General features: G+C 54.0%; 42 protein-coding genes, 2 tRNA genes, 1 other RNA gene and 1 pseudogene (2 of these 46 cut by a window edge). 30 read left to right on the top strand and 16 right to left on the bottom strand.

Going from position 1 to position 57,671, the window contains the following annotated elements:
• The 3 genes in view from TURPA_RS20565 to TURPA_RS20555 are tightly spaced (at most 57 nt apart) and all read left to right on the top strand, a layout consistent with a single transcriptional unit that may run on beyond the window.
• Positions 1-8,605 carry the 3' portion of an Ig-like domain-containing protein gene (locus TURPA_RS20565; protein ID WP_014805197.1) on the top strand. 623 nt of this gene lie to the left of the window's left edge, so the window shows 8,605 of its 9,228 coding nt (coding positions 624-9,228); its start codon lies off the left edge, out of view; its stop codon occupies positions 8,603-8,605.
• A 15-nt stretch (positions 8,606-8,620) separates the two neighbouring features.
• Positions 8,621-9,130 carry a hypothetical protein gene (locus TURPA_RS20560; RefSeq protein ID WP_014805196.1) on the top strand — a complete coding sequence of 170 codons (510 nt, stop codon included), beginning with the start codon at positions 8,621-8,623 and terminating at the stop codon, positions 9,128-9,130.
• A gap of 57 nt (positions 9,131-9,187) precedes the next feature.
• Entirely contained in the window at positions 9,188-9,439 is a 252-nt protein-coding gene (locus TURPA_RS20555; RefSeq protein ID WP_014805195.1) for a DUF1858 domain-containing protein, read from the top strand.
• Positions 9,440-9,472: 33 nt separating this feature from the next.
• On the opposite strand, the gene TURPA_RS20550 is transcribed toward TURPA_RS20555, so the two are convergent.
• Entirely contained in the window at positions 9,473-9,712 is a 240-nt protein-coding gene (locus TURPA_RS20550) for a hypothetical protein (RefSeq protein WP_014805194.1), read from the bottom strand.
• Positions 9,713-10,083: 371 nt separating this feature from the next.
• Here TURPA_RS20550 and TURPA_RS24465 point away from each other — a divergent pair.
• The 3 genes and pseudogenes from TURPA_RS24465 to ssrA all read left to right on the top strand — a co-directional run bounded on the left by TURPA_RS24465 (position 10,084) and on the right by ssrA (position 11,867).
• Positions 10,084-11,050 (top strand): annotated as a pseudogene (locus TURPA_RS24465) (IS30 family transposase).
• Between the two features lie 98 nt (positions 11,051-11,148).
• Positions 11,149-11,221, top strand: a tRNA-Phe gene (locus tag TURPA_RS20540).
• 285 nt (positions 11,222-11,506) lie between these two features.
• Positions 11,507-11,867: a transfer-messenger RNA gene (gene ssrA, locus TURPA_RS23055) on the top strand.
• 70 nt (positions 11,868-11,937) lie between these two features.
• Here ssrA and TURPA_RS20535 read toward each other — a convergent pair.
• Positions 11,938-12,903 (bottom strand): IS30 family transposase, encoded by a 966-nt coding sequence (locus TURPA_RS20535; protein ID WP_014801511.1) that lies wholly within the window; start codon positions 12,901-12,903, stop codon positions 11,938-11,940.
• A 605-nt stretch (positions 12,904-13,508) separates the two neighbouring features.
• On the opposite strand from TURPA_RS20535, the gene TURPA_RS20525 reads away from it, so the two are divergent.
• The gene (locus tag TURPA_RS20525) at positions 13,509-22,943 is read left to right on the top strand and encodes a beta strand repeat-containing protein (RefSeq protein ID WP_014805192.1); all 9,435 of its coding nucleotides are present in this window, start codon (positions 13,509-13,511) and stop codon (positions 22,941-22,943) included.
• Positions 22,944-22,952: 9 nt separating this feature from the next.
• Here TURPA_RS20525 and TURPA_RS20520 read toward each other — a convergent pair whose 3' ends face one another.
• Entirely contained in the window at positions 22,953-23,891 is a 939-nt protein-coding gene (locus TURPA_RS20520; RefSeq protein WP_157210608.1) for a hypothetical protein, read from the bottom strand.
• Positions 23,858-24,265 (bottom strand): desulfoferrodoxin family protein, encoded by a 408-nt coding sequence (locus TURPA_RS20515; RefSeq protein ID WP_014805190.1) that lies wholly within the window; start codon positions 24,263-24,265, stop codon positions 23,858-23,860. The genes TURPA_RS20520 and TURPA_RS20515 overlap by 34 nt, the downstream gene beginning before the upstream one ends.
• 191 nt (positions 24,266-24,456) lie before the next feature.
• Between TURPA_RS20515 and TURPA_RS20510 the strand changes: the two genes are divergently transcribed.
• The 5 genes from TURPA_RS20510 (at position 24,457) to TURPA_RS20490 (ending at position 30,489) form a co-directional block, all read left to right on the top strand.
• Positions 24,457-25,365, top strand: coding sequence for a glycosyltransferase family 2 protein (locus tag TURPA_RS20510; RefSeq protein WP_014805189.1), 909 nt, complete (start codon positions 24,457-24,459; stop codon positions 25,363-25,365).
• Positions 25,366-25,593: 228 nt separating this feature from the next.
• Positions 25,594-25,926: a gamma-butyrobetaine hydroxylase-like domain-containing protein gene (locus TURPA_RS20505; protein WP_014805188.1), complete on the top strand. Its 333-nt coding sequence runs from the start codon at positions 25,594-25,596 to the stop codon at positions 25,924-25,926.
• The gene (locus TURPA_RS20500; protein WP_014805187.1) at positions 25,916-28,123 is read left to right on the top strand and encodes a hypothetical protein; all 2,208 of its coding nucleotides are present in this window, start codon (positions 25,916-25,918) and stop codon (positions 28,121-28,123) included. The genes TURPA_RS20505 and TURPA_RS20500 overlap by 11 nt, the downstream gene beginning before the upstream one ends.
• A gap of 83 nt (positions 28,124-28,206) precedes the next feature.
• Complete coding sequence (locus TURPA_RS20495) at positions 28,207-29,172, top strand: transketolase family protein (RefSeq protein ID WP_425358592.1); 966 nt, start codon at positions 28,207-28,209, stop codon at positions 29,170-29,172.
• 93 nt (positions 29,173-29,265) lie between these two features.
• Positions 29,266-30,489, top strand: a complete 1,224-nt coding sequence (locus TURPA_RS20490; protein WP_014805185.1) for a glycosyltransferase — start codon at positions 29,266-29,268, stop codon at positions 30,487-30,489.
• A gap of 31 nt (positions 30,490-30,520) precedes the next feature.
• Here TURPA_RS20490 and TURPA_RS20485 read toward each other — a convergent pair whose 3' ends face one another.
• The 7 genes from TURPA_RS20485 to TURPA_RS20455 form a co-directional block, all read right to left on the bottom strand.
• The gene (locus tag TURPA_RS20485; RefSeq protein ID WP_014805184.1) at positions 30,521-31,339 is read right to left on the bottom strand and encodes a UDP-2,3-diacylglucosamine diphosphatase; all 819 of its coding nucleotides are present in this window, start codon (positions 31,337-31,339) and stop codon (positions 30,521-30,523) included.
• Positions 31,340-31,343: 4 nt separating this feature from the next.
• Positions 31,344-32,693 carry a SpoIIE family protein phosphatase gene (locus TURPA_RS20480; RefSeq protein ID WP_014805183.1) on the bottom strand — a complete coding sequence of 450 codons (1,350 nt, stop codon included), beginning with the start codon at positions 32,691-32,693 and terminating at the stop codon, positions 31,344-31,346.
• 69 nt (positions 32,694-32,762) lie between these two features.
• Positions 32,763-33,389, bottom strand: coding sequence for a phosphate signaling complex protein PhoU (gene phoU, locus TURPA_RS20475; protein WP_014805182.1), 627 nt, complete (start codon positions 33,387-33,389; stop codon positions 32,763-32,765).
• Between the two features lie 84 nt (positions 33,390-33,473).
• Positions 33,474-34,256, bottom strand: coding sequence for a phosphate ABC transporter ATP-binding protein PstB (pstB, locus tag TURPA_RS20470; RefSeq protein WP_014805181.1), 783 nt, complete (start codon positions 34,254-34,256; stop codon positions 33,474-33,476).
• A gap of 2 nt (positions 34,257-34,258) precedes the next feature.
• On the bottom strand, positions 34,259-35,116 hold the full coding sequence (pstA, locus tag TURPA_RS20465; RefSeq protein ID WP_014805180.1) for a phosphate ABC transporter permease PstA: 858 nt from the start codon (positions 35,114-35,116) through the stop codon (positions 34,259-34,261).
• Positions 35,113-35,997, bottom strand: coding sequence for a phosphate ABC transporter permease subunit PstC (gene pstC, locus TURPA_RS20460; protein ID WP_014805179.1), 885 nt, complete (start codon positions 35,995-35,997; stop codon positions 35,113-35,115). The genes pstA and pstC overlap by 4 nt, the downstream gene beginning before the upstream one ends.
• A gap of 112 nt (positions 35,998-36,109) precedes the next feature.
• On the bottom strand, positions 36,110-36,985 hold the full coding sequence (locus TURPA_RS20455) for a phosphate ABC transporter substrate-binding protein (RefSeq protein WP_014805178.1): 876 nt from the start codon (positions 36,983-36,985) through the stop codon (positions 36,110-36,112).
• A gap of 325 nt (positions 36,986-37,310) precedes the next feature.
• On the opposite strand from TURPA_RS20455, the gene TURPA_RS20450 reads away from it, so the two are divergent.
• Positions 37,311-37,670, top strand: coding sequence for an ArsR/SmtB family transcription factor (locus tag TURPA_RS20450; RefSeq protein WP_053332254.1), 360 nt, complete (start codon positions 37,311-37,313; stop codon positions 37,668-37,670).
• Positions 37,671-37,681: 11 nt separating this feature from the next.
• Here the strand turns inward: TURPA_RS20450 and TURPA_RS20445 are convergent, their stop codons facing one another.
• Entirely contained in the window at positions 37,682-38,938 is a 1,257-nt protein-coding gene (locus TURPA_RS20445) for a M18 family aminopeptidase (RefSeq protein WP_014805176.1), read from the bottom strand.
• Positions 38,939-38,990: 52 nt separating this feature from the next.
• On the opposite strand from TURPA_RS20445, the gene prpB reads away from it, so the two are divergent.
• Both prpB and TURPA_RS20435 read left to right on the top strand, forming a co-directional pair.
• Complete coding sequence (gene prpB, locus TURPA_RS20440; RefSeq protein WP_014805175.1) at positions 38,991-39,884, top strand: methylisocitrate lyase; 894 nt, start codon at positions 38,991-38,993, stop codon at positions 39,882-39,884.
• 194 nt (positions 39,885-40,078) lie between these two features.
• Positions 40,079-40,510: a limonene-1,2-epoxide hydrolase family protein gene (locus TURPA_RS20435; RefSeq protein ID WP_014805174.1), complete on the top strand. Its 432-nt coding sequence runs from the start codon at positions 40,079-40,081 to the stop codon at positions 40,508-40,510.
• Here the strand turns inward: TURPA_RS20435 and TURPA_RS20430 are convergent.
• The 3 genes from TURPA_RS20430 to TURPA_RS20420 form a co-directional block, all read right to left on the bottom strand.
• The gene (locus TURPA_RS20430) at positions 40,463-41,536 is read right to left on the bottom strand and encodes a hypothetical protein (RefSeq protein ID WP_014805173.1); all 1,074 of its coding nucleotides are present in this window, start codon (positions 41,534-41,536) and stop codon (positions 40,463-40,465) included. The two genes, TURPA_RS20435 and TURPA_RS20430, sit on opposite strands and share 48 nt — an antisense overlap.
• 56 nt (positions 41,537-41,592) lie before the next feature.
• Positions 41,593-41,676 (bottom strand) — tRNA-Leu (locus TURPA_RS20425).
• 90 nt (positions 41,677-41,766) lie between these two features.
• Positions 41,767-42,513, bottom strand: coding sequence for a HEAT repeat domain-containing protein (locus TURPA_RS20420; RefSeq protein WP_014805172.1), 747 nt, complete (start codon positions 42,511-42,513; stop codon positions 41,767-41,769).
• Between the two features lie 106 nt (positions 42,514-42,619).
• Between TURPA_RS20420 and TURPA_RS20415 the strand changes: the two genes are divergently transcribed.
• From TURPA_RS20415 to TURPA_RS20360, 12 genes are all read left to right on the top strand, one after another.
• A complete protein-coding gene (locus tag TURPA_RS20415; protein WP_014805171.1) occupies positions 42,620-43,279 on the top strand; it encodes a hypothetical protein in 660 nt (219 codons plus the stop codon).
• A gap of 1 nt (position 43,280) precedes the next feature.
• Complete coding sequence (locus TURPA_RS22390) at positions 43,281-43,895, top strand: lysoplasmalogenase (RefSeq protein WP_014805170.1); 615 nt, start codon at positions 43,281-43,283, stop codon at positions 43,893-43,895.
• A 45-nt stretch (positions 43,896-43,940) separates the two neighbouring features.
• Complete coding sequence (locus tag TURPA_RS20405) at positions 43,941-44,276, top strand: SpoVG family protein (RefSeq protein ID WP_014805169.1); 336 nt, start codon at positions 43,941-43,943, stop codon at positions 44,274-44,276.
• A 151-nt stretch (positions 44,277-44,427) separates the two neighbouring features.
• Complete coding sequence (locus TURPA_RS20400) at positions 44,428-46,878, top strand: heavy metal translocating P-type ATPase (protein WP_014805168.1); 2,451 nt, start codon at positions 44,428-44,430, stop codon at positions 46,876-46,878.
• Positions 46,878-47,099, top strand: coding sequence for a cbb3-type cytochrome oxidase assembly protein CcoS (gene ccoS / locus TURPA_RS23050; protein ID WP_014805167.1), 222 nt, complete (start codon positions 46,878-46,880; stop codon positions 47,097-47,099). Before TURPA_RS20400 ends, ccoS begins: the two co-directional genes overlap by 1 nt.
• Positions 47,089-49,242, top strand: a complete 2,154-nt coding sequence (gene ccoN / locus TURPA_RS20390) for a cytochrome-c oxidase, cbb3-type subunit I (RefSeq protein WP_014805166.1) — start codon at positions 47,089-47,091, stop codon at positions 49,240-49,242. Before ccoS ends, ccoN begins: the two co-directional genes overlap by 11 nt.
• Positions 49,239-49,424, top strand: a complete 186-nt coding sequence (locus TURPA_RS20385) for a cbb3-type cytochrome c oxidase subunit 3 (RefSeq protein WP_014805165.1) — start codon at positions 49,239-49,241, stop codon at positions 49,422-49,424. Before ccoN ends, TURPA_RS20385 begins: the two co-directional genes overlap by 4 nt.
• Before the next feature lie 3 nt (positions 49,425-49,427).
• Positions 49,428-50,009 (top strand): cbb3-type cytochrome c oxidase N-terminal domain-containing protein, encoded by a 582-nt coding sequence (locus TURPA_RS20380; RefSeq protein ID WP_014805164.1) that lies wholly within the window; start codon positions 49,428-49,430, stop codon positions 50,007-50,009.
• A 61-nt stretch (positions 50,010-50,070) separates the two neighbouring features.
• Positions 50,071-51,579 (top strand): cytochrome c oxidase accessory protein CcoG, encoded by a 1,509-nt coding sequence (gene ccoG, locus TURPA_RS20375; RefSeq protein WP_014805163.1) that lies wholly within the window; start codon positions 50,071-50,073, stop codon positions 51,577-51,579.
• Positions 51,576-52,019, top strand: coding sequence for a FixH family protein (locus tag TURPA_RS20370; protein WP_014805162.1), 444 nt, complete (start codon positions 51,576-51,578; stop codon positions 52,017-52,019). Before ccoG ends, TURPA_RS20370 begins: the two co-directional genes overlap by 4 nt.
• The gene (locus tag TURPA_RS20365) at positions 52,016-52,666 is read left to right on the top strand and encodes a sulfite exporter TauE/SafE family protein (protein WP_014805161.1); all 651 of its coding nucleotides are present in this window, start codon (positions 52,016-52,018) and stop codon (positions 52,664-52,666) included. The genes TURPA_RS20370 and TURPA_RS20365 overlap by 4 nt, the downstream gene beginning before the upstream one ends.
• 59 nt (positions 52,667-52,725) lie before the next feature.
• On the top strand, positions 52,726-53,799 hold the full coding sequence (locus tag TURPA_RS20360; protein ID WP_169314433.1) for a phospholipase D-like domain-containing protein: 1,074 nt from the start codon (positions 52,726-52,728) through the stop codon (positions 53,797-53,799).
• Positions 53,800-53,812: 13 nt separating this feature from the next.
• Here the strand turns inward: TURPA_RS20360 and TURPA_RS20355 are convergent, their stop codons facing one another.
• Complete coding sequence (locus tag TURPA_RS20355) at positions 53,813-54,277, bottom strand: RrF2 family transcriptional regulator (protein ID WP_014805159.1); 465 nt, start codon at positions 54,275-54,277, stop codon at positions 53,813-53,815.
• 94 nt (positions 54,278-54,371) lie between these two features.
• On the opposite strand from TURPA_RS20355, the gene TURPA_RS22385 reads away from it, so the two are divergent.
• From TURPA_RS22385 to TURPA_RS20340, 3 genes are all read left to right on the top strand, one after another.
• Positions 54,372-55,370, top strand: a complete 999-nt coding sequence (locus TURPA_RS22385; RefSeq protein ID WP_014805158.1) for an epoxyqueuosine reductase — start codon at positions 54,372-54,374, stop codon at positions 55,368-55,370.
• A gap of 108 nt (positions 55,371-55,478) precedes the next feature.
• Positions 55,479-56,774: an O-acetylhomoserine aminocarboxypropyltransferase/cysteine synthase family protein gene (locus tag TURPA_RS20345; protein ID WP_014805157.1), complete on the top strand. Its 1,296-nt coding sequence runs from the start codon at positions 55,479-55,481 to the stop codon at positions 56,772-56,774.
• 121 nt (positions 56,775-56,895) lie between these two features.
• Positions 56,896-57,671: the 5' portion of an adenylate/guanylate cyclase domain-containing protein gene (locus tag TURPA_RS20340; protein WP_014805156.1), read on the top strand. 670 nt of this gene lie beyond the right edge of the window; 776 of the gene's 1,446 nt are visible here — the first part of the coding sequence; the start codon lies at positions 56,896-56,898; its stop codon lies off the right edge, out of view.

Here is a 57,671-nt window from a genome sequence, read left to right as displayed (position 1 = left end):
TGCCGTTCGCGATGTGAGCAACTATGCAAAAGTTACCCTGACAACAAGCACTGTACTAACCGTTGGAACAACCTATGTGGTCTGCGGGCAGACAGGTCTTCGCGACATGTGGGGCAATTCAAATGCGGCAGAATTTGCTTCTGCACAGTTTGTCTACACGGCGCCGACGCCACGCGTGTTGAGCGCGGTATCGACTTCGTCAACTTCGGTACTGGTAACATTTGATCAGGCGATGGCGAACGCCATTCAGCCGACGCCGGCGGTCAACAGTACACCTCTGACGACACGCGCCAATTATGCTTTTACAAATTGCGGCGCTTTGTCAGCCTCTGCTGCGACATTTTCTGTTGTGAACTCTAGCCAGATTCTTCTAACAGGCCTGACTTCAGGCACAGCAGGAACCTGCACGGTTACGGTGAATACCGCGATTTCGTCTGCGCTTGGTTCTGCGCTGACAGCAGCGACGAACCGCGCGATCTTCAGCTACACGAGCAGCGCCGCGACCGACACGACACCGCCCGCGGTTGTGGGCGTAACGACGACAAACAGCACCACGATTGTCGTAACATTTTCAGAGAACGTGACAGGTGCGAGCATCGCGGATTTTAATCTGTCACCGGCTTTGAATATCACGAATGTCAGCTGCACAGGCAATGTGTGTACGTTGACGACAGCGGAGCAATCGACGACGCCATACTCTCTTTCGATCACGAACAATGACGGCGGTATTCAAGACACCGCAACACCTGCAAACACGCTTTCAACCGGCAGCACGACCTTTACCGGCGACGGTGCGCCTTATATTGTGGCAATCTACCCGGTTGATAGCAGCACAGTAATGGTAGAATGGTCAGAGGCGATCGGGCCACGGTCATCGATCGACGATACAACTGCGGGCGATGGTTTTGATTATACCCTATCACCATTGGTTGCAACGGACATATCTGAAGTAAGACTTTCTCCGACAGGTGGCGCTGCGGGCGATTATTCTCCATATGTCAGGATTAGCCTGGCTACGGCAATGGCGTCTGGTACGACCTACACGCTGGCATACAGCGATGTTGCCCCGACGGGTGGCCAGGATGCCACAGGCAATGGCCTTCTGACGACCGTACCGAACGGCGGTACATTTACGGGCCCAACTTCGACGCAGGCACCCCGGGTGACGAGTGCTTCGTCGAATGCAGCGACGACAGTTATTGTGAATTTTAATGAAACACTCAACAATGCAACGATTGATAATGGTGATTTTGTCCTTTCAGGCCCTGTTGGCTGCCCTGCAGTTGTAACAGGAACTCCGATACAGGTAAGCGCAGGTGTTGTTCAGCTTGTAGTGACGACGGTATCACAGGCTGGCCCAACGACGTGTACGGTAACTGTGAACACGGTTTCTGATCTTGCTGGCAATGCGATTGGCGGTACGAACAACAGTGCCAACTTCAGCTATTCTGGTACCGACGCTACAGATGAGACATCACCTACGGTGGTGTCAGTTTCTGCTCTTTCAAATACGCAGGTTCGTATTTATTTCAGCGAGCCGGTAAATGATTCTAATGGCGTGAACGGCGGTGAAAATTTTACTGACAACTACTCATTTTCGCCCGCGCTTTCAGGTAGTATCGCAAGTGCTGATTGTCCGTCTCCCTATACATATTGTACTCTGACGCTGAGTGCTCCTGGCACAAGTGCCGTTCAGTATGCGCTTACGGTACGAAACATTGAGGACAGAGCTTCTCCCACACCACGTATCATGTCCTCGCAGACAGTAAACTTCTCTGGCATCGGTTCATCGGTGACGGCACCGACGCTCTACCAGGCGGTGTTGATCAATTCGACGACTGTTGAGCTTTCATTTACAGAGTCGATGGGCCTGACTTCTGTTGAATGCACTTCAACGGGCACCTGCGCGACGAAGTATACAGTTACGGGCGGCAATTCTGTTTCAGCTGCAGTTCGTCAGGCAGACACGACGAAGGTACGCCTTACACTTTCACCTGGTGCTTATGGTTCTTCAAACAGCTATACGGTGACAGCGACTGGTTTAACGGATACAGCCGGCAATATAATTGGCACTCCTAATTCTGCGACTTTCAGTGGTTCAGCGACCGCGCCTGCGACAGCAAGCCTGGCCGTAGCTTCAGACACTGGCACTTTGGGCGACAACATTACCGGCGCTGCTTTTCCGAGCCCAGGCCTGCAGTTCACGGGCACCACGACTGCGAACACAACCGTAGTGCTGTATTATTCACCAACAGTTTCTTTCACCGACGCGGGTGATATTGTCACTCTGAATGGTCACGGTATGTCAAACGGGACGCCCGTGACATTTTCAACGATTGATTTGACTACCGGTGTTTCGATCAACACGACCTATTATGTCGTGAATTCTGCCGCCAATACGTTTCAGCTTGCGTCGCTGCCAGGCGGCGCCGTACTTCCGCTGACTACCAATGGTACGGGCATTCTGCGCACGCCGATACAACTTGCGACCGCAGTTTCAAACTCTTCAGGCAATTATACGGTGAGTGTCACGAGCAATACGAATATCACGCAGGGTAGCAATCAGTTTAATATAGCGACGGTCGGTGCAACCGGTCTTGTAAGCGATCTTTCACAGACGTTTTCGATCACCTATGATTCTGTGGCTCCGGGTCAGCCAACGAATGTGACATCGACGCTCGCTGATGGTACTTACGGCATCGGTCAGGTTGTGGATATTCGGGTGACGTTTCCCGAAGTTGTTCTTGTGACAGGTACGCCGCAACTGACGCTTGCGACGGGTACGCCGGCAACGACTGCAGTAAACTATGCATCGGGCAGCGGCACGAATACGCTGATTTTTAACTACACGGTCGTCTCTGGCAATATGAATGCAGATTTGAACTACGATGCAACGAGTTCGCTTGCCTTGAATGGCGGTTCTATCGCCGATGCCGCTGGTAATGCTGCAGTTTTGACGCTTCCGGGTCTTGCGGCCGCGGGTTCATTGGCCACGAACAAGGCTCTTAACATCAATGGTGTTGTTTCAGGCACTATTACCTACGATCAGGGTGGCATTACAACCGGGCCATTTCGCACGGGTACGTTGACGATAACGGCGACTTATGCATCAGCTCCTGGCAGCGCCCCGACTATAGCTATCGATCAGCAGGGCACGAATGACATTGCAGCCACGGCGATGTCCGGTGGTCCGAATGTGTTTACATATACCTATACCGTGAATGCCGCGGGTGGCGCCAATGCTGACGGTACTGCGACGCTTACTTTGAGTACTCCTTCAGTGCCGGCGACACCGACTTTCGTTATCGATACGACGAACCCAACCGCGCCTGCGGCTATTACGCCGCCTGCCTACACAAACAGCACAACCGCTACGGGTGTAACCTATACAAATGGCGCCGACGCGAACTTTAGCACGCACAATGTACGCGCATGTACGTCGAATGACTGCGCGACGGGCTGTTTGACAGCGACCACCGATGTGGCTTCGCCGGTCGATGTGAGCGGTCTTTCAAACGGCACTGCTTACTATATCTGTCTTCAGTCAGTTGATACGGCGGGCAATACTTCATCTTATGTGGCCTCTGCCACGACGGTAACTGTCGACACGACCGCGCCCACAGCGGCCAGCGGTGTGACAGTGCCGACTTATACAACGGCCGCCAATGCCGATGTCACGTTTACAGCCGGTACAGATACCAATATTACCACGAGTAACGTTCGTATGTGTACAGCGAATGATTGTACGACCGGCTGCGTAGGGGCCACAACAGGCAATTCACCGGCGAACGTGAGCAGCCTTGTGGATGGCACAGCGTATTATGGCTGCGTACAGTCGCGCGACCTTGCCGGCAACACTTCATCGTGGACAGCCTCCGCCGCGACCGTGACAGTTGATACGACAAACCCGACCGCGCCTTCAGCGGTTTCGGTACCTGCGTATTCGACTTCAACTTCAGCTGATATCACTTTTACGGCCGGCACAGACACGAATATCACGACGAGCAACGTTCGCATGTGTACTTCGAATGACTGCAGCACCGGTTGCGTGGGCGCGACGACCAGTAACTCCCCGGCAACGATCAGCTCTTTGGTGAACGGCACTGCTTATTACGGGTGCGTTCAGTCGCGTGACCTTGCAGGTCGCACCTCTGCCTGGGTAGCTTCAGCTGCAACCGTTGTTATCGACACCACGGCTCCGACTGCGGCGACTGGTGTTTCAGTACCGAGTCATGTGAACACGACTTCAGCAGCGATCACGTTCACGGCTGGTACTGATACAAACATCACGACGAGCAACCTGCGCATGTGTACGGCGAACGATTGTACGACGGGCTGTGTGGGTGCGACGACCGGAAACTCTGGCACTAGCGTCGGCAGCCTTGTGAACGGAACTGCGTATTATGGGTGCGTTCAGTCGCGTGACCTTGCAGGCAATACTGCTGCATGGGTGGCGTCTGCCGCAACGGTGACGGTTGATACGACTGTCCCGACAGGTTATTCTGTAGCGATCGATCAGAGCTACATCAACAACACCAATCGTACAGCGGTTTCTTTCACGTTCACCGGAGCAGAAGTCGGTACGACGTACAACTATACGTTTAGCAGCTCTGGTGGTGGTACGAACGTAACTGGTAGTGGCACTGTGGCTTCTGCGGGGCAACAGCTCACGGGTATCAACCTGACAGGCCTTAATGACGGCACTGTAACGCTGAGTGTCACGTTAACGGATCCTGCGTCTAACGTGGGTACCGCAGCGACACACACGCGCGTGAAAGATGTGGTAGTCCCTGACATTACGGGCTATTCGACATCGGGTACGTCGCCTGTATCGAGCAGCGCTGTGAATATGACTTTTTCAGAGGACTGCGCCAGCGCTTCTGTTTCGTGGCAGAGCACCAGCGGCACAGGCCATCCGAGTGGTCCTCATGTGCGCACGCTCACAGGCAGCGAGCTGAATGCCGGCGCAAAAACGAATATTACTTTTGCCAGCAACCCACTTCTTGACGACACGTTTTATACCATTCGGTGGAACTGTACCGATGTGGCCGGCAACGCCGCAATCGAGCGTTCAGTCACAGGTGTTGAGTATAGCGATGTGGCGCCAACGATTACGAGCGCGCTTGCCCTGGATACCAACTACAACGGGAAAATAGATACGTATCAGGTAACTTTTAGCAAGAACATATCCGATAGCACTTTCCCAGGCTATGTAGCCAATGCTCTGGGTACAGTTACTACCGATTGGCTGGTTGCAGGGTACACTAGTGTACGCTTAATTCACGGTACCGCCGTCACTTTTGCAACCGACACGGCCAACGATTCAGTAATCTACATTCGGTTTAATGAAAATGTTCTGGATTGCAATGCCTCTACGCAGACGGGTTGCGATACCGACGCAAAGCCCGACCTGACAACAACGGCTACGCCTGGTGTTACCGGCGGTCAAGCCATGGCCCAGGTATTCGTCGGTACCGTCACCGAAGCCGATGGCGCAGCGCCTGTGACGGTGCGTGCGGTGTCGCTTGGGGCGACGTCTCTTGACGTTACTTTCAGCGAACCTATGACTGCCACGCAGGCGAATGTAGCGGGTAATTATACGCTCACCGGCGGCGTAACCGTGAGTGCTGCGGCACGCGACGGTGCAAACTTTCGCATAGTTCACCTGACAACGAGCACCCAGACAGGTGGCAGTTCATATACTCTGACTGTCAATACCACGCTGCGTGATCTTACGAACATCAACCTTATCACCAATACCAACCCAACGACGGGCCTGCCCGCAAACCAGGCACAGTTCAACGGTGTTGTCGACCCTGTGGTTGCGAGCATCGTGACGACTTCAGCGACGACGCTGACGATCACGTTTAATGAATCGGTACTTGCTACATCCGCCGAGTGCGCGAACCAGACTGCCTGTGCGCTGAAGTACCAGAACCTTTCACTGCCTGTATTGTCTTCGGTTTCGACTGCTGGCGCGGGTAACAACTCTGCGAGCTACACTCTGACGGTGAACCCGATGATCGAGGGTCAGGCGTACACGACGACTGTACTGGCGACGCAGGTTCAGGGCGTAGCCGCGCCTGCGGGCAGGTATGTGTCGTCGCCCAACAACTCTGCGACGTTTAATGGTGATGGCAGGCCGGCGGTGACGATTAGCCCTGATACGCAAACGCAGTGCCCTACACCGACGAATATTCCACCCTCAGCACCAGCAGCGACGCGTGTTGTTGTTCAGTATGACCAGGCCGTGGGTGCCACGGCGACTACCGCCTCGAATTACAAAATTACCGGATGTATAACCGGCACCGACTGTGCGAGCGGTACAGGGGCACCGAACTCAAATGGTGCATCGGTCGTTACCAGCATGGGGGGCAACAAATATGCTGTCGACTTCACGCAATCGTTTGATACCGACACGAGCCAATACCAATTGACGATTACAGGGGTGCAAGATTCAAACAGCAATACGATTGCCCTGCCGGGCACGATGTCGTTTCGCTGCGGTACAGACACTACTCCTCCCAGCTTGATTGGCGCCAGCGTCGTCGCGGCCAATGCAGGGTCGACAGTGATTCTGCTGACATTCAGCGAATCTGTTGATAACGTTACGGCAAACGTGGCCGGTAACTATAAATATGATGCGCAGGCTTATGGCACTGGAGTTAGCACAGCCGCCCGGCAATCGAATACCGCACAGGTTCAATTGACCTTTGTACCCGCACTTTCGAACGGCGGTCACCAAATTCGGGTGCAAAATGTAACCGATTTGCAGGCAAATATCATTCTCGACAATGGTGTTAACAACGTGCAGCCGGTTATTGTGAATGCGCCGACGGGCTTCACCGGTGGCCCGGTGTTTAGTGACCCCTTTGGCGACGGCACAACCGCAGGCACGATTGTGATATATGACAGTAAATTATATTTAGGGGCGGATAGTGCTTCAACAAAGCTGTTTGAGATGAACTTTGGTTTAACGACGGCGCAAACGATTACCCTTGATGCAGATGGGACATTTGGTACGCCGTATTCTAGTTTCAATGGCTACGCGACGAAATGGAGTGGTTGTGCTTCAATCACGTATCCAGGAACCCCTTGTTCTTCAAGCAACACGATTAGTGGGGTCGATGCGATTTATGCCGCCTGCGTGGGGGGCACCTCGACGCCATCCATGACCGGTGCCGCCTGCACCGCTGCTGGAGGCACGGAGAGCATGTTTATCGGCGCTCTGAATACTCAAGGTAACTATCGCTCTTTTTGGCATACCACAACAAAATCCAGCAGCAGCACCGTATTCCCTTTCGCTGAAGAATGGTCTGGGGATACTGGTGGCTCCTTCGCCTATCGTTCGCTCAATTTGATCATGTTCAAAGATCAGATATTTGTCAACTTTGGTGCAGAACAGGGCGGTGGCGGTCGCGGTGGCCGGGTTTGTATGAAGGTCGGCGGTTGCGCTGATGGCACGGCCTATCTTGGCTATGTTGGTTTTCCAAACATGAGTCGGCTAACTCGGATAGGGGCGCAGTCTGCGACAACAGGTGCCCTGAGGCGCAATGGTTCTTTCGTTGGCGTTACAGGCTATTCTGGCCCTGGCCAGGTTGGCGATACCGCCACGGATGTACTCAATGCCATCAGCGTGATGTACGAACATGACAATGATGGCGCCGGTGGGAATGAATCGCAGTTATACCTCGCCAATGGAGGTTTTTATAGCGGCACGCTCGGGTCAGCCCGGACAACTAATTCGGATGGGGGGATTGTCCGAACTATACTCTCAAGGTCGACACGCTCGTCCTTGCCGTTGAATTGTGCTTCGGGGACATCGGGATGCGTCGAATACTATGAAGATATTACGCCTGATGCGCTTGCGAAGTGGAACACATATATCTCGATCCCTTTCCCACAGAATTCCGCGATTACTGGGTCAAGCAATTGCGCAACAAGTTTGATAGAAATGGACTGTGTGCTGCCCTACAATATTTTTGTGCCAGCACTTAAAGCAATCCCTTACATGCGCACTGCTCCAAATGGAGACTTGTATATGTTGCGTAATGCTTGTAGCACCACGACTCTAAATCGCAACGGTGCGAACGGCGCGGGTGGGTTTGACTTCCGTACGGAGCGACAGGTTTGTCCGAAAGGCTATGAAGTCCCGCAACTCTGGATGCTACCCAAGAACTGCGGTACTGCCGCGGCCTGTGCCGGTGCATGGCTGCTCGTGGCAGAGTACGGGTCTACGGGGAAGACAAACATGGCCTCAAATACGGGCTCATGCGGTACTTCGCCGAACCAGTGCCTTTCGAACACCCATGCAACCCTGCTTGAATTCGTCGGCAACTATCTCTATGTGGGCTTTGATAACGCAACGTATGGGGCAAATGTGTGGCGAACTGACATGACTTCGGTTGCGCAGGGTTCAAGACCTGCCGAAACCAGCTTCTCTATTGTGAATCTTCCTGGCATCGAATCAGGCGGCGGCGGTACGAACCAGAAGATTTTCAGCCATGTGACCGTGAACGATGCAGGCAAAGATTGGCTCGTGATCATCACCCGCGACGGTTCGAATGCGATGAAAATCTACCGCACCGCGAACGATCAGAATTAATAGGCAGGATATCACATGAAGAAAACTAAATCCACACATTTCGGCTATGGGCGTAAGCCCATAGCTGAAAGATCACGTGCAAAATTCGCGAAAATTATTCTTATGTCACTAGCCATGGGCTTAAGCCCATGGCTAGTGAGTTGCAAAGACTCAAACCAAACCGGCGATGGCCCGCTGATTCCGCAGAAAGAGTATAGCATCGGCAATGCACGCGAGTGGACTGAAATCGAGAAAGAGCATGCGCCAACGGCCAAGCGGTCTGTGCATGAGGGCAAACCTTCGGTAATAGTCGAGGTGCCGCTCAAGAACGCCGACCAGGGCCACTACATCGAAAAGATCGGCATTATGGACATGCAGGGCAAAGAGCTCGCGGTCACGACAATCAAGCGCGAGCGTAACCCGCTCACCTATGCGTATTTTGATATCAAACTTTTACCCTGGTCGGGCAAGGTGAAGGTATTCGCCAAGTGTAATAACCATGATCTTTGGGTGACCGAGGTGCGGGTTTCTGATCTGGGCGTCTAAAATCGGCCGCGACCCGGTTTTTTGGGCAAAAGTTCCGGTTTAGGCTATATTTCCGGTATGGAAAACAGTGGTGCCGTCACCGAAGCAGAAACGACAACAGAAACCAAACCCCAGTTCACGGGCCAGACGACGGTAGGCGAAGCGCTGCGCATACACCCAGAAGCAGGCCTCGTGCTCGCGAGTTTTCACCTCGGCGGCTGTTCACACTGCGGCATCAACGAAATTGAGACGCTCGAACAGATCTGTATGGGTTATGGCGTTCCGCTCGACGCACTTCTGGCGAGCATGAACGCACTTCTTGAAGATTGATTACATTTGGTGGGCAAAGCCCACCAAATGTAATCAATTAACAAATACTTCGAGATGCTGAATGTCGCGAATCGCGAGGTGCGACTGCACGCCGCGCGGAGTTGTTGAAACCACGTTTTCACCTTCAATCTTACGCATCTTCGAGAGCGTGATGCGCTCGCCCGATTTCAGCGTCACTTCAAGGTCGAGGCCCTGGTGTTTTACATATTGCGAGAGAACCTTCTTGAACTTATTGCGGCTGGCGGCAATAGGGGGTTTACGGGTAGTGTGCATGGATGCTCCTGAAACAAATATTTAGGCATCCATGCCGAATAAAACCAGCCATCCGTGGCGGCTGCCTTTTTACGCACTTGCAGGGCAAACGCGTATGTGACATAATAAGTATCGGCGGTTCTGCAGATTGCTTAAGCGAAATAGTTTACGTTGAAGCCCACCCAAGTGAATCTGGGGCAGGTTACCCCCGTTTACAGGGCCACAGCACTGGTTGCGAGCGTGGTTATCAGGTAGGATCTACCCCACACATGATTATTCACCTGAACAAAGTGCTGGCAGATTCCAAAACGAAGTGCGAAAGGGATAAAGTAATGTAAGGCCGCTCCCGGGTTTCGAGGTTGATTTGCGAAAAACGACCACGGAGCCCCCGGATGCGACCCTACGTTCAACTATCAAATGATGAAAGACTGCGTATAGAAGAAAGCCTTGCTGAGGGCCTCAAGGCCAGCCAAATCGCCAGAAATCTTAAGCGACACCCGAGCACTATTTTTCGAGAGATTCGGCGTAATTCAATGCCACGACATTACAGCGCGCGGTGCGCCAGAGACGAGGCGCGAAAGCGCCAGACTAATACCAACGCCGCGAAGGTTACACCAGAGCTTTGGTCAGAGATCGGAGCATCGCTCAAGTCGACGCTGTCACCAGAACAGATCGCAGGCCGCATGCGCCTAGAACGTTTCGACGGTGTCTGCATGCAGACGATTTACAATCATGTGCGCAAGAAATCCGGCACATCGAATTTTTTATCGCCTGTGCCTGCGCCGCAAAGGCAAACCATACAAGCGCAAAGTGAGGATTGAGGCTGAAAACAAAGGGTTTTTTCGCATTCACGACCTGCCAGCCGAAGCTTTGACGCGACGCAAACCCGGCTACTGGGAGGGCGATTTGGTCGAGGGTAAAATGGGCACCGGGCAGATTGCAACTTTCGTCGAAAGGCATTCGCGTTACTTGCTCGCGGCGAAACTGGAGCGCAAATTGGTGACACAGTTTAACGCTGCAGCGCGCGACCTATTCGCCGACATCGATAACGAACGGCTGCGGGGTATCATTTACGATCGGGGCACCGAGATGAGTGGCTACCGCGACCTGCAGCAAGTGCTGAACTGCGGCATCTACTTTTGTGACCCCGGCTCGCCATGGCAGAGAGGTACGAACGAAAACACGAACGGCCTGCTGCGCGAGTCTTTTCCCAAAGGCACAGATTTTCGGCGCATCGACCAGGAACAGGTTGACGCAGCGCTTAAATTACTAAATAACCGACCACGCAAGCGGCTGAATTACCGAACCCCGGCCGAGGTCTACTTTCGCAGCCCTATCGCACTTCGTTTTGGAATGTAAGGCTCTGCACTGAGTTCAGGTGAAAATGTGCTTTACCCGGCATTTTAAACACAGGTTGCTCCGAACGGAATTTTTCTCGTCAGAGAAAAGTGTTCTGGGGCCAGATAGCTCAGTCGGTAGAGCAGAGGACTGAAAATCCTCGTGTCGGGAGTTCGAATCTCTCTCTGGCCAAAGTGAATGGGGCTTGCTACGATTGGGTGGCAACGCCACCCAATTGTAGCAAGCCGAGATCTTTAGAAATCCTCATTTTTTTGCCGCAATGGTTGCGGTTTGGCGTATATTGGTATAGGTTTAAGTGAGGCTACCCTGCAGTGCCTCGTCGGGCAGAAACCCTGAACTTTCCTTCGGAAAGTCCACGGCGGAGCGCTTCGCGGTTTCTGCCCACGCCGGCGCATGGCGCCGGGCGGCACTTTCGGGTAGTCTACGGTTTTTTCGCCAGAGGGCGAAAAAACCTTAGGGGACGCATTGGCTTCGATTGCCGAATGGGTTGTTTGAAAAGCATGCATGGTAGCCTCCATAAAAGGCAATCTGTATAACTGCAGAAAACGAAACTTACGCTCTCGCTGCTTAATCGCTAGCGAAGGCAAACCGGCTTCGGCCGGTACGGATTATGCTCTGAGTCTGCGGAAGGCATAATCTTAACCTACAGCAGAATAGCGGGGGTATTTGCGGCGCGTACCCTGGCGAAGTTAAGTCGCTAAGCGAGTGAATGGCCTGTCGTTGGGCTATCGCGAGCCGAAAAAACAAACACCGACTAAGCATGTAGAAAGCGAATGATTCGGCGGTAAGACGCGGGTTCGACTCCCGCCGTCTCCAAAGGGCAGGATGCCCGTAGGTTTGCGACCGGCACGATGCCGTCTTTGTCGCAAACCAAAGGCGCACGATGCTTACATTCCAAAACGAAGTGCGATAGGGCTGCGAAAGTAGACCTCGGCCGGGGTTCGGTAATTCAGCCGCTTGCGTGGTCGGTTATTTAGTAATTTAAGCGCTGCGTCAACCTGTTCCTGGTCGATGCGCCGAAAATCTGTGCCTTTGGGAAAAGACTCGCGCAGCAGGCCGTTCGTGTTTTCGTTCGTACCTCTCTGCCATGGCGAGCCGGGGTCACAAAAGTAGATGCCGCAGTTCAGCACTTGCTGCAGGTCGCGGTAGCCACTCATCTCGGTGCCCCGATCGTAAATGATACCCCGCAGCCGTTCGTTATCGATGTCGGCGAATAGGTCGCGCGCTGCAGCGTTAAACTGTGTCACCAATTTGCGCTCCAGTTTCGCCGCGAGCAAGTAACGCGAATGCCTTTCGACGAAAGTTGCAATCTGCCCGGTGCCCATTTTACCCTCGACCAAATCGCCCTCCCAGTAGCCGGGTTTGCGTCGCGTCAAAGCTTCGGCTGGCAGGTCGTGAATGCGAAAAAACCCTTTGTTTTCAGCCTCAATCCTCACTTTGCGCTTGTATGGTTTGCCTTTGCGGCGCAGGCACAGGCGATAAAAATTCGATGTGCCGGATTTCTTGCGCACATGATTGTAAATCGTCTGCATGCAGACACCGTCGAAACGTTCTAGGCGCATGCGGCCTGCGATCTGTTCTGGTGACAGCGTCGACTTGAGCGATGCTCCGATCTCTGACCAAAGCTCTGGTGTAACCTTCGCGGCGTTGGTATTAGTCTGGCGCTTTCGCGCCTCGTCTCTGGCGCACCGCGCGCTGTAATGTCGTGGCATTGAATTACGCCGAATCTCTCGAAAAATAGTGCTCGGGTGTCGCTTAAGATTTCTGGCGATTTGGCTGGCCTTGAGGCCCTCAGCAAGGCTTTCTTCTATACGCAGTCTTTCATCATTTGATAGTTGAACGTAGGGTCGCATCCGGGGGCTCCGTGGTCGTTTTTCGCAAATCAACCTCGAAACCCGGGAGCGGCCTTACATTACTTTATCCCTTTCGCACTTCGTTTTGGAATCTGCCATGCGCCTCCCGCAGAAATTAATCTTTATTATTGCCGCCTCGGGGGCGTTTCCTTAGATTTGCCCTATGAGCTTGTCGTTCATCATTTCCGTTACTGTCATGATGATTTGCGGTTTTTACTTCATAATTCTTGGGCTGACGAAGATTATTACCGATAAGGTTCTACACGAACAGCGCAAGTGAATTCAAAGTTTCTGGTCTTTCTTGGCATATCTATTGTCGGCGTCGTTTTCGCGCTGATGGCGACATACCCTGAATTTCGAGGTGTTTCTGAATCGATCGCAAATTTCGGCGCGGTAGTCAGCCTACTACTGGCCATTTATTCTTTCTTCTACGAAAAGCGCTAGATTCAACGAGGATTCTTCAGCGGACGAAAAGGTTCGCGGGAGTCCGATTATGTCACTTGCGGCGCTCGAACATGCCTTCCGCCGCCGAGGCTTTATCGGTAAGTCAACATAGAATCGGATTTTCTTGTCGTAAGAGTCCATAAGAGTACGTCGCAACCGTTATGCGCGTATTTAGCGGTGCCAAATTGGCCCTAATTCTGTCGGTTTCGGCCTTTGCGATGAACTGCTCTGGCAAGACCTACAGCACGTTTTTTCAGCCATTTGACCTTGTTTTCGGCAACCGCGCGACGACTTCTTTGGCTCTTTTGACAGCGACCCCTTTGACGAACACCCGGGTGATGCTGACTTTTTCAAAGCCGGTGACGCTCTCTTCGGGCCAGCTGGTGGGCAACTACCGCATTACGGCTCCGAATGGCAATTTGCTGCAGATTCTTGCCGCTTCGCGCGACCCGAATAATTCGAATATCATCTTTATTGATACTCTTCCGCAGACATCGGGTACTGTCTACACTGCGACCGCTTCGAATATTATCGGTGTGGATGGCTCATCGCTCGGCAACTCTAACTCTGCGACGTTTACCGCGCCGACGAATGCCGACCAGACAGGTCCTCAGTTCAGCAGTGTTTCAGTAACGACGAACACGACATTAGAGGTGTTCTTTAATGAGGCACTGGACGCGACGACGAGTGCTACAGCTACGAATTACCGTTTCTATACGGGCGCGAACGCTGCCGCAGCAGTTGCGGCCTGCCAGGCCGATGGCACTTTCTCTGCGGGGACAGCTGCGACCGGTAGTGTCAGAGATAGCGTGAATTTTGCCAGGGTGACGCTGACACGAAGCGCGATGACAACCGGTACAATCTATGCCATCGGGGCGCGCAACGTGCGTGATATCTGGGGCAATGCGGTGGCAAATACGACCTGTTCCATCGGATTTCTTTATACAGCCAGTACTCCGCGTGTTGTGAGTGCTGTTTCTGGTTCACCGACCTCAGTGCTGGTGACTTTTGACCAGGCGATGGCGAACGCCATTCAGCCGACGCCGGCGGTTGGCAGTACACCTCTGACAACGCGAGCGAACTATAGCTTCGCGAATTGCGGTACCCTGTCTGCCTCTGCGGCGACATTTTCTGTCGTTAGCTCTACACAAATTCTTTTGAGCGGGCTTGTGACGGGCACGACGGGTACGTGTACATTGACGGTGAACACGGCGATTACTTCATCTGCCAGCGTAGCACTGACCGCAGCGACGCAGTCAGCCATTTTCAGCTATTCTGCCGCGACGGATACGACAGCACCAGCGGTAGCCTCGGTTCAGGCGACGAATTCGAACACGGTGCGTGTGACTTTTACAGAACCGATCAACGATTCGACCGTGGGCACGGGTGATTTTTCTTTTTCTCCTTCGCTCACGGTGACAGGTGTAACCTGCTACACGGGTGCAGGCAACTATACGTACTGCGATGTGACGACATCTACCGACCAGACGACGCAGAATTATTCGGCGACAATCTCTGGCATTCAGGATGTTGCTGGTAATAGCCTGACAACTTCGACGACGACTTTCACTGGCGACGGCAAACCTTATATTGTGGCGATCTACCCTGTTGATAGCAGCACAGTGATGGTAGAGTGGTCAGAGCCGATCGGGCCAAGGTCATCGATTGACGATACAACTGCGGGCGATGGTTTTGATTATACCCTATCACCATTGGTTGCAACGGACATATCTGAAGTAAGACTTTCTCCGACAGGTGGCGCTGCGGGCGATTATTCTCCATATGTCAGGATTAGCCTGGCTACGGCAATGGCGTCTGGTACGACCTACACGCTGGCATACAGCGATGTTGCCCCGACGGGTGGCCAGGATGCCACAGGCAATGGCCTTCTGACGACCGTACCGAACGGCGGTACATTTACGGGCCCAACTTCGACGCAGGCACCCCGGGTGACGAGTGCTTCGTCGAATGCAGCGACGACAGTTATTGTGAATTTTAATGAACCACTCAACAATGCAACGATTGATAATGGTGATTTTGTCCTTTCAGGCCCTGTTGGCTGCCCCACAGTTGTAACAGGAACTCCGATACAGGTAAGCGCAGGCGTTGTGCAGCTTGTAGTGACGACGGTATCACAGGCTGGCCCAACGACGTGTACGGTAACTGTGAACACGGTTTCTGATCTTGCTGGCAATGCGATTGGCGGTACGAACAACAGTGCCAACTTCAGCTATTCTGGTACCGACGCTACAGATGAGACATCACCTACGGTGGTGTCTGTTTCTGCTCTTTCAAATACGCAGGTTCGCATTTATTTCAGCGAACCGGTGGATGATTCTAATGGCGTGAACGGCGGTGAAAATTTTGCTGACAACTACTTGTTTTCGCCTGCACTTTCAGGTAGTATCACAGGTGCTGATTGTCCATCGCCCTATACATATTGTACGTTGACGCTGAGTGCTCCTGGCACAAGTGCCGTCCAGTATGCCCTGACGGTGCGAAACATTGAGGACAGAGCTTCTCCCACGCCGCGTATCATGTCCTCGCAGACAGTGAATTTCTCTGGCATCGGTTCGTCGGTGACGGCACCGACGCTCTACCAGGCGGTGTTGATCAATTCGATGACTGTCGAGCTTTCATTTACAGAGTCGATGGGCCTGACTTCTGTTGAATGCACTTCAACGGGCACCTGCGCGACGAAGTATACAGTTACGGGCGGCAATTCTGTTTCTGCAGCCGTCAGGCAGGCAGATACGACGAAAGTACGCCTGACAATTACCCCGGGCGCATATGGTTCTTCAAACAGCTATACGGTGACAGCGACTGGTTTAACGGATACAGCCGGCAATACAATTGGCACTCCTAATTCTGCAACGTTCAGTGGTTCAGCGACCGCGCCTGCGACGACAAATCTGGGCGACAGTTCAGATTTGGGTGTTTCGAATTCAGACAATGCGACGAACCCTTGCGTTTTTTCTACAGTAAGTCCATGCGCCGCAGTGGCTCCCGGTCTTGTGTTCACCGGCACGACTACTGCGAACACGACGGTTTATCTTTTCGATGACGGCGTGATCGTGGGTGTCGCAGTTTCAGACAGCAGCGGTAACTATTCGATCACGTTGACGAGCGCGGGCACGACGGTGACCAACGGTAACAATGTTTTTAACGTCGCAACGGTCGGCCCGACTGGCCTTGTGAGCGACCTTTCGCCTGGGCTGACTGTAAATTACGATGCGAGTGCGCCGGGTAACCCTGCTGCCGCGGCTGATCTTGTGGCGGGTTCAGACACGGGTATTTCGTCGACCGATAACATCACGAGCGATACGACCCCGACGCTTTCAGGTTCAGGGCTGACCGCGGGTGACTATGTCTATATCTATGACGGCGCGACGCTGATTGGCGCAGCACTTGTTGATGGTTCAGGCAACTGGACATGGACCCTGACATCGGGCGACACGACGATGGCTGGCGCACCTGCCGACCAGATCACGTATGCAGCAGCGGGCACTGGCTTAAGTGCAGGCGCTCACACGATTACGTATAAAGTAGGGGATACAGCTGGTAATGAATCCGCTGCTGCTTCGCCTGCTTTGAACCTGACAGTTGATGCGACGGCACCAGTTTTGAATACGAGCCCTTTGACTGGCAACACAACCTTAACACTTACCTTTTCAGAGAACGTCTACAAGCCGGCTGGTGGTAGCCTCGCGACAACAGACTTCGCGATCGCCTTCGCGGCCAATGGTGGCACGGCGACTGGCGCGAGCATTACGGGCATCACGCACACAGCACCCTCGGGTACGGTCGTTCTGACGCTTTCTTATACAGGTACTATTTCGGGCACAGAGACAATCACAGTTACCTCGGTTGCGGGTGCGGTTGTCGATGCTGCAGGCAATGCGGCATCAGTGACTACAGGCGCGAAGACACTTTCAGCGATCGGCGTAGCGAGTATTACGGGCACTCCTACCTATACTTCAACGGGCACGACGACGGGTTATATTACTGTAACGTGGAGCGAAGGTGTTTATACGAGCAACGGTCCATCGGGCAGCGTTGTTGCTGCAGACTTCACACGTGCTTTTACGCAGAACAGCGGCAATTCGACCGATGCTACGGTGACTTGTGTTACCGATACGGCAAGCGCGAGCTGCCCAGGCACAGCGCCTGCAGCGGGTGCGACGACGATGCGCATTCATCTGACGAATACTGGCGCAACGAGTGGGGTAGAGACTATTCAGGTAAGCGCTGCTACGGGAGAGATTCACAGCGGCACGAACGGCGTAACACCGAACACGGTGAATACGGGTACGTTAACTTTTCCCGATCGTCTTGCCCCTTCAGCGCCAGCTGGTCTTGACCTTGCATTAGCAGATGACAGTGGTTCATCAAACAGCGACAACATCACTTCGCAGACAGCAAACCTGACGATATCGGGTACAGCAGAGGCGAATTCAACGGTTCGCATCTACCTGACCAGCAGCGCGGGCACACTATTGCAGACAGTAACCGCCGACGGTTCTGGTAACTGGTCTGGAGACATTACTCTTTCAGCGGGAGTCAACTCCATAGTTGCAACGGCGCGCGACGCGGCGCTGAATGTGAGTTCTGATTCGACTGCGCTTAGCATCACCATTGATACGAGTGCGCCGGCTGCGACAGGTACGCCGGATCTTCAGGCAGCAAGTGACCTTGGTTCATCTACGACCGACAATATTACGAACGATACAACACCGACTTTTGATATCAGCTGCGTCACGGGTACAACGGTTCAGCTCTATTCTGACGCGGTTGCGACGGGCACTTCTGGTACCTGCGCTTCGGGTACGGTGACCCTGACATCTGGCAGCCTTGGTGCTGGCAGCCGCACGATCACTGCGGTACAGACTGACCCTGCAGGCAATGCGAGCGTTGCGTCTGCTGGTCTTAGCGTCACGATCGACACAACTGCCGACGCAGCGACGGGCACTCCTGATTTGCAGGCAGCGAGCGACACGGGTTCATCGAATTCTGACAACATCACGAATGACACGACGCCGACATTTGATATTTCATGCGTCACGGGCTCAACTGTTCAGCTTTATTCTGATGCGGTTGCAACGGGTACGTCAGCGGTTTGCGCCGGCAGCACGGTGACTCTGACAACAGGGGCCCTGTCGGCTGGCAGCCGCAGCATTACTGCGGTTCAGACCGACGCTGCGGGTAATGCCAGCGTTGCCTCTGGTGCGCTTGCGATCACGCTCGATACGACGGCAGATGCAGCGACGGGCACACCTGACCTTCAGGCAGCAAGTGACACGGGTTCATCAAATTCTGACAATATCACGAATGATACGACTCCGACTTTTGATATTTCATGCGTCACGGGTTCAACCGTTCAGCTCTATTCCGATGCAGTGGCAACGGGTTCATCTGCAGTTTGTGCTGGCGGCACAGTGACCCTGACAACGGCAGCGCTTACCGCGGGCGCACGTTCGATTACTGCAGTTCAGACCGACCCTGCGGGCAATGCGAGCGTGGCTTCTTCGGCTCTTTCGGTGACGATTGATACGGGAAATCCGGCGGCGCCTGCTGCCCTGAATCTTGCCGACGCCGATGATACGGGAACATCAAACAGCGACAATATCACGCGCAACACGACTGCTCTGACGATCGACGGCACTTCAGAGGCGAACGCAACCGTGAGGATTTACCTGACGAGCAGCGCCGGGACGCTGCTGCAGACAGTGACTGCGAATGGTTCAGGCGTCTGGTCTGGAGACATTACGCTTTCAGAGGGAGTAAATTCAGTGGTTGCGACTGCAACCGATGCCGGTGGCAACACGAGCACCGATTCAACTGGTCTCTCGATCACGGTAGATGCGACTGCCGATGCCGCACCGGGAACTCCAGATATGACTGCCGGCACAGATTCGGGTTCTTCAAACTCTGATAATCTGACCAGCAACCAGACCCCATCATTCACAGTTTCATGCGTAAATGGTTCGAGTGTTCAGCTGTATGACAATACTACATCTACCGGTACTGCCGTTACCTGTGCTGGCGGGTCAGCTACGGTGACGGCAGGTACTCTGAGCGCCGGAACCCACAGCACAATGAATGCAAAGCAAACAGATGCCGCGGGTAATGAAAGCGCAGCATCGGGTAATCTGTCGATCACGATAGATATAACAGGCCCAACCGTCAGCAGTGTCACATCGTCTACAGGCGATGGTACCTATGGACTGAGCCAGGTGATTGCTGTTCAGGTCGTATTTAATGAAAGTGTCACGGTTTCTGGAAATCCGCAGCTGACACTGGAAACCGGTGCAATTGATGCGGTGGTTAATTACAGCTCGGGTAGCCCCGGGGCAACGCTCACCTTCAACTATACTGTAGCAGCTGGCCATTCGAGCGGCGACCTTGATTACGTTGCGAATAGTTCGCTGCAATTTAATGGTGGCACCATTGTTGACGCAGCCGGAAACTCGGCAACGCTCACTTTGCCCGACCCGGGACAGCCCAATTCTCTTGGCGCGAACAAGGCAATCGTCATTGCGACTCCAAACGGCCCTCAAATTCAGACTGCAGAATACTATGACACCGATGGCAACGGTAAAATCGATCACGTCAAACTCACCTTTGATAAGAATATCGATGACGCTACCATGGATGGTTACAATAGCTCAGGCAGTCCGACCAATCAGTTGCACAATGTGACGACGGTTTGGTCAGTTGCAGGGTATTCGAATGTACGGCTCGATACACGTGACACGATCAATAACGTGAACCCGGCAGATAACGGTACAAATGATACGGCGATCTGGTTGGCATTTGACGAAGTGGGCGGAGCAACCTATGACACCGGTGCCAAACCCAACCTGTTAGCGACTGATAGTAGCCTGAAATCAACAGTGGGAGCCGGCGGTTGCTTTGTACAGACCGATTCTGCGAATTGTTCGACCCAGACCTCGGCAGACATACTCACAGCCAGTGTCGTCGAAGCAGATAAGGCCCCGGCGATCATTATCGGTGCGACGGGAGTCACCACCTCGCAATACCTGACGATCACGTTCAGCGAGCCCGTCGACGCAAGCAATGATGGCAGCTGTTCAGGAACTCTATCACACCTTGATATTCAATACACAGACACCTCGGCAGCGGGGGTCGATGCTTTGGATTCTAACGCCGGTAACTGGACCAATACCAATGCCTGCGATGACAACGCCGTGGCGGCCCGTCTCATGGATGGGGGTGTGGGTGCAAACCTCGATGCAGGTTCTATCAACTCAGATACGGTCAACCCGGCTTCGGGTCGGATATATGATATTGGCGGCAACGTCTCGCTGACGACGCCGACGCGGGTGGTCACAGGCGCCGTCGCTCCGTATGTGGTGAGCGTGAGCGCAACCGGTGCTCGTAAGATACGTATCACATTCTCTGAAGCAGTGGTTAATGCCCAGGCAACGGTCTTGGGTAACTATACGCTGATTGAAAATCCGACCGAAACTGGCTGCGCTGGTTCTGGCTCAGATACGGTGAGCCTGACGGGCACTGTGACGGCTATATCTGCTTCAATCTATGAGCTGGATACGAACGCAGACCAGTGTTCAACTACGACCTATCGCCTGACCGCTTCATCAAGCATTACAGACGTCAATGAAAGTCTTGGAATTGCTACGCCGGCATTCGGTACTTTCTTGGGCAATGAACGCCTCAAAGTCTCGAGCGCCACTTGCTTGAGCACGACTTCATTCAAAGTGGTTTTCAACAAGGCAGTGAGGAGTGGCTCAGGGGCAGGTGGTGCAGAGACGACTACCCGGTACAAAGTTACCGGGCCGATCAGTTTAGGCGCATTTTCTTCGGCAACGCGTGGTACCTCGCCCAATGACAATGAAGTGACCATAGTTCATGTTGTAGAGCAGACCGGGTCGGCCTTCACGGCCATCGGGGCGAATGCCGTGAATGGCGATGGCTTTGACGATGTGGCAGCGGGCACTATCCAGAATTCTGACCTGAGCGAAAGCTTGCAGCAGTCGCCACGCGACCGTGCCGGCTTTAGCGGCTGCGGCACTGCAATCGACAACTTCAATCAGGGGCCGATTACTTCAAACCCATTTGGCGACGGTACCGATGCCGGAAATGTCGTTTCGTACGACGGTAAGATATACGTAGGTACCAACAACAACGGCAATTCGGTGGCTAGGTTTAACCCAGACGGATCAAACCCAACGCTGGCGCAGTTTGAGTTTACTAAAGATGTCACTGGTGGCACACATGCGAATACCGCGACGACGCGGGATGGTGGTATAGCGGTACCGCCATATGTGACCCTGGGATATTCCGGTTGCACCAGCCTTAACGCAAACCAGAATGGCGGTTGTGGGCCAGATAATGAGGATGGTAGGGGAACATTTGCCGTAGGAACTCTGGGGGCATCTAACTATTTGTTTGTTGGTGGTTCCCGTAGTACTGCTAATTTTGACTACATTTACTACACGGCTGATACCGACTCTACCTTGAATTGGAGTTATATTGATCTCGGTACAATTACGGGTACTGCAACGCAAGGCCTGCAAAGTATGGCAGTGATGAATGATCGTGTCTATGCAGGCATGGCGAAGAATAATAGCGGGGGCCCAAATAACCTGCCGGATTTTGGTAAAGTTAATTTCTCAAGTAGTAGCCCAGGGGGTGATTGCGTACCCGGTTCCACTTGTGATGCGACTGACGGAACAAATGGCAACCGCTTTCGCATAGACTTTATGCCCTATTTTGGCGGTGCTTCTGCCGGTGGTACAACTACGGGTATGAATTATGCTTTCATTGTCGGTGTTGATTCAATGATCGTGTTCAATAATCGCCTCTACGCGGCAAACGGAGGATATCATCAGGTGGATCGTAACGGGACCATTATCCGTTCAAACAATACGAACCCGATTGCCTGCAGCGCGGTAAACACCTGCGCTGACTGGACAGAAATTGGACCGCGCAGCAATGCGGCGTGGTTCAATAGCCCGACCAACAACCGGTTTTCGCTACAGCTGACTAAAATTGCCAATATCTTTCCATATGATAAGGCTTTTGCACAGTTTGCGATCTACAACAATAGGTTGTTTGTTACCAGGACAGTCTGTAACATCGCTAACGGCGCGCTCGTTGCAGCACAGACCGCCGCGCCCGCGGCGGATCCAGGCTGCACCGACGGCACTGATACGAACCGCCGGGCACAGTTGTGGAAGTGTGATCCCGCATCCACGGGTAATGCGACAGAATGTGATGCGGCTGATTGGTCGATTGTTGCTGATGACAGTACGGGCGTAACCAACATGGGTGTTGCGGGTAATCGCAGTATGACCATGGTGGTTGCGAACGGCAGCTACTTGTATATTGGTTACGACAATGGCGGTGGCATCCAGATCTGGCGCACCAATACTGCCAACCCGGGGGCCGCAAGCGCATCGTGGTCGCAGATTGGCGGCAATGGTCTGGGCGATACGACGAATATGCTGAATATCTATTCGGCGACCAGCGTACAGCAGGGGGCAGATTATTACATCTATGTCTCCGCTGGCAAGAGCGGCCAGCCGCTGGCTGTGTATCGCCAGAAGAACTGATCGGGAGACTCAGGGCTCGGTGAGAGCCCTGTCGCGCACTCGGTGCATTTGTGTGAAGCAGTCCTGTATCACCTGATCGAGATGCCATTCGTCGGCGTAGTCGGCAAAATACAAAACCAGCCAGCGGTATGCCAAGATAGCGCTGACTGAGCCGTCGGGGTTTTTCCACCAGGTTCCGCGGTCGCGGCTACCCAGGCGACTGGGATATTCGGTGAGTTTTTTCTGAGACCGTCTTGCTTTCATGATTACTGAAGCTCTTGTTTCTTCGGCCAGGCCTTCGTTGTTGTAGCGAGCTATGTAAAGATGAGCAATAGAATTCTTGCTTTGGTATTTTGCCCCGTAAATATTCAGTAGTGGGATATCAAATACTCTAATCTCTGGCAGGTAGAATTCTGAATCACGATAGATATTCGATTTTGGTAATACCTGCTTGTGCCATGAAAGCATTGTCTCATCTAGAGAACTTTTTCCCAGACGCCTCGCCAATTCGTCGCGCACAAAAGGGGAGAAAAAGCTCATCTGATTTGGCGAGAAGGCAAATACCACACGCTCGCTGTTGAGGCCAGATAGGTAGGGCGGTCGGTACCAGATGCCCGATTCGAAGGTGTTGCGCGGCTCAGCTGCCAAGAGAGAATGAAACCCAAAGGCGAGATCACGCGTCGCAAACCGGGCATCAGTGATCACGATATTGATACCTTCATAGTCATAGACGTCGATCTTTCCGTATTTTGGCCCAAACCCGTGAATCTTGCTGGACATGTCTGCCGGCCACAGCGCCGCCATTTCTGCTGCGCTAATATTCTTTTTCCAACGAATTGTTGTAGTCTGGTCGCCCAGATTTCGCCCCCCACAGCCCAGAAGCAGAGCAATACAAACAGCCAAGGCGGAAATACGACTAACCATTGTTGGTAGAATCACTGCTGCCTTGCAGGCACGGGAAACATCCACATGTCATGCAAGTTGCATTTGATGACAATGTAATATGGCTTCGTTGAATCTGGTAGTTTAAATTCAGCCTTGGCAGAAACATAAGAAGGTTTAAATAGCTGCACGGCGATTTCTTTCTCTCTATCGTCTTGCAGCAAAATTGCCTCGATAAAATGCCTTGGCTGAATTGAGGATTGCAGCGGCAGGGTGACTTCGATAGCATCAGAGCTGAGGTAGCGCACACTCACATTGTGTTCCTTTGCTTTGCTTTCCCATGCACCTGGGTTTGTTGGGGTATGGTATTTGGGTGGCGGCGCCGGTGTTTCTGTTGTAGGTGCCTGACCACAAGATGCAACTAAGAGGGCAACAGCGATTTGCCAAAATTTATACTTCATAATGATTTTGAATAGAAGGCTTTGATGCTCAGGCAAGCACTTTGCGAGACCTACCGGGAGCGCAAATGGTTTGTATTTACCAGCGGGTCAGGATTGGGTTTAAATAACAGGCATTCAATCGAAGGCCAACCGCCCGCAGAAAATGCATTCAGACTTGCCGCTGCGTTGGGCATTCGCGACGCGAATGCCTGTTGTCAGCCGCCGTTGTCATCACCTATAACCCCGACCGCGAGATTGTGGGGCGCCTCATGGCGATTCGCCGCGAGTGCGGCAAGGTCTATGTCATCGACAATGGCTCAGAGCCGGCATCGCTAAAAGCGCTGCGGCAAGCAGCGAAAAAGGCGCGCGTGCAGCTCGTCGAACTCGGTGAAAATACCGGCATCGCGCATGCACAGAACGTGGGGCTCGAACGGGCGTTCACGGCGGGTGCGGAGGGTGTCTTGCTCTTTGATCACGATTCGGTGCCGACTGCGGGGTATGCGCAGGCGATGCGATCGGCCTACACTGGTCTGCGTGCAAGGTTGGGGTCGCCGGTGATTCTCGGGGGGCGCGTGTTCGACGTCAACAAGCGCGAGTTTGCGCGGCACCCCGTTTACACGCGGTTTGGTTTTTCACGCCGCACCGTCGGGCCAGGCAAGATTCTCGGGCCAGCGCTCATGGTCATCGCTTCGGGTTCTTATGTCAGCCGTGAAATTTACGAACGTGTTGGCGGCATGCGTGAAGATTTTTTTATCGACTACGTCGACTGGGAATTCTGTCTGCGGGCAAAAGAGCAGGGGGGATTTCAGACTTACATCACAGGGGATGCTGTGCTTGAACATGCGCGCGGTGTGCGCACAGGGCGCCGCGTATTTCGGTTCGTGGTGTATCCGCCTGGTTATTCTGTGTTTCGGTATGGCTTCATCTTTCGTAACCGTGCCCGCATGCTCAGAGAATACTGCTTTAAGAACCGTGCTTTTGTGTTTTTCGAATTCGCGTCACTGGCGCGCGATGTGCTGCTGCTGTTTGCCGAGCCGCGGCCGTGGCGGTTGTTGGTTATTGCGGGGCGGGCGTGGTTTCGGGGTTTGTTCTGGCGGGCGGCGAAGCCGGTCGTGAAATAGGGTCTAATGTTAGAGCGGGCGGCACAGAATGACGCGCCATGACCAAATTCCGGAAAAGTTCCGCGATTTTCAGAAGAAAATCGCTCTATGAACGGGCTGACGCCCGCTTTTCCGGAATTTCGTCATTTCGCAGCTCGACTATTGTTTGTAATTTTGCGACCTTCAGTGCCGCCCCGTTGGGCTTCTTCTTGACGCGCAGAAATAGAATGCCGCGCTACCCGGCATAATATGCCTGTGCTTCCCGACAGTATTGAAATTCGCTTGCCCAAGAAGGCTTTGGCCGGTAACGTCGCCGAGGTTAAATGGTCTGATGGCAGAACCACGGCGCATACCTCGTTTAACCTGCGCATGCGTTGCCCGTGCGCAACCTGCAGAGATTCGCATAACCCAGACCCGAAAGCGATTCGCGGCCCCAAAGGTGTGCCGCCGATGGTCGAGCTCACCTCATTCGACTGGGTCGGCAATTACGCGGTCAACTTTGTCTTTAACGACGGGCACAATACGGGTATTTATACCTTCAAATATTTGCTCGAACTAGACGAAGCGCCCAATGCGGTCTGACCTTAAAGACCTTCTCATCACCTACCGCGATTCGGTGCTGCGGCTCATCAAGACGGCGCGCCTCAGATATGCGATGATCGCTTTGGTATTTGCCGGCCTGTGGCAGGTTGTCGATTTTATGCCGCGTTTCTTTTTCGATTCGCGTGCGTTTCAGGCTCGGCTCGACGAATTTCTCGATTCAGGTCGGCTGGCGATTTCTTACCAGGGCATCGACGTCAGTTTTTTTAAGGGTATTCGCATCATTGGTCTCAGGGTGTCGTTCGATCGCGATTTTTCCCGTGGGCGGTATCTGATTGAAGCGCCTTCAGTTTATATTCGCCAGCCGCTGGCATTCTTTACGGGAAAGCAGGGAGACCTGCTCGCCGAATCGCGCATAATCATCGAAGATGCGAAGCTCGGCTATTGGATAACCGCCGACGATGCCGATCGCGAAACGCTGCAGCAGGCACGGCTACTGTTGCAGCAGAACCGCAACTACCATGTCGAATGCGAGAGCTGCAGGTTTAACCTGAACGTCAAAGACAACAGTTACTTCAAAGAAGTGACTCCCGTGCAGACATTGCACTTCACGCTTCGCCACGCGGGCAGTGAAGTGCAGGCGCTCGTGCGCTATGAAAGCTCTGCGATCGGTAACGGTGACTTCTTCGGAAAATTCGCCGCCTGCAAGACTCTGCAGTGCGACGACCTCGAAGGCTATTGGTTCTTTAAACCATCAAAGCTGCAGATTGCAATTCTCAACAATTTTCAGAAAGATCTGGATATTTCATCGGGCATTGCCTCTGGAGAAGTCGCATTTGACCGGCGCCTTGTGGCAGTACAAAAGATTGAGCGCGGCCGGCAGGTGACGCAGAACGAAGCGCGTTCAAATTTTCGTATGGCGCTCGACATGCGTAATTTTGCAATCCGCAAGAAAAGGGCGGCATGGTACGAAGCGCAGAAAATCTCTGTCGACACACGCGTGCAGCTCGTCGGCCAGAGCGCGACGGGTTATGTAAGGGCTGGGCTCGAAGACTACAACCTTCAGGCAGATTTTGAAAACCTGAGCCCCGATGCGCTGCCAGACAAATATCTTTTCAGCGTCGAGCCGCGCGCGTTCGCCAACAAGACGTTGAATCTGCCTGCAAAGCGGCAACTCACGGGTTTGAACCGGTTTTCGATTAATCTCTCCGAAAAAAAAGGCGGCAAATACGGCAAGACCGAGATGGCGCTCGACATTTCGCAAGGGGCTTATATTGCGGGGCCCGGCGTGCCGCCGCTGACTCTGCAGTCAGTGAATATTTCTCTGGTCAACGAGAAGCTGCAGGGCGAAATCAAAGCCGCTGCCGGTACTTCGCCTCTTTCTGCGGTACTCTCGGGCGCGCTTGAACTCTACCCGGTGACCTTCACGCCGCTCGCAAGTGCACTGATGCGCGATTCTGGTTCTGCAGTTGACCGCAAAATATTCACGCTGCGGGGCAGGGTGGCCTGCCCGCTCACGATGGATACTCTCTACTGGAGCGATCTGAAACCGTTTGTCAACGCCTGGCTCGACGATTTCTGGAACGAGGTGCAAGATGGTATTCAGTATTCATGGCTGCCTTCGCATTTGCGGCGGCGCGAATATTTCGTGCGTCTGATACAGTACCTTGACTTTTCGATGCCGATTGAGGTGAAGCGCTTCGACTGGGGCCCGCAGGTACCTCTGAAGGGACTGCTGTTCTTTTCGCCGTTATATTCCGGTGGCGGGTTTCGCATTGAGTCGGCAGACGGGCAGAATTCGTCGTCGCTGACGGTCTCTTATGGGCAGACCGATACCAACGCGCCCTACCTGACGCATGACCTGAAGCTGAACCTGGAAAATGCGTACGACCTTTTGAGTCCGTGGTTGGGCGACGATTATTTCGAATATTTTTCGAGTGCGCAGATTGTACACATCAACAATTTCAACGGCGAACGACCGGCCGACCACTACCTCAAATCAAATTCGGCGACCGATATTCGCCTCAAACGGGTGCGTCTCGGCCCGTGGGCGCGCGCGCAGACACTGCCGCTGCAGTGGGAGACCATCGACATCAAAACCAACCGCAGCAACGGCTTTGGTGCCATCTCAGCGATCAGGGCCGAAAACGAGAATACGATGCTTTCGGGCTACGGGGAATACAAACTCTTCAACCGCTCGATCGACACGCTGCTTAAATACAAAGTGCAGATAAGATAACTCATGGATGGGTGCTTTGCACCCATCCATGAGTTAAATCTTTGCTGACGCCCGGTCAAATTACCCTGTTTGGGCGTGTGCCAATTACAGATATACTTTCACCCAACCTCGAAAAAAAAGCGACCCGCGACGGTTACGGGGCAGCTCTCGTCGAAATTGGCGCCGAAAACCCGAAGGTCGTGGTACTCGATGCCGACCTCAGCGGTTCGACCAAGACCAAGAAATTCAGCGAAAAGTATCCCGATCGGTTTTTTAACTTCGGTGTGGCGGAGCAGAACCTCATCGGCCACGCCGCAGGCCTCGCGCTTTCGGGCTTAATACCCGTGGCCTCGAGTTTTGCGATGTTTGCTTCTGGCCGCGCGTGGGAAATTCTGCGCAATTCGGTCTGTTATCCTCATTTGAACGTGAAGGTTGCGGCGACGCACGCGGGCATTACGCTCGGCGAAGACGGTGCGAGCCACCAGATTATCGAAGACATCGCGCTCACCCGCGTGATACCGGGCCTGACAGTGCTGGTGCCGGCGGACTATTACCACGCTGCCGCAGCAATTAAGGCAGCCGTTGCCTATAATGGCCCCGTTTATTTACGCCTCGGCCGCCCGAATGTGCCTTCGATCTACGGCGCCGGCGATGCGTTCACAATTGGCGGCTCGACCGTGCTGCAGCGTGGGGATAAGGTAACATTCATTGCGGCTGGCGTCATGGTTTATGAGGCGTTCAAAGCCGCGGCGCTGATCGAAAAAGAAATCGGGCAGAAGATCACGGTGATAGATGCGTACTCGGTAAAACCGCTCGATACGAAGACTATCCTCAATGAAACCAAAGATGCGAAACTCGTTGTTACCTTTGAAGAGCACAATGTGATGGCGGGCCTTGGCTCGGCCGTGGCAGAACTTTTGTCTGCCGAGCAGCCGCGCAGGTTGCACCGCGTGGGGCTGAACGATGAGTTTGGCCAGTCGGGTGATGCGCCGTCGCTCATGAAGCATTACAAACTCGCTGCAGAGACGATGGTGCCCGACCTCATCACCCGCATTCGCGCCGTAGATTAGATTTCAGCACACGATCGCGGCGCCTGTAACGTGCTGCGATCAGAAACCTATTGACGTATTGTCAATAATTCGTTAATTAGCAAAATATAGATTATGAGGATTGCTATTTTTACGGATTCATTTTTTCCCAAGATCGACGGCATCGCCGTTTCGGTACAGGGCTTTTGCGAAAAACTCGAGGCACGTGGCCATAAGTTTATCATCTGCTGTCCCCGTTACGGCGATCACGACAGCGAGACACTCGGTGAAAATATTGCCGTTGAACGTTTCAATTCAGTCGCGCTGCCTTCATACCCTGAGATGCGCATCATCGTACCGGGGCGTAAGCGCCTGCACCGGGTGATACGAAATTTCAAGCCCGACCTGATTCACATTCAGACGCCGGGGTTTATGGGGCAGTACGGTGTCGCCGCCGGTAAACTCTATTCGATACCCGTCGTCGGCACATACCACACCATGATGAGCGAAGTGGGTATGTACATCAACCCGCTGAGGCTCATGAAAGTTGACAAGTTGCTCTCGCGATTCAGGCGAAAAAAGAAAATTGCCAGCAAGCTGGCGAAACTCACACGCAAGAAGCCCCCGTCGCTCGGCGGCAAGCTGCTCTATCAACTCGCGAACCGCCTCTATGAAAAGTGCGCGGTGGTGGTTTCGCCGAGCGAGCTCATTAAGCGCGACCTGATCGAAAAGAAACTCAAAGCCCCGGTTACGGTCATCTCGAACGGCATCGATCTCAAACATTTTTACGCGGCTAAACGCGCTTACCCCGCGAGCCAGCCACGTATTCTGCACGTCGGCCGCATTGCGCCTGAAAAAAATACCGAAGAGGTGATCAGGGCGTTTGCGCTGGTGAAGCGAGAGATTCCCGATGCGCTGCTCACAGTCGTAGGCGATGGCCCGGTGCTGCTCGACCTGAAGCGCGAGGCATCTGAGCTAAACATCGCCGACAGCATCAACTTCATGGGTTACCGGTCGCGCAAAGATCTGCCGCAGATCTACCACGAACACGACCTCTTTGTCACCGCCTCGGCGATGGAGACGCAGGGGCTCGTGGCCCTCGAAGCGATCGCGACCGGGTTACCTGCAGTCGGCGTCGATGCGTTTGCTTTGCCCGAGCTGATACACCATGGGCAAAACGGCTACGTGCCCCCTGCGCACGATGTGCCGGGCATCGCTGCGGCAATCGTGAAAATGCTTAAAGACCGCGCATTTTATGAATCGGCATCGGCAGCGAGCATCGCGATTGCAGCCGAGCACAGCCACGAACGTTCGGTTGACCGGCTTGAAAAAATCTACCGCAAGGCGATAACCCGCTAAAGAACTAACAGGTTCTTTATTCAGCAACCTGTTAGATTCGCAGCTTGAAGCGTTCGTAAATCTTCTTCTTAGTCTTGAATTCGAGTCCGAAGAATTCATCGTTATTTTCAACAACGAAAGTACCCGATTCTATCCAATCGCCGGTGTTGATGACCCGCAGCGATGCATCGGCCATTGCCTGGTGCGTATGCCCGCAGATGAGCAGCCTGCCCGCCTGGTTCGCCCGCTCGCGCAGCAGGCCGTAATATTCGTGCACCTCGGCCTCAGTTTTGTTGCGGTCAAAATTGAAGTGTTTGCGGTAGAAGTTCTCCATCACCGTGAATATAGGCGGGTAAATGTGTGTGATCAGGTGCAGTATGCGTACGCCAAGAATATTCAAGAACCAGCTGATTTTGCCATATTGCCCCTGGTGGCCGTGCAGCACGACGAGGCGATCAGTTTCGTACTTGTCGTCGATGACGTAATCGCGTTCACGCAAGTATTGCTCAATCTTGGGCGGCAGGCTCGCGACGTAGCTGAATGAATCGTGGTTACCGATCAGGTAAACCTTCAGCGACACCGGGGTGGCTAGCGCATCGATGCGGTCGAACAGCCGGTTGAAGCGCTTTCGCCCGAACTTGCGCACGAGTTTGCGCTGCGAGCTGAAATACCAGTTTTCGATAATGTCACCGACCAGAAATATCTTGCGAAAACGCACTCCGCGGCGGCGCAGGTGGTCGAGCAGTTTAAACAGATCTTTGTGCATATGGCTGCGTACTTTCTTGCGCAGCAGATAGTGTATGTCAGAGAAATAAAGGGCGTCGTAGACGGTGTCGGGTTTGAACTTGAAGAGTTTGCCGTCTTTTGCCATGTAACTAAGGCACCATGAACGCCAGCACCGTCATGTCGTCGAGCCTTCGGTAGTTGCCCCGAAATTGTTTTAGCTCATGGGTGAGTGTTTCGACGACTTCACCTGGGTGTTCAAACTGCCGGCTGCTGAGCAGGCGAACAATTCCATCTTCACCAAACTCTTCGCGCAGCTCATTTCGAGTCTCGCCCACGCCGTCGGTCGTCGCTACGATGATATCGCCCGATTTGAGTTTAACGGGAGCCGCCCGAATGATCATCTCTTTTTCGACGCCCAGAAATGGAAAGCCATCGGCTTCGTTGTGCGGGGCGCGCGGCATTTCGATTGCGCGCCCCCGGCGCAGCACATAAACCGGAGTGTGGCCAAAGTCATAGTAAAGCAAGACACTATTACGTGTATCGAGCAGAAACACTGATCCCGCCGCGTACATGTCGGTCGGGGTCGACTTCACGAGCATAGTGTTCAGCATCTTGAGGCGTGCCGAGAGCTTCAGCGTGCGGTAATCGGTATCGGGCGAAGTTTTGCAGAGGTACCTGAAGAGCGAACGAAAGTACGCACCCAGAGCCATCGCAGTCTGCGAAGCCTTGAGCCCCTTGCCGCAGACATCCATGATGGCAAAGAGGCTCAGGTGCGGCTGCAGGCCTTGTGCATAGATGAAATCCCCCCCGACCTCGCCGTGCTGTTCAAGCGCAAAGTCGTAATCGACGAAAATGCCGCGGTTGTTCTTTTTCGGCGAGTTCATCGCCTGCTGGGCCTCGCGCGCCGCCGCAATATCTTTCTGTTCGTAGAACGCGATACCATCCATCACCGCTTTGACCGTCGCGACACCGTAATATTCGCCGTGGTAGGTGATCACAAAAGGGTCGTAGAGCTGGTGTGCAGACCTGGCCATCAACAGACGCGAGACTTCGGGCAACGTGGTGCGCGCATCGACGCTGATGAGGCCCGTTTCGAGAATTTCTTCTACCGTATTTTCTTCGCGCAAAAACACGTGGCGGCTGTATTGATTCTGCCCGAGCAGCGCGCGAAACTTCTCGCCTTTGACATAACCAATAAATGCGCCGTGGCGTTTGACGGGAAAAAACTCGGTCTGAAAATCTTGAATCAGCGAATCGACGAGTCGCAGCGTCGTCTCATGCGAGATCCAGTCGATATTGATCTGTGCGAGTTTACCGACTTCGAATGCCGAGAAGATCGTATTCTGTTTAACCGATCTGCGCCAGTCGCGCTGCTGCAGAATGTTTTTTGCGCGGGCGAGCGCTCTCTCGACCTGCTGGTTAAAGGCGTCGTCGAGAACCCCCTGTGCCTCAGCCTTGTGGCGGTCAGCTTTTTCGCGGCGTCGCAGTTCTCGTGTCATTATATATCCTTATTTCGGAAAATAACGAAATATTGAGGCGGCGCCCACTTTTTGTGGTGCACCATGCCATCACTTCGTCATGCGCTGGCGAATCGTGTTTTCGTGGCGAACGTCGATACCTTCGACCGCGTAGATGATACTTTCGCAGATGTTGGTCGCGTGGTCGGCGATGCGTTCGAGCGCCTTCGCCGTAAACGAGATGCCGATCTGCGGATATTTCTGCAAAATTTCGTATTCGAGCTTATCGATATTGTCATCGTCGAGAATCAGATTTTTCGCCCATTTTGAATCCATCGTGGCGAGTGCCTTGAAGGTATTCTGCCCGGTTTCATAAACCAGTCTCGCGAGCTCTTTCATTTCGGGCGGCACCTTGTCGCTGTGGCCTTTCATCTCGCGCGCGACGTTTTTGCATTCGTCGCCCATGCGCTCGAGGTCGACGTTAACTTTAATGACTGAAAACACAAATCGCAGGTCAGATGCATGCGGATTAATCAGCGCGAGCAGTTCCATGCACTGCCGGTCGAGAGATTTTTCGAGCTGGTCTAAGTGTTTATCTTGCTTGAAGACCACCTCGAGTTCGTTGATCTTCTCTTGCTCGAGCGAATTTTTGACGAGTTCAAGCATGTCGGCGACGACCTCAGTCATCGACTGCAGGTTATCTCTGAGTTCGCGCAGTGATTTTTCAATGATGAGCATCTGATTCTCCTGATAGTGTGGCGATCAGCCAAACCTTCCTGTACAAGGGTGTACCTTCAGGTTTGGCGACAATGACATTTTCATCTAGCCAAACCTTCCGGTTATATAATCTTCGGTGCGCTTCTGGGTGGGGCGCGTGAACATGAGTTTTGTCGGGCTGTATTCAATCAGTTCGCCCAAGTAAAAGAACGCTGTGTTGTCAGAAATACGCGCGGCCTGTTGCATGTTGTGCGTCACGATCACAACCGTATAATTCTCTTTGAGCTCGAGCGTCAGCTCTTCAATCGTCTGCGTGCTGATCGGGTCAAGCGCGCTCGTCGGTTCATCCATAAGTATGATGTCGGGCTTGGTCGCGATCGTGCGCGCAATGCAGAGGCGCTGCGCCTGGCCACCCGAGAGCGCCATGCCCGAATCTTTCAGACGGTCGGCGACTTCTTTCCAGAGTCCTACTTTTTTCAGTGCCTCTTCGACACGGTCATCGAGTTCAGATTTTGAGACTTTGCTCGCGATGCGCACACCGTAGGCGATGTTCTCGTAAATAGTTTTGGGAAAAGGGTTCGGCTTCTGAAAGACCATACCAATCTTGCGGCGCAGCTGCGTGACGTCGAGTTTGCGGCTGTTGATGTCGATCGTTCCAGAATAGATAATTTTGCCATCGATGACCGTGGTCTCGATCAGGTCGTTCATGCGGTTGAGGCATCTGAGCAGCGTCGATTTACCGCAGCCCGATGGGCCGATGAGCGCCGTGATCGAATGCGGCTGAATATCCATCGTGATACCCTTCAGCACGTGCTTATCTGCATAGTGCAGATTCAGGTTCTCGAGCTTGAGTATCGCCTTTGATGCGGATTCAGAATTTGCTTCCATATTTACCCTAAGTTACCAATTTTCTTGCGCGCGCGTGCTCTCGCCCAGATGGCGATGAGGTTGACCACCAGCACCAGCACAACCAGCACCAGCGTGACAGCATATTTCTGTTCTTCTTGCACGCCTGTATTCTGCGTGCTGATCACGTATAAATGGTATGACAAAAGCATCGACTGGTCTGACAGGCTTTGCGGCAGATTGGGCATGTAATACGCCGCAACGGTAAAGAGTACCGGGGCGGTTTCGCCGGCGATGCGCGCGGTCGCGAGAATCACTCCCGTAAATATGCCCGGCAAAGCAGTCGGTATCACAATACGGAAAGTCGTCGACAGTTTGCTCGCGCCGACCGCGAGAGAAGCCTCGCGCAGCGTCAGCGGAACCGCCTTCAGCGCCTGATAAAAGACGGTGATGAGCAGGGGCATCGACATGCATGCCATGGTGAGCGCACCCGCGATGATCGATTTGCCAAGGCCCAGAAAAATCACGAAGAGCCCTAAACCAAAAAGCCCGTAAACCACCGAGGGCACACCCGCCAGGTTCACAATCGTGAGTTCAATCAGGTTGAACCAGCGGTCTTTGCGCGCATATTCAGACAGATAGACCGCCGCCATCAGCGAAATCGGTACCGCAAACAAAAGCGAGGCCAGCGTCAGCACGATCGTGCCGAATAATGGCGCGAAGATTCCGCCACTTTCCATCGAAGCCGATGCTGTAAAAAGAAATTCAAAGTTGATGCGCCCGATACCCTTGGCAATCACGTAGAGTATAAACGCGACCAGCGGAATAAACGCCATCGCAGTGAATGCATAGATGACCGCGTAACCCGCGACATCGCTAAACTTGCGGCTGCGCGTCATCATGAGCCCTGCCGCCTTCTGATACGTTCGATAATCACGCCGCTGATTGTATTGATGCCGAGCGTGATCGCAAAGAGCAAGAGGCCAATCATGAAGAGTGCGCGGTAGTGGTCGTCTCCCATGACGACCTCACCCATTTCGGCGGCGATCGTGCCGGTCATGGTTCGTACCGGCGCGAGCGGGTTTAACGCAATCTGCGCCGAGCCGCCGGCGACCATCATCACCGTCATCGTTTCGCCGATTGCCCGGCCAACGCCGAGCATAACGCCCGCGATAACGCCCGACGACGCAGCGGGAAAAGTAATCTTGAAGATGGTCTCGATGCGGCTTGCGCCGAGCGCAAGCGAAGCCTCTCTGAGGCTGCGCGGCACTGCCTGCATCGCCTCGTCGGCGACGCTCGCAATCGTCGGCAGCGCCATGAAAGCGAGCAGAATGCCCGCCGAAAAGGCATTGAGGCCCGTGGGTACACCGAAAGCTTTCTGCACCCAGGGCCCAAGAATGATGATGCCCAGAAATCCGAAAACGACTGAGGGTATCGACGCGAGAATTTCGAGCAGAATCTTGAATGTATTGCGAATAGCAGGGGGAGCGACCTCTGACATGAATATCGCGGTGCCAATTGCCAGCGGCATCGCCAGAACGAGCGCGATCAGTGTCACCATGAGGCTGCCGGTCAGCAGCGGTAACATGCCATAACGCGATGATAGCGGGTACCAGTCTGTTTTAAAGAGAAAATCTGAAGCGCTGTAGATGCCTAAAAATGGCAGGCCCTCGCGCAGCATGAACGAGAGTATCAGCAGCAGCACGACGACTGCGGCATAGCCCGATAGCCTGATCAGGCCCTTTTCGACAAGGAACTCGGCGATTCGATTGCGCGATTCCATAGCTTGTTACCAAAAACCCGTCATAAGACTTTGCGTATATCGTTATTCGTTCTTTAACGAAATGTTTGTCTGGCTGAATTCGGGGTGGCCGTTCGACCACCCCAAAAAAACCTTATTTTACGGGAACAAAGTCCTGATCTCTGACGACTTTCTGGCCTTCGGCGCTCATGACAAAGTCAATAAATGCCTGACCTTTTTCGCCCGAAGCGAGGTTCAGGTACATCTGCAGACCCCGCGCGATAGGGTATTTCTTCTTTGCTGTGTTGTCGGCGGTCGGCGCAAAGAACTCTTTGCCGTCTTTGCTCACAGCAATGGTCTTCACATCTTTCGTAATCCACCCCATGCCGAAATAGCCAATTGCCGCCGGGTTGGTCTTGACCTGGTCGACGATTGCCTGCGATGAGACGCCGAACGTGACCTTTGAGCCGAATTCGAGTTTCGCGAGTGGGTCTGGGTTCGCGTCACCGGCTTTCGCCTCTTTGCCCTGGCGCAGCACATGCTCTTTAAAGTAGACGTGCGTGCCTGAGTTGTTTTCGCGCGAAATCACGAGTATTTCTTTATCAGCGCCGCCAACCTGCTTCCAGTTCGTGATTTTGCCGGCGTAAATGTCGCTCAGCTGCGCGATCGTCAGCTTCGCCACACTGTTCGAGGGATGCACCACAACCGCCAGAGCATCGAGCGCAACGATATACTCTTTGATTTGCAGGCCTTTTGACTTGGCGAGATCCCATTCTTTGGGTTTCATTTCACGCGAAGCGCTCGCGATGTCGGCTGAGCCGTTCAGCAGCGCCGCAATGCCAGTGCCGCTGCCGCCGCCCTGTACCGAAGCCGACTTGCCCGGATTTTTTTCCATGTAGGTGCGCGCGAGGTTCTGGCCCAGCTGCACCATCGTGTCTGAACCGGCGATTTTTAGACTGCCGTCTTTCTTGCCGCAAGCGGCTGCCAGCAGTGTTGCTGCGAGCATGATTTTTAAAGTTGTCTTTTTCATTGCATCTCCTGTGAGCTACCTGCTACGAAATTCCATAGCTATCGGGTTGCATCAGTGCCGTCACGTCTACCATGCGAGACCTCATGTAAATCCGTATTTTGATAAATAGCGAAGTATAAACAAGTTAGGAGATTGATATTTGAAGTCAAGCGTGACGCCAAATGCGACAGCATGAGTGCGCGTTTGGGCGAGAAAGCCACCGGCCTCGTCGTTTGCGGTCGCAAACGACTGCTAAAGCGGCCGGGGCGGCCTGCCGTCGGCTTTCATAGATCGCTCAAACTCGCACATACTTGACACCCCACCTCATTTAGCTGCTTCGTTAAGTGTGCAATTGCGCGAATACGAACGCATGTTCAAAGCGCTCTCTGATAAGCAGCGCCTGCGTATTCTGGCGCTACTTTCGAGGCGGCCGCTCGTGGTCAACGACATCAAATTGATGCTGCGCCTTTCGATGCCCACGATCTCGCAACACCTTTCGATCTTGCGTGACGCCGACCTCGTGCTCGATAACAAGCAGGGCAGGTGGGTTGAGTACTCGATACATCCTCAACTGATGGATGGCAAATCGCTGCCCTCGGTCATCTATAAAGAACTCAAAGATTTCTTCGACGGCGACGAGACACTTAATTTAGATTTTGATTTTTTGGATACTATCAATAGCCGAACCGGACAGGTTGGTTCCTAAGGGTTTCCTTGTCAGGAAACCCTTAGGAACGATTCCATGAATTTCTTGTACACTTCAACGTCTGCGTAAGCGCAGGTTTCACGAATCGAGTGCATCGCGAGCATCGCAATGCCGGCATCCATCGTTGGCACGCCGAGCCTGGCGCTGACCGTCGGGCCGATCGTGCTGCCGCAAGGCAGATCATTGCGGTGCGTGTACGTCTGGTGCGGCAAATGATGCCGTTTGCAGATGTCATAAAACGCCGCCTGCGTCGCCGCTGAACTTGCGTAACGCCGGTTTTGGTTCACCTTCAGCGTGACGCCGCCGCCCAAACGCGGCCGGTTCTGTGCGTCGTGTTTGTCGGCATAATTAGGATGTACCCCGTGCGCCATATCTGCAGACAAAAAGATACTCTTCGCCAATGACGCATCGTATTCGGCGTCGCTGAGGTGAAGCCTTACCTGAATGGAGCGCAGCAGCTTTTCAGTCAGCGCCGATTCGGCGCCGCTTTCTGAATTGCTGCCGATTTCTTCGTGGTCGTAGAGCGCAACGATCTGGATCGTATCTTCTGCTCCACTACCCAGCAGAGCCGTCAGCGCGGCATAGCAGCTCACGAGGTTATCGAGCCGGGCAGAAGCCAGGTATTCTTTTTGCAATCCGGTCTGCTGCGCTTTTTGCGTGTCGAATAATGAGAGATCGTAGCTCAATATTTCTGCCTCGGCGACGCCAGCTTCTGCTGCAATGAACTCGCGCAGCGTTTTCGAGTTGATTTCGCCCGAAAAGATCGCATTCGTTTCGTTCTGTTTATTGGGCGCGAAACCTTCTTCGGTTACCGCCCGCTGCAGATGAATTGCGAGCGAGGGTACGCTCGCAATCGCCCGATCAATGCGTAAGAGCTTCTGCGCGATGCTGTCGCCGTGCTGAAAGTAGACCTCGCCTGCAAGGCCCAGATCGCGGTCGAACCAGGTATAGAGCAGCGCACCCCCATAAACTTCGGTCGCGATTAGCCGCATGCCCTCGCGGGTAAAATCTGCATTGGGCTTTAACCGCAGATGCGGTGAGTCGGTGTGCGCGCCGATAATGCGAAACGCCAGCTGCACGCCTTTTTTATTTTCAGGCAGCGAAACGGCGAACAGCATGCCGGGCTGCGGTCGCAGGTAATAGCGCCGCGCCTCGGTTGCAGCAGCGTCGACAACAGAAACAAAGCCCGCAGCGGCGAGCATTTGCGCCGCGGTCTCTGCCGCCCAGGCGGGCGAGGGCGAGCTGTCGAGAAATTCGGGCAGTGTCATAGCAAAGGCATAATCGTGATTTGCGAGGTGTCGCAAATCACGATTATGCCCCATGCCATGGATGTTTGACAAACGCGAATACGACGCCCCGCAGCGAATGAAAGCCCTGCTCGCAGGTAAAGAAATCATTCAGACCCCCGGTGCACACGATGTGCTGACGGGCCTTATGGCAAAGAAGCTGGGTTTTAAAGCGCTCTACATCTCGGGGGCGGCATTTTCTGCCTCGCGCGGCATGCCCGACATCGGTTATTTTACAGTGACAGAACTCGCCGAATACGTGCGCGGCCTATACCAGGCGACAAACCTGCCGATTCTGGTCGATGTGGATACGGGTTTCGGTGAAGTCGTGCATATTCCGCGAATGGTGCTCGAAATGGAAGGCGCCGGCGCTGCGATGGTGCAAATGGAAGACCAGAAGCTGCCAAAGAAGTGCGGCCACCTTGAAGGCAAAGAACTCGTGACGGGTGATGAAATGTGCCGCAAGATCGAGGCATTCGCCAAAACCCGCAACAAGCTGATGCTGCTCGCACGCACCGATGCGCATGCGATGTATGGCATTGAAGAAGCGATCAAGCGCGCGAAGATGTATGTCAACGCCGGCGCCGACGCAATTTTTCCAGAAGCGCTTAAAACCGAAGCCGAGTTTAAACAGTTTGCCGCAGAGGTGAAAGTGCCTCTGCTCGCGAACATGACTGAATTCGGCAAGACTCCCTATTTCAAAGCCAAAGACCTGGAATCATGGGGCTACAAACTTGTTATCTATCCAGTGACGTCGCTGCGTTCGCAGATGAAGGCGGTTGAGCGTGTGTTCACCGCAATCAAGAACGACGGCTCGCAAGAAGCCGAAGTGAAGAATATGCAGACCCGCCAAGAACTCTACGACCTTATCGACTACGCCGGCTACGGTGAGTTTGACGAAGGAGTAGCGAAGAGCAAATACCTCTAGCACGATTTTCTGAAATCGTGCGGAGCTACGCTGCAGCTTCGGGAAAAATGCAAAGCAGCAAAGTCGCTTGGTAACCAAGCGACGACGCGCTTTAGCAGCAGTTTCTGCAAGAAACTGCGAGGCTTTGGCTTTTTCCCGAATTCAGGCGGCAGCGTTGATGACCTAAGAACAGAGTGTGACCACGGGAGAACATCATGATTAAAGTAGAAACCAGTGCAACAACTGTCGTCGAAGAGTTTCTGCACGCACTTGAAACTCTCGACATGGCCACAGCCGAAGCGTTGCTCGATGACAACGTGGTATACCAGAACGTACCGCTGCCCGCCGACCGCGGTAAGACGGCGGCAATAGCGACGCTCAAGAATTTTATGCGCATCGCCACCGCCTTCGAAGTGCGCATGCACTCCATTGCCGAGCGTGACGGCGTCGTGCTCACCGAGCGCACCGACATTCTCTCGGGGCCGGGCGTACATCTTGAATTCTGGGTTTGCGGCACCTTTACCGTCAAGAACGGCAAGATCACCGAGTGGAAAGATTACTTCGATATTCTGACCGTGATGGGCCAGATCGCAAAAAGCTCACCCGGCATCGCCGCCGCGTTCGTCAAGAGCCTCTTTAACCGGTAAGTCTGCGGCGTTCGAATTGCCGGGCAGCTGGCGTACTGTCGGCAATCTCTTGATACCGCTGCGGCGGTCAGATTCTGCAAAACCTCTCCAGGTCTTGTAGATCATTTCAAGCGTGTCCCGGTCAGCGTTCAGTTCCCTGGCTTTCAGAAAAACTCTTCTGAGTACACTGACTGCGCGCTCAGCCGACGCGGCAAGGTAGGTCTGCCACAGCAACTTTGAAGGCTGCGGTGTCGGCATGTCGTTTTCGATTATGAATTCGAGGGTCGCCAGCAGCCGCAATGAGGCATCGCGTGGTTTGCGCTGCAGAAGGCGTGCCGATGATTCAGTGATAATTGCTTCGATAAGCTTTTTGTCTGCCCGCTGGTCACGCAATAGAAATGCGAGCTCGAGGGCGCCAACGCCGGTCTGGTCGAGCCTGCGAAAATTTTCCAGCGCGCGGGCAAATGCCTGAGTGTCGCTGCGGTGGTGGCATGCCTTGATAAAGCTCACAAACGCGATCGCATCTTTGGCAGACATGTTCTGCGCAGCGGCGATCGTGTTTATCGCGCACGCATACGCTGCAGCAGAAAGATTAGGGTCTGAGTCGGCATTTTCTGCGGCAATCTGCAGCAGCAGATCAGGTTGCCCAACGGCCTCGATGAAGAGCCGGCGGTCTGCTGTCGTGCGCAAGAAGCGTAAGGTTGTGAGATCCTCTTTATGCAGATTGAAATAGGTGACACGGCTGAGGGCTGCCTCGCCGGCCTTTTGCGGCAGCAACAACGTGCCATCTTTGAGTGTTATGCGCAGGTTTGGGCGAAATGTGACCGATACGCAGTTTTGCCCGGTTGCTTCACCGCGAAAAGTTTCACCCGCGAGACCGACTTCGATATCTTGAATGCCGGTGTATAGAATCTGCAGATTATTCACCGGAGCATGCGCACAAATCTGCGGCAGAGGGCCCGACTTTCTGCACGCATGGCTTTTGAGCACGGGCCGCTCACCATCTTCGAGCTCAAGCGAAAACCTTTCGAAGAGTGAATGTGGCATAACCTGATAAGGTCATAAAAAAAGCAGCACCGCCGGGTGCTGCTTTTTTGTCATTGTGCCCAAAGGGGGACTTGAACCCCCACGAGGTTGCCCTCACTAGTACCTGAAACTAGCGCGTATACCAATTCCGCCATCTGGGCGATGGAAAGCTGCTGGCACGAAATGCTCCGCATTTCGTGCCAGCAGCTTTCTTCATTTATCAGACAGGTCGTCAATAAATTGTAAGGCAGTTAGTTGTGGTACACAGTCTGCTGTATCGCCGTGTGCAGCGCCTGCCGCACCTGCGCATCGGTCTCAACGTCGAACGCGCGTTCGAGGTCGGTGAGCGTCTCTTTGTTGGCATAATGCCCCATCACCTCGGCGGCGCGCAGCCGGGCTGCCCTGTCTTGACTCAACAGAATTTTGCTGAGTGCGATCGCGTGCTCAACCTTGCCGTTCTCATGCTGCAGCGCTGTGTTGATCATCTCAACCCGCGTGTAGTCGTCTTTTTCGCCAGCGATTTTAGCCGCCGTTTCAGCCGACGCGGCTTTGTCGTTAATTTCAAAAAGCGCGCGTGCGGCCTGCCGACGCAGCATTGCCTCGCTGTCGCCCAGGTACCCCGAGATCAGCTTGATATCTGCTTTATTGCCGATAAGGCCGAGTGAGCGAATGATTGCATTTTTCGTCAGCACGTCTTTGTCTTTTGCCAGCAGGGCAATCAGTGGCTCACGCGCTTCGGGCGCGCGCAAGAGCCCCAGCGCATTGGCGCTTTCACGGCGCAGCTGCGTGTATTCAGGGCCTTCTTTTTTCAGGTGTTCGATAATCGGGTAAACGCATGAGTGAATGCGGCTCACGGCGCATTCACGAATCGCGTGCACCTGGCGTTCTTCAGAGTCTTGCCCGGCTTCAAACGCCTTATTCGCGTGGTAGGTATGCCGGCTGCGCGCCGAAAGTGAAGCGGCGAGCGATGCGACAATAAACAGCAGAACGAATTTCATGCCACAGGCATATCTGTGGGCGGTGAGGTGTCAAGCCTGTGAGAGTTTGCTGCGCAGACTGTCACAGGCTTGACTCGATTGAAATGAGTTGTCAGCCGCGTCTTTAATGAGAGTACGAGTAGTGAGGATTTTTCCCGTATTCGTGGGTTTGGCGGCATTTTCGGCTTGCGCCGAGAATCGTCTGCATACCTACATTGTGGCCGAAGCAGCTTCGAATTCAGGCACCCGCGGTCAGGGAATCGAGCTGCATGCCTCACCCCTGAAGCTGACGCTCACGGCGCCTGACGCCGATGATCTCGACAACCTCGCCGAAGACCTCAGGCTCACCAGCGCTTCGAAATATCACCGGCTGCCACCGCTGACCCTGCTGCGTTTCGATTTTGAGAACAAGACTGCCCTGCCGTGGAAGTTTAACCTCAGCCGGGCGCAGTTTCGAGAAGTGGGCGGCGAACGGGTTTTTAAGGTCGTGCCGGCGAAAGACTACCGCAATCGCTTCACATCTGTCGCCTATGAGCATTTTTCGTATGAGGCGATGTACGCTTGTTATATCACGGTGCGCGGCAATGAAAAGCCCAGAGGCGATTTCTGGTTTGATAAACGGCCACCGGGCGAAGCCGTTGAACTCAGGCAGAACGAAGCCGGCTTTCAGGTGTTACCATTTGAATTTATGGGTGCCGGTGTGGGGCGCCTGGTGCTTGAATTTCCCGTGGATGAAAATACGCTGAAGCAGATTCCGGTGGCGCTCGTCACCGAGCGAGGTAAATAATATGGACTATCGGCTGTTGATTTTCGCGGTACTTGTGGTGATGGCAGTTGCCGCCAAACTTGGCTCGAGGCGGTTGTACGTGTTTGCGAAGCCGCTTCCCATTGTGTTCATCATCTTTCTGGCGTTTATTAATCCTCATGCGCCACCCGGGCTGTGGCTGGCTGCGATCGGCTTTGGGCTCGCCGGTGATCTGTTGCTGCTCAGCGATAAGGGTTTTTTACCGGGACTTTTAAGCTTTCTTCTCGGGCACATCTATTTCATCTTCGCTTTCTACCGAACGGGAACCGGGGGCGTTTCGGTTGCGGCGGCGCTCGGTGTCGGGGCAGTGTGCGTTGCGGCGTTTGTCTACCTCACGCGGCATCTCGTGCAAACGCGGCGCAAGAAATACATTGTGCCGGTATTTGCGTACATCGGCGTCACCGGAATTCTGATCGCTATATCGCTTAAATATCCTATACTGTCTTTTGCAGTACCGGGTACGGTTTTGTTCGGTCTCTCCGATTTTTTGTTGGCGTTTAACAAGTTTGTGCGTCCAAGTTGGTATGCGCAGGCGGCGGTATCGCTGACCTACTTTGCGGCGCAGTGGCTTCTGGCCCGGCACTTTGTCGGGTTCTGAGCAGTTGCCGCAGGCAGGTGCCTGCTATGCTAAGGGAGATAAAAAATGGAGCACGTTCGCATTACGCGTATACAGGTTTTTCCGCAGGCCGATGGCCGCAATACTCTGGGCTATGCCCATGTCACACTTTCTGACGCATTCGTCGTGAAAAATCTGCGGCTCGTTAAGGGCCGAAAGGGGGTATTTTTGGGAATGCCCTCGTTTCGCCTGCGTAACGGCGAATACGCCGACGTGTTCTTTCCCGTCTCGCGCGAGGCGCGCGCGCTTCTCACTGAAGCAGTTGTGAACGCTTTTCGGCAAGAGCACCCCGAGCTGATGGTTGGCATGGAAATTTACGATGCCGACGCTGAAGCGGCGATGCAGACCGCACTACCTGCCTGAATTAAGGCATACAGAGCGAAAGAATCTGGTATGGGGCCTCGGCCCCCTTTTTTGTGCACGCGCCCGAAAAAAATGGACTCTGAGGTATTAATAAAAGAAGACCTTTTTATCCTTTACGGCGAGGCCCGGCGTCTGGTCATGGCGCATCAGCATGATCGCCACGGTCAAACGGGTAGGGACTTTGCAGACTGACCTGCAGGTGTGCGCGCACTGCGGTGCTGCCGTCACGCACTTGGCCCGGCACCAACCCCGCGACGAAGGCACGAAAGTCTTTTGCTGCACTGGCTGCAAAACGGTTTATTCCATTCTGCGCGACCGTGACCTGCTTGGCTTTTATGAAGTCGCTGATAACAGCGTAGTTTCGCTGAAAGAAAAGCCTGCAAGCGATTACAGCTATTGCGACAGCCCGTGGTTCAGAGACATGTTCGTGAAGGCTTCGCCGAATGGGGCCTGGTCGCTTTCACTCAAGTTACCCGAAATTCACTGCGCTGCCTGCGTCTGGCTGCTCGAAAAGCTGCCTGAGATGCTACCGGGCCTTACCGGCGCGCGCATTAATTACCTGCGCAAACATCTGACGGTTTCAGCAACGGCCGACATAACACCCGCGCAGGCCATTCAGCTTGTAGCCGATCTGGGGTATGCGCCCGATTTCAGCCGCGAAAGCGCAGCCACACAGAAACTGTCGGCCTATGACAAGTCGCTGCTCAGGCGCATGGCCGTCGCGGCGTTCGCGTTCGGCAATGCGATGCTGTTCAGTCTGCCGGAGTATTTTTCGAACCATGTCGAGTCGGCTTTTGCCAAAACCTTTATTGTGCTGAATGCTGCGCTCGCAACCTTCGTGCTCTTTTATTCAGCGGGCGAATTCTTTAAGAGCGCCTGGCGCGCCCTTAAGAAAAAACAGGTCGTTATCGACCTGCCGATTTCTATCGGTATCGCCGCGATGTTTGTGCGCAGCGCAGTTGACATCGCGACAGGCACGAGCGCTGGTTACTTTGACACTTTTGCCGGGCTTATCTTCTTTCTACTGATTGGCCGTTACGTACAAAGCCGCTCATATGCATGGCTCAACTTTGAGCGCGATAATCTTTTATTCTTGCCATTGGCTGTGCGCGTTCAGAGCAATGGCGGCGAGATTTTTACCCCTGTAAAAGAACTAAAACCCGGCGATGCGCTGCGCCTTTTGGCGGGTGAAATTGCCCCGGCGCGCTGCCGTGTGCTATCAGAAACCGCTGCAGCAGACTATGCTTTCATCACCGGCGAATCTGTGCCGGTGTCACTCGTGAAAGGCGACATGTTTGAACCCGGTGGCAAGGTGGTGGGCCAATCGGTAAAGCTCACCGTAACCGAGGCTGTCGACCAGGCGCAGCTGAATCGTATATGGGAGAACGCCCCCCGCGAAAACGAAGACATTCTTTCAAAGCCTGCAGGTGGTTTTGCGGAGCGCATTCTGCCATGGTTCACATTCGCAGTGGTCGCGATCGCGACTGGCGCTTTACTCTATTGGCTGCCGCGTGACCCCGCGATCGCTTTTAATGCGTTCTCGGCAGTGCTGGTTATTACCTGCCCGTGCGCACTCGCGATGGCAAAACCCTTTTCATTCTTCACCGCACAGAGCGCGCTCGCACGCCAGGGTCTCTTTCTTAAATCAGCGCAGACGATTGAAAAGTTTTTCAACATCACGAGTGTCGTTTTCGACAAGACGGGCACGCTGACGCAGCCTGGTGCGTTTGATATTCGCTTCGATGCCGTTTCGGCAGACCTCAGCGACCCCGACCGCCGTGCGATTGCAACGCTTGCGGGCGAATCGACGCATCCCCTCAGTAGGGCGGTGGCAAAATGGCTCGGCGAGGCGTTTCACGAAGTACCCGAAGATTTTACCGAAAATCCGGGCTTGGGTGTTGCTGCGGTAATCGGTAATGACCGCTATTTGCTCGGTTCAGCGGCATGGCTGGCTGCTGAGGGCGTTATAGTTGCCGACCTGCCCTCTGCTGAATTCAGCAGTGTCGTCTGGTGCGCTCGCGGTAAGACCTGCCTCGGCCGCTTTCAGGTGCGCAACCAATTGCGGGAAAATCTCTCTGAGACAGTAGAACGTCTGAAAGGCGAATACAATCTTTCTTTAATATCGGGTGACAGCGCGGTGGAGCACGACCGGTTCGCCGCAATCTTCGGCAGCGGTGCCCACCTCAGCTTTCATGCGCGCCCCGAAGAGAAGGCGCGCCTTATCGGTGAACTGAAAAAGAGCGGCCCGGTGATGATGGTGGGCGACGGCTTAAATGATGCTGCGGCGCTCGCAGCCGCCGACTTGGGCGTCGCGCTCACTGAAGATAACAGCCATTTCTCACCCGCGAGCGATGCGGTATTGTCTGCGGCGGCATTGCCACAATTACCGGGTCTCATGGCGCAGGCACGGCAGTCGCGCAAGACGGCCATCACCGCTTACGGGGTTTCGTTTGCCTACAATGCCGTGGGCATCAGCGTCGCTGTTGCCGGTAAACTGACGCCGCTCTTTTGCGCTGTACTTATGCCATTGAGTTCGCTGAGTGTCATTGCTCTGGCATTTGCCTCTGCGGCGATCACAGCAAGGCTAAGGGGAAAAAACTGATGGAAGCCCTTTTCGTTTTACTTATTTTTAGCCTCATTCTGGGCATCGGCTTTCTGGTTGCTTTCTTCTGGGCGCATAATGCAGGCCAGTACGAAGACACAGAAACCCCGGCAATCCGCATGCTGTTTGAAGATGCGCCGGCAAAGCGGCAAGATACAACACAATGTTCTGATAAAAATACTGTCAGTAAAAAAACCGAAGGAGTACAATATGGCGGCTGAAACCGGGGTCTTAGAGACCTTTGAGTACGACAACCGAATCGTTCGCAATTTTGCGATTGCGACGATCGTCTGGGGTGTCGTCGGAATGTTGGTGGGTATCATCGTAGCGGTGATGCTCTATTTGCCCGATTATCTTGGGCATTTTTCTTTTCTCTCTTACGGGCGTTTGCGGCCGCTGCACACCAATGCGGTGATCTTCGCGTTTGCCGGTAATGCGATTTTTATGGGCGTCTACTATTCGTTGCAACGCCTCTTAAAAGCACGCATGTACTCTGACCTGATGTCGAACATCAACTTCTGGGGTTGGCAGCTCATTATTGTTTCGGCCGCGCTGACGCTGCCGTTCGGTTATACGAGCAGCAAAGAATACGCTGAACTCGAATGGCCGATAGACATTGCGATCGCAGTCGTTTGGGTCGTGTTCGGCCTCAATATGCTCATGACGATCTTAAATCGCCGCGAGAAACACCTCTATGTTGCGATCTGGTTCTACATAGCTACATTCGTTACAGTGGCGATGCTGCACATCGGTAACTCGCTCGCGATTCCCGTCTCTTTTCTGAAGAGTTATTCGGTCTATGCAGGCGTGCAAGATGCCCTCGTGCAGTGGTGGTATGGCCACAATGCTGTGGCATTTTTTCTCACTACGCCGTTTCTCGGCATCATGTATTATTTCGTGCCGAAAGCGGCGAACCGGCCGGTATATTCTTACAAACTTTCAATCGTGCACTTCTGGGCGCTCGTTTTTATCTACATCTGGGCAGGCCCGCACCATTTGCTTTATACGTCGTTGCCCGACTGGGCACAGTCTCTTGGCACTGCTTTCTCGGTAATGCTCATTGCGCCGTCATGGGGCGGCATGATCAACGGTCTGCTGACGATGCGCGGCGCATGGGATAGAGTACGTCAAGATCCGGTTTTGAAGTTCATGGTCGTCGGTATCACAGCCTATGGCATGTCGACTTTCGAAGGCCCGATGATGTCACTCAAGAACGTCAACGCGCTCACGCACTACACCGATTACATTATTGGTCACGTGCACCTCGGCGCTCTTGGCTGGAACGGCGGCCTCGCGGCAGCGGTGCTCTACTATGTGATTCCGCGCCTTTACGGTCGCCCGATCTTTAGCCTCAAACTCGCGAACTTCCATTTCTGGATCAGCACGATTGGCATCGTCTTCTACGCGATACCCATGTACTGGGGCGGCATTACGCAGAGCCTCATGTGGAAACAGTTCACAGCCGAAGGCGCGCTCATGTACCCCAACTTTCTCGATACGGTGACGCAGATTATTCCTATGTATGTGCTGCGTTCAGTCGGCGGTACGCTCTTCTTGACCGGCTTTCTCGTCATGGCGTATAACCTGGTGAAGACAATGCGCTCGGGCAAGTTTATTCCCGGCGAAGAATCGCGTGCACCGGCGTTGCCGAAAGAACACAAAGAAGAAAGCCATGCAGGCTTTCGCCACCGCATTCTTGAGCGCAAGCCGCTCGTGTTCACAGGGCTCACTTTGGTTGCGGTGCTGGTCGGTGGCATCATCGAATTTGTGCCCGTCGCAATGGTGCGCACGAATATACCTACGATTTCGAGCGTGAAGCCTTATACGCCGCTTGAACTCGAAGGCCGCGACATCTACATTCGCGAAGGCTGCAATACCTGCCATTCGCAGATGATTCGTCCATTCAGGTCAGAGACTGAGCGTTATGGCGAATACTCGAAGGCCGGCGAATTTGTGTACGATCACCCGTTTCTCTGGGGTTCGATTCGCAAAGGGCCAGACCTGCACAGGGTAGGCGGCAAGTATAACCACGCATGGCATTACCAGCACATGAAAAATCCGCGTGTGACTTCGCCGGGCTCAATTATGCCGGCATACCCGTGGCTGTTCGAGAACAACCTCGACACCGACCTCACCACCAAAAAAATTCGTGCGCTGCAGAAGATCGGTGTGGATTACCCACAGTTCTATGACAAGAAGGCACTGACCGATCTCAACGTTCAGTCTGCCGCAATCGCCGAAGTGCTGAAAAAAGACGGCATGCCGGTTGCACCTGAAAAAGAGATCGTGGCGGTGATTGCATACCTGCAACGCCTCGGCACCGACATCAAAGCAGCCGCTCCGCAGGCTAAAGAGGGCAAATGATTTCGAAAGCACTTAGCGACATTGGCAATGTCTCGATTTATCCGATTGCGACATTGATCATATTCTTCAGCGTGTTTACCGTGATGCTCGTCATCGTGCTGCGCGGTAAAAAATCGAAATACGATGCTCTGGCGCAGTTGCCATTGAATGATTCTGCGCCGGGCGAATTCAACGGAAGGTGATTTATGAGCGACAATAGAGAAGAAAAAGACAAGCTGCTCGACCACGAATACGACGGTATTCGTGAGCTCGACAACCACATGCCCCGCTGGTGGGTTCTGGGCTTTTATTTCACGATCGTTTTCGCGATCGGCTATCTGGTCTATTACCATTTGGCAGGTGGGCCGTCATCGCAGCAAGAATACGAGGCCGAAATGGCTGCTCTGCCGAAAAAGGCCGGTGCGGCCGTTACGCCAGTCGCCGATGCAGGGCTTAAACCCCTGACGGATGCTGCGGCGCTTGCCGCTGGTGAAAAGCTCTATGTCGCGCAGACATGTTCTGCGTGCCACAACGCCAACCTCGGCGGACTCGTCGGCCCAAACCTTACCGATGAATTCTGGATTCACGGATGTGACTACACAACAGTCATGGCAAACGTGAAGAAGGGTTTTCAGCAAAAAGGCATGATGCCCTATGGTAACGGCAAACCTGTCGACGAGACGGGTCTGCAGCAGCTCGTGAGCTATATCTTTTCGAAGAAGGGTTCAAACCCAGCAGGGGCAAAAGCGATCGACCCTGAACGCGAAAAGAAGTGCGCCGCGAAATAGCGTGAAGAATTATTTCCCTGTCCCGAACGGGGCGGGGAAATTTCTCACCTGAGGAGACAAAATGTACACAGCAGCTGACCCCCTTGCCAAAGTCGAAAAAGACAGCGAAGAGTTTCGTGACCACATTGGCACCATCAACGCGCAGGGCAAAAGGGCGTGGGTCTATGCCAAAAAACCTAAAGGCAGGTTCTTTCAATGGCGTTCTCTGGTGAGTTACGTACTGCTCGCGCTGATGTTCGCCGGGCCTTACGTGCGAATTCACGGGCAGCCGCTGCTGCTTCTCAATATTCTCGAACGCAAATTTATTCTGTTTGGTTTTGTTTTCTGGCCACAGGATTTCTATCTCGTCGTGCTTGGGCTCTTGACCATGATTCTCACGATTGTACTCTTCACATCGGTCTTTGGCCGCATCTGGTGCGGCTGGACATGCCCGCAGACCGTCTTTATGGAAATGCTGTTTCGCAAAATCGAATATGCGATCGAAGGTGACTTTCAGGCGCAGAAGCAGCTGGCACTGTCTCCTTGGAATGCGAACAAGATAATACGCAAGTTGCTGAAATTTATCGTTTTTTACGGTTTCTCTTTTGCGATTGCGAATACCTTTCTGGCATATATCATCGGCAGCGACGAATTATGGAAAATTATCACCGAACCCGTGGCGCAGCATATTGCGGGTTTCATCGCTATCAATATTTTCACCATCGTCTTCTTTCTGGTGTTTGCACGCTTTCGCGAGCAGGTTTGCCACTTTGCCTGCCCTTATGGCCGCTTTCAGTCTGCGCTGGTTGATAATGACACGATCAGCGTAACCTACGATTTTAAACGCGGCGAAAAACGTGGCACCCTCGGCACCAGGAAAAAAGCGGGTTTCTCGATTGTCGCAGCTGCCGCAGCGGGCGGCGTGACGCAGGCCGAGGCGAGCGCCGGGCAGGCGGCAGCAAACCCTTATGGCGATTGTATCGATTGTGGTGCGTGTGTTGTGGTCTGCCCCGCAGGCATCGACATACGAAACGGTATTCAGCTCGAATGCATCCAGTGCACCGCCTGCATCGATGCCTGCAATAAAATGATGGATTCTGTAGGCAAACCGCGCGGGCTTATTCGTTATACCTCATTTAACAGCATCACAAATGGTTTCAGGTCGCTCATGAAATGGCGCACCGCCGGTTATATGACACTCTGGTTCGGCGTGCTTTCGGTTTTTGCGGGCCTGCTGCTCACGCGCGAGCCAATTGAAACGGTGCTGCTGCGCCAACCCGGCATGCTCGCACAGAGACTGCCCGATGGTTTAATCGGCAATCTTTACAACGCGAAAATCTTTAACAAGACATTCGATAGCCAACAGGCCGAGCTGCGCCTCGCCAGCGGCATACAGGGTGAGCTGCGGCTCATCGACAGCCTCGCCACCATCGGCGCGCAGAACTTCGCAGAAGCCCGGTTCTTTGTGGCTCTGAAGCCCGAAGCGATCACAGGGCAGAACTTTCCGGTTGAAATAGAGGTTATTTCGAACGGCAAGGTGATTGCTCGCAAGAAAACCGTCTTTATTTCAGGTGGAGCGACAACGCCATGAAAGGCCCCGGCGACAAGGCATGGCCGCTCGGCATTGTCATCGTGCTTGCCCTCTTTATGGGCATGACCGTCTGGTTCGTCAAAACCGCATTCTCTGAACGCGTCGATCTTGTGGCCCCCGATTATTATTACCGCGACAAGACTTTCTCTGAACGTATCAAGAAAGAGACCAGGCTGAATGCGACAGGGCAGGCCGAAATCGCCCGCACAGATAATGGCGTGCACATACAGTTGCCCGCCGCGTTTGCCGGTAAAAAAATCGGCGGCAAACTGGTTTTTTATTCACCGCTCAACCCCGCTGATGATTTTCAGCTGCCTGTCAGCTTTGTTGGCCCTGAGCAGCGAATCGTCGCTTCCCTCAAGCCGAAACAGATCTGGAAGGTTGCGCTCGATTTCGAAGCGGCCGGCGAAACCTACTTTTTTGAACGCACAGTGCGATGACGTTTGCCCTCTCGGCTTTTGTCATGGGCCTCTTTGCCAGCGGGCACTGTCTCGGCATGTGCGGACCACTGGTGCTGGCGCTGCCGCAGGGTGATGATCGCCTTGGGCGCGCGGTATTTTATCGCCTCATATACAACATCGGCCGCGTCTTCACCTACGCCGGTTTGGGGCTGATTGCAGGGCTTCTCGGCGCAATACTGGTGATCGAAGTTGCGCAGGGACAGGTTGCCCGCATTGCCGGAGGGGCGCTGATTCTCGTGGCAGCTTTGCAGCTGTTGCCGCGGTTTCAGATTCGGGGTATGTCCCACTTCTATTCTTCGCTGAGCAGGTACGTTTCGCCGCGCCTTAAATCTACGGGTGCGGGTAAATTTTTTATTCTCGGTAGCCTCAACGGATTTTTGCCGTGCGGCATGGTTGCGGCGGCGCTCGTGGTGAGCGTCGCCTCCGAGACGCCCGCAGACAGTGTGCTCTACATGGCGATCTATGGTTTGGGAACACTGCCGATGATGCTGACGGCTTCGCTCATGGGTTTCTATCTCGCTGCCCGAACGCGGCGGGTGCTCTCGGTTGTCGGCCCCGTCTATGGCATTCTGCTGGGCATTTTGCTCATCGTGCGCCCTGAACTTGTCGCCCCGCATTGCCGCTAGGTGTTGAAATTCACCCGAAAGGCAGGTTGCCGCTGCATGTCGCCGAAATGCTATGCGCCGTGCGGCAACCTGCGTACGAACTTCTGACCGAAGGGGATGTTTACTATGCACGCATGCTGCGCGCGATTCGCGGCGCGCGCCGGCATGTGCAGATAATGATGTATATCTGGCAGAACGACCGCATTGGTCGGCTGTTTCTGAAGGCGCTCGAAAGAAAATGCCGCCAGGGAACGCAGGTGACAATTGTGGTCGATGCGATTGGCAGTTTCGATTTGCCGCGCAATTTTTTCGCACCTGTGCAGCGGCTCGGAGCATCGGTCTATATGCACCACCGCTGGCAGCTGCTCAGCTGGCAATGGCTGCGCTACCTGATTCGCCGCAACCACCGCAAACTTCTGGTTGTCGACGATGAGGTTGCTTTCACCGGCGGATTCAATCTCATGCGCGAAGCCTCACTGAGGCACTTTGGTCACGGTCGCTGGTTAGACGTGGGTTTTGTGACGCGTGCGCAGCAGCCGGTTTGGCAGCTCAGAAGGCAGTTTCAAAATGCCTGCAGAAGGGCGAGCCATCGGCGCTGGGCAACGCGCCTGCTTTTGCGCAGCCAGAACAAGGTTATTTTGTTCAGTGGCAGGCGGGCGATTTCTTTTTCGATGTCGCGCTGGCTAAAGCGCCGCCTGCGCAAGGCTCACAAGAAGATTGTGATTGCGGTACCGTATTTCGTGCCCTATGGCTTTTATTGGCGCGTGCTCGTGCGTAAGCTCAAGCGGGGCGTCACCGTCGACATCATCTTGCCGGCGCGTTCAGATGTCGCCTGGGTCGATCAATTGTCCTTTTTTCTTGCTCGCCGGCTCATGCGCAAAGGCGCCAATATCTATCTTTATGGCGGCGACGATGCGCGCTTTTCGCATGCAAAATTCTACATGATCGATGGCTATTCGGGTACCGGGTCGGCGAATTACGATTACCGCAGCCTGGTCTTGAACCTCGATACCCTGGTCTTTACGCCGCAGAGCAAAGGCGCCTGGCAAAAGGTTCACGAAGAAATGTTACAGAATTCACAGCGAGCGGCAGAAGCAGACCTGAACACCGGGTGGATTGCCCGCCTGCTGCTTGCCGTGCGCTGGCTGGCCTGAGACCAACCGCCGCTCAGGTTGTCACTTTGCGAAAGGTAGTCTTCTTGCTCGAGCCGGCATGCACTGCCTTTTCGACCATAATCTTATTGGCGAGCGGCAACGTCGTGATCTGCAGTGACTTGGTCGCCGCAGCCCGCAGGTCTTTCCAGATGAAGTGTGCGGGGCAGGGCGCGTGGTCGTTGCATGAATCAAGGCCGAGTGCGCATTCGACAAATTCGGTAATGCCGTCGATGGTGATCTTGATGTCGTACAGGCTGATCTCTGCCGCCGGCTTGGCGAACTGGTAGCCGCCCCCCGGCCCTTTGTTTGACTTGAGAATCTTGCCGGCGACGAGCTGCTTGAGTATCTTGCTAAGGTAAGGTTTGGGTACCGATGCCCCGGTCGCCAGTTCTTCTACAGTGAAGATCTTCTGGTCGTCGCGCGAAGTCATGTACGCGAGGGCACGCACGGCGTATTTACTTGCACTGCTGTAGAGCATAATTGAAGAATAGTGTATCTACATATCTGTTTGGGCTGTCAACCAAAAGAAAAAATCGTGGTCGTCCCGTGCGGCCCGTTTTGCGGCTGACGGCATGGCTGCGCATCGTGTTTTGCTGGCAGTGATTGGCCGCACCCGCCTTGATGCAATCGCGCGCGTTGCTGCCGGCGTGGGTTTCAGTGCGGTCGCAGCGGTACCCGTCACCGAACCTTCAGCTGAATTCAGAAATTGGTGGCTGGCGTTTCTTGCGCGTGGCGGGCACAGCGACCTGGCCTACCTTGAGGGGCCGCAGCGTTTCGATCTGCGCGCTGTTTTGCCCGAGGCGCAAAGTCTGCTGCTCTTTAGATATCCTTATCGTTTTCGCGAGGTTGACGAAAAGCTGCGCCTTGCCCCGTATAAAGTTGCGCGCTATGCGTGGCAAAAAGATTATCACGTGATACTCAAGGCAAAGCTTGCCGAGGTTATGCAGGCATGCTCGCTCGCGGGTCGCGCCGTCACCGATTCAGCGCCGCTCGCCGAACGCTATTGGGCGCGCCTCGCGGGCCTCGGCAAGATTGGCCGCAACGGCATGCTGATCGCTGCCGGTTCGGGCAGTTATTTTCTCATCGCCGCTGTGCTGACAAACGAGGTGCTTGCTGCAGAAGTTGTCGAAAGTTTGGCGCAGACGAAAGGCCCAAACGATATTGCCGACATCTGCGGCGAATGCAACCTCTGCGTCGAGGCTTGCCCGACTGCTGCGCTCACAGGCGACGGCCTCATGAAAACTGACCGGTGCATTTCGTACCAGACGATTGAGAAGCGCGAAAACGAAGTGGATGTATCTCTCAACCAGAAGCGGCACCACTGGGTTTTTGGCTGCGACGTATGCCAACAGGTCTGCCCGCACAACAAAACGGCGCTCGCGTTTGCCGAACCCCGATTTAACGACGAGCATGCGGCCGCAGCGGCGATTGCCGCGGGCGAATTGCCAGCCACGCGCTCGTCGCTGAAACTCTCAAGCTTTTACCGGCGCGGCCTCGCGAAGCTCGCCGGCAACCTGCGCGCAGTTATGAGTTTCAGCGATTCGGCACCGGGCCCCCATGACGGAGAATGAACCTCGCGCACACAAAAACTTGCCGCCGCGCCCGTGTTTCATATATTGTCCTATAATTCACAATAACAGACGCTGTGTGTCTGCTATTGTTTTAAACAGGAGTAATTAATGTCACAGATCAATCTCGAAACCCTCGGCCTGCACGCAGGCCAAACGCCCGACCCGACAACCGGCTCGCGCGCGGTACCCCTTTACCAGACAACCTCGTATGTCTTCAAAGACACCGAGCACGCAGCGAATCTTTTCGGTCTCAAAGAATTCGGCAACATCTACACGCGCATCATGAACCCCACAACCGATGTGTTCGAAAAACGCATCGCAGCGATCGAAGGTGGCGTCGGCGCCGTTGCAACGTCGTCGGGCCAGGCGGCCACCACGACGGCGATTCTCAACATCACACGTCCCGGCGATGAAATTGTTTCGCTCGACAACCTCTACGGCGGCACTTACCAGCTCTTTCGCGTGACATTGCCGCTCTTGGGCCGCACGGTGAAGTTTGCCAAATCGGGTGACATTGCCGCGATTAAGGCAGCGATCACACCTAAAACGCGCGCGGTTTACTGCGAAACGATTGGCAATCCCAAGCTCGATGTGCCTGATTTTGCTGCACTCGCCCAGGTTGCACACGAAGCGGGAGTTCCCCTCATCGTCGACAACACCGTCGGTGTGGGCCTGGTGCGCCCGATCGACCACGGTGCAGATATCATCGTTGCTTCGGCTACGAAGTTCATCGGCGGTCACGGCACTTCGATCGGTGGAGTGATAGTCGATTCGGGTAAATTTGCCTGGAACAACGGCAAGTACCCAGACTACACAGAACCCGATACCAGCTACCACGGCCTTAAGTACTGGGATGTGTTCGGCAAGTTTGAACCGTTCGGTGGCGTCAACATCGCCTTTATCATTCGCGCGCGCGTGCTGTGGCTGCGCGACCTCGGTTTCAGCATGAGCCCGTTCAACGCCTGGATGTTTCTGCAGGGGCTCGAAACGCTCGGCTTGCGCGTAAAGCAACACAGCGCCAATGCGCTGAAAGTGGCAGAACACCTGAAGAAACTTCCGAAGGTATCGTGGGTGAACTACCCCGGTCTCAGCGACAGCCCGAACCATACGATTGCGAAGAAGTACCTCGGTAACAACTTTGGTGCATTGATCGGTTTTGGTGTGAAAGGTGGTCTCGAAGGCGGCAAGAAGTTCATCAATTCGCTGAAGCTGCTCTCTCACCTCGCGAACATCGGTGATGCCAAGTCGCTCGTGATTCACCCCGCATCGACAACGCACTCTCAGTTGACGGCCGAAGAGCAGGTATCGACCGGCGTGTCGCCCGATTACGTGCGCCTTTCGGTGGGTCTTGAAAATGTCGAAGACATTATCGCAGACCTCGACCAGGCGCTCGCGCAGACTTAAGAATTCAAGGCTGCCCAATGAGTTGCAGACGGCGCCGAACGGGCGCTGTCTGTGGCATTTTGGGCAGCCCCCAAACTAAACTTGGTTGCCCTGTCGGGCATAACCTGTTATCTGTGCCCTGATGAATGCATTTCGTACCAAAGCAACACAGCTAAAACAATATCCGGCTTTGCCGGCGGCATCTGTCGACCGCTTTGCAGAGATTCTCGAATCATCAGACGACTGGCAGCTGTACAGAATTAATCCGCTCGCTTTCGCCGAAGAGCACGGCTATCCCGAAGAGGCGGCTCTCGACCTGTTCATTCATGCTGCGCGTGTCGGGTTGGTTGACTTCAGCTATAATATGATCTGCCCGCGCTGCGGCGGTGTAGCGCATGCGCACCACGAACTCGACGAAGTTGAGTCAACAGACTTCTATTGCGCCGTGTGCACATCGTCGAGCCCCGCAACACTTGACGATCAGGTCGAGGTCTCGTTTGCGATTCACCCGGCTGTTCGAAAACTGAATATAGACCCTCTTGCCGATCTGGCTTCGTACAACCGATTCCATTTCTCTCAGAATTATATCATATCCGATGAGTTGCGCGAGTTGCGCCGCCAGCTGATTCGCCATTTCGTGGTACTAACGCCCGATGCTTCAAAACGCATTGTGTTCAAGAAGGCAAAGCACTCCACCTTTCAGCTGATTTCGATTGAGACCAATACATCGTTGCTCATCAACCTGGGTCAGGCAGACGGGTCTGTGGGCAGCGCGGCCGCAATACCCTTTTCTGCGACTGGCTTTGCGCAAAAAGAACTGGCTTCGACTGCCAGTGCTCTCGAACTGACAGTGCACAACAACACGCGCGCCCGGGTTGGTCTAATGGTCGCGACCCCCGATCTACCGCGAATTCTCGA

Source organism: Turneriella parva DSM 21527, from assembly GCF_000266885.1.
GTDB lineage: Bacteria > Spirochaetota > Leptospiria > Turneriellales > Turneriellaceae > Turneriella > Turneriella parva.
This window is presented reverse-complemented; position numbering and strand designations above follow the sequence as displayed.

Coding starts and splice junctions, on each gene's coding strand:
- phoU (WP_014805182.1), bottom strand. CDS start 33,389: ATGCTCATCATTGAAAAATCACTGCGCGAACTCAGAGATAACCTGCAG.
- TURPA_RS20355 (WP_014805159.1), bottom strand. CDS start 54,277: ATGCTCTACAGCAGTGCAAGTAAATACGCCGTGCGTGCCCTCGCGTAC.
- TURPA_RS20400 (WP_014805168.1), top strand. CDS start 44,428: ATGATCGCCACGGTCAAACGGGTAGGGACTTTGCAGACTGACCTGCAG.
- TURPA_RS20490 (WP_014805185.1), top strand. CDS start 29,266: ATGAGGATTGCTATTTTTACGGATTCATTTTTTCCCAAGATCGACGGC.
- TURPA_RS20500 (WP_014805187.1), top strand. CDS start 25,916: ATGCGGTCTGACCTTAAAGACCTTCTCATCACCTACCGCGATTCGGTG.
- TURPA_RS20370 (WP_014805162.1), top strand. CDS start 51,576: ATGAAAGGCCCCGGCGACAAGGCATGGCCGCTCGGCATTGTCATCGTG.
- pstC (WP_014805179.1), bottom strand. CDS start 35,997: ATGGAATCGCGCAATCGAATCGCCGAGTTCCTTGTCGAAAAGGGCCTG.
- TURPA_RS20515 (WP_014805190.1), bottom strand. CDS start 24,265: ATGAAGTATAAATTTTGGCAAATCGCTGTTGCCCTCTTAGTTGCATCT.
- prpB (WP_014805175.1), top strand. CDS start 38,991: ATGCCATGGATGTTTGACAAACGCGAATACGACGCCCCGCAGCGAATG.
- TURPA_RS20480 (WP_014805183.1), bottom strand. CDS start 32,693: ATGACACGAGAACTGCGACGCCGCGAAAAAGCTGACCGCCACAAGGCT.
- TURPA_RS20365 (WP_014805161.1), top strand. CDS start 52,016: ATGACGTTTGCCCTCTCGGCTTTTGTCATGGGCCTCTTTGCCAGCGGG.
- ccoS (WP_014805167.1), top strand. CDS start 46,878: ATGGAAGCCCTTTTCGTTTTACTTATTTTTAGCCTCATTCTGGGCATC.
- TURPA_RS20550 (WP_014805194.1), bottom strand. CDS start 9,712: ATGCACACTACCCGTAAACCCCCTATTGCCGCCAGCCGCAATAAGTTC.
- TURPA_RS20455 (WP_014805178.1), bottom strand. CDS start 36,985: ATGAAAAAGACAACTTTAAAAATCATGCTCGCAGCAACACTGCTGGCA.
- TURPA_RS20415 (WP_014805171.1), top strand. CDS start 42,620: ATGAGAGTACGAGTAGTGAGGATTTTTCCCGTATTCGTGGGTTTGGCG.
- TURPA_RS20505 (WP_014805188.1), top strand. CDS start 25,594: ATGCCTGTGCTTCCCGACAGTATTGAAATTCGCTTGCCCAAGAAGGCT.
- TURPA_RS20445 (WP_014805176.1), bottom strand. CDS start 38,938: ATGACACTGCCCGAATTTCTCGACAGCTCGCCCTCGCCCGCCTGGGCG.
- TURPA_RS20560 (WP_014805196.1), top strand. CDS start 8,621: ATGAAGAAAACTAAATCCACACATTTCGGCTATGGGCGTAAGCCCATA.
- TURPA_RS20430 (WP_014805173.1), bottom strand. CDS start 41,536: ATGCCACATTCACTCTTCGAAAGGTTTTCGCTTGAGCTCGAAGATGGT.
- ccoG (WP_014805163.1), top strand. CDS start 50,071: ATGTACACAGCAGCTGACCCCCTTGCCAAAGTCGAAAAAGACAGCGAA.
- TURPA_RS20380 (WP_014805164.1), top strand. CDS start 49,428: ATGAGCGACAATAGAGAAGAAAAAGACAAGCTGCTCGACCACGAATAC.
- TURPA_RS22390 (WP_014805170.1), top strand. CDS start 43,281: ATGGACTATCGGCTGTTGATTTTCGCGGTACTTGTGGTGATGGCAGTT.
- ccoN (WP_014805166.1), top strand. CDS start 47,089: ATGGCGGCTGAAACCGGGGTCTTAGAGACCTTTGAGTACGACAACCGA.
- TURPA_RS20435 (WP_014805174.1), top strand. CDS start 40,079: ATGATTAAAGTAGAAACCAGTGCAACAACTGTCGTCGAAGAGTTTCTG.
- TURPA_RS20535 (WP_014801511.1), bottom strand. CDS start 12,903: ATGCGACCCTACGTTCAACTATCAAATGATGAAAGACTGCGTATAGAA.
- TURPA_RS20555 (WP_014805195.1), top strand. CDS start 9,188: ATGGAAAACAGTGGTGCCGTCACCGAAGCAGAAACGACAACAGAAACC.
- TURPA_RS20525 (WP_014805192.1), top strand. CDS start 13,509: ATGCGCGTATTTAGCGGTGCCAAATTGGCCCTAATTCTGTCGGTTTCG.
- TURPA_RS22385 (WP_014805158.1), top strand. CDS start 54,372: ATGGCTGCGCATCGTGTTTTGCTGGCAGTGATTGGCCGCACCCGCCTT.
- TURPA_RS20385 (WP_014805165.1), top strand. CDS start 49,239: ATGATTTCGAAAGCACTTAGCGACATTGGCAATGTCTCGATTTATCCG.
- TURPA_RS20420 (WP_014805172.1), bottom strand. CDS start 42,513: ATGAAATTCGTTCTGCTGTTTATTGTCGCATCGCTCGCCGCTTCACTT.
- TURPA_RS20485 (WP_014805184.1), bottom strand. CDS start 31,339: ATGGCAAAAGACGGCAAACTCTTCAAGTTCAAACCCGACACCGTCTAC.
- TURPA_RS20405 (WP_014805169.1), top strand. CDS start 43,941: ATGGAGCACGTTCGCATTACGCGTATACAGGTTTTTCCGCAGGCCGAT.
- pstA (WP_014805180.1), bottom strand. CDS start 35,116: ATGATGACGCGCAGCCGCAAGTTTAGCGATGTCGCGGGTTACGCGGTC.
- TURPA_RS20345 (WP_014805157.1), top strand. CDS start 55,479: ATGTCACAGATCAATCTCGAAACCCTCGGCCTGCACGCAGGCCAAACG.
- pstB (WP_014805181.1), bottom strand. CDS start 34,256: ATGGAAGCAAATTCTGAATCCGCATCAAAGGCGATACTCAAGCTCGAG.